Source organism: Variovorax sp. 10N432 (genome assembly GCF_056394465.1).
Map to the genome: position 1 here is coordinate 221310 of NZ_JBFTHX010000004.1, position 54518 is coordinate 275827.

Here is a 54518-nt window from a genome sequence, read left to right on the forward strand (position 1 = left end):
GCGGCGCACCACGCCGCGGGCCACCGAGGACCAGGCGAAGTGGTCGTATGCCGCAGGACGGACTACAGGCCCAGGCAACGCGTACAGCTCGTCGGCGCCCGCGTCGGGGCGGTCTCCCTGCAATTGCGCGACCAGCGCCCGGCGCGACAACGCGAGCCGTTGCTGGGGCGTGAGCGGCTGGCGGTCAGCGGCCATGGCGTTCTCCCGCCACCCGCAGCGCCCGCACGTCCGCGTCGAGCTGGCTTCGGAGGTCGTCGAATGCATGGAAAGGCCGGGGCCGCGCCGCGGCCAGTGCCGCGAGCAGGGCGATGATGATCGCCACCCCGGGGACCGCCGCCAACACCCAATGGAAGCTGCCGTGCAGCACGCCGAGCATCACGGCCACGCCGACCAGGCCCAGGGCCAGCATGCCACTGACCGCCGCGATCACGCCCGCCATGAGCTTCGAGATGAGGCCCTGGCTCGCCGTCTGGGATTCCTCCCGGATCAACGCGCCGTAGTTGGCGAGATGTTCGGCGACGAGTTCCGGGTGACCGAGCACCGTGGAGACAATGGGATGGAACATGGTGCTGCGGCGGCCGTGGCGGGGATCAGTAGTCGTCGCGACGGCGGCTGGCCAGTACGATCAGCGCCGTGATGGCAGCCCCGGCTGCGGCGGCCACCAGCACCGAGCGAACGGGCTGGTCGGCGATGTACTTGCCGGTCACATCGGCCGCGGCCTCGAGGCGGCGCTGGGCCCGGGCGCTGGTGGTCGACGCGGCATCGAGCCCGCGCTGCACCGCCTGCTGGACCCGCGCCGCCAGTTGCTCCACCGCCGGCTCGGCATCGCGACGCAGGTCGCGCACCTTCTCGCCGGCCGCATTGACTGCGTTCTGCGCATAGGCCCGCGTCGTGTCGATCGCGTCGTTGGCCGTCTGGCGCGCGTCCTCGGCGAGCTGTGCGGGCGTCTTGGTCGTTGTGTTCATGAAATGATTCCTTCCGAAAATTGATTGGGTGACCTGTCCATCGTAACGACGCTAGCGGCGTCGCATCAAGCCCGCGATGAAGCTGGCAAGGGCCAGGACAAGGAAGATGACGAAGAGAATCTTCGCGATGCCCACGGCACTGGCAGCGATGCCGCCGAAACCGAACAGCGCGGCGATCAAGGCAATGACCAGGAAGACGACGGCGTAGTGCAACATGCTGACTCCTTTTCGAGGGATGGCCCCGTGGATGCAAAAACAGCGCGTTCGGGTTCCGAACGGCCTGGCATCCACGTTAAGGGCATGGTCCCCCGGACCCTGTCAGCAGCAGCGGCCTGGGGGCGTAGGAGAGAACCGAAAGGGCGCGGCGGGGCATCGCGGGCCCGCCGCGTCAGGCCTGCCTGGCCGGCAGGATGGCGCTGAGGTGGGTGCCCTTGCCGGGCGTCGACGCCACGCTGAGCTTGCCCTTGGCGGCTTCGACCCGGTGCCGCATGCCGGCCAGGCCATGCGTCGATGGACGGGCATGCTGGGTGTCGAAGCCCTTGCCGTTGTCGATCACTTCGACCACCACGTGGTTGCCGTAGTTCTTCATGACGATGCTGGCTTCGGTGGCCTGCGCGTACTTGCCGATGTTGGTCAAGCTCTCCTGCACCATCCGGTAGGCCGTGAGCTGGTTGTCCTCGTCGAGATCGACCGGCTCCAGCACCATCTCGATCTCCATGCCCGACTGCTCGGCGAACTCGCGGCCCAGGATTTCCAGCGATGCGATCAGCCCGAGGTTGGACAGCGATGACGGGCGCAGGTCCTCGATGATCCGGCGCTTGAGCGCGATGCCGCTGTTGAGCAGTTCGTTCAGGTGCTGCAGCCGCTGGATGGCGTCCGGCGAATCGCCGAGCCTGGATTTCAGGCGCGCGACGTCGAGCTTGGCGGCCGTCAGGAGCGAGCCCAGTTCGTCGTGCAGCTCGCGCGCCAGGAAGCCGCGCTCGGATTCGCGCACCTGCTGCAGATGGGTGGCGAGTTCGCCAAGCGTCGCCGTGCGCTCGCGCACCTCGCCTTCGAGCGCGTTGCGTTCGCGCTGCAGCGCCTCCTGCTGGCGCTCGCCGACCAGTTGCAGTGCGTGGGTCTGGCGCAGGTAGAGGTAGAAGGCCAGCAGCCCCGCCAGCGTGACCAGGGTGATGCCGATGCGCCCCAGGCGCAGTGAGCTGGCGATCTGGCGCTGGCTGCGCGTCAGCTCGTCGTTGCTGATCGCGATCAGCTGGCCGACCTGCTGGCGGATGGCCTCCATCTCCTCGCGGCCGACATCGGTGGTGATCACGAACTTCCAGGCGTCCTCGTTGCCGCTCTGGCGCAGGCGCACGCTCATTTCCATTTCGGCGAGCTTGCGCGACACGTGCTTGGAGAGTTCGCCCACCTGCGTCAGTTCGCCCGGGCGCCGCGCATAAAGACCCTGCAGCGTGGCCAGGTTGCCCTCCACCTGTTTGACGGCGAGGTCATAAGGCTCACGATAGCGGGCTTCCCCTGTCAACAGGAAGCCCCGTTGCCCCGTTTCGGCATCGAGGACGTTCTGCAGCACGAGGTTGAGCAGGCCGCGCGCCTTCTGCGCGTCGCCGACATCCTGCAGGGCGCGGTGCGACTGCTGGTAGCCTGCTTCGTTGATGCCCACCAGCGCCAGCGCTGCCAAGGCGGCAAGCGCCAGCCCGAGGGTCATCTTGGGAAAAGCTAACCAGCGCATGAGGTCTCCGAGCAATGCCTGCAGATCAATTTCGGGAATAATCGGAGCCGACCAGGGACCGGCATGTTGCGACGCAAGAGGCCGCGATACAACGACGAAGGTAACAGATGATCAAGATCGGAATTGTGGACGACCACGCCATCGTGCGCTCCGGCTTGCGGCAGTTCTTTTCGGAGCATGTCGACCTGCGGGTGGTGGGTGAGGCGGCCAGCGGCCGCGAGGCGATCGAGCTCGTTCGGACCACCGAACTCGATGTGCTGGTGATGGATCTGTCGATGCCGGGCCAAAGCGGCATCGACGCCCTGGCGATGATCCGCGCCAAGGCGCCGGACGTCGGCATCCTGATCCTCAGCGGCTATCCGGAAGAGCACTATGCGATGAACCTGATTCGCCAGGGCGCCAGCGGCTACCTCAACAAGGAGTGCGATCCGATCGAGATCGTCAATGCGATTCGCACCATCTCGCTCGGTCGTCGCTACATCACCCCTGCGGTGGCCGAACTGCTGGCGCGCCAACTCGACCGCAAGGACGACGCGGCGCCGCATGAACAGCTGTCGGAGCGGGAGTTTCAGGTGTTCCTCAAGCTGGCCAAGGGCGAGACCGCCGGCGATATCGCCAAGACGCTGTCGCTGTCGGTGAAGACGGTGAGCACTTACCGGACGCGGCTGATGGAAAAAATGAATCTTTCATCGAACAGCGACCTGACCTACTACGCGCTGAAGAACAAGCTGATCGACTGAGCCCGAGGCGTCCAGCGCCGTCAGTTGCTGCTCTGCGAGACCCTCGACGCGGACGCCTGCTCGATGCAGAAGTCGATCAGTCCGTCGATTTCGTTGGATTTGTCGAACACCGCATCGACCCCGAACTGGGCGCAGCGTTTGCGGATGTCGGGGGTGGCGTAGTTGCTCAGCACCACCACCTTCTGGTTCGGCCGGCGCGAGCGGCAGGTCTGCAGCACGCCCAGACCGCTGCCCTGCTTCAGGAACAGATCGACGATGGCCAGTTCCCACTCGTCGCCATGGTCGGTCAGCCATTGGCTTGCCTCGGCCTCGGTCTCGGCAAAACCGATCGCCGAAATGCACGTAAGCTCCTCCAAAGTGCCGACGAGGTTCTCTCGGATCGTGACGTTGTCTTCGACGATGTAGGTTTTTAATCTTGGGTCCATGAGAACCGCTGTCCCCCGGGGGCGTTTTCTTGGTGGACTGGATTGTCTCCAAGGAAGGCCCGCGGTGGCAATGCTACGGATTTGTTCGTTCGCATGATGAAGGTTTGCGCGGCCTGCGGCTGTAGGCTGGTTCTTACGCGCCCATGAGAACGCACCCGTAGGCGACGCCGCACACCGTTTGCACCCGGCCGCCGACCCGCCGGACGTGCAAGGGGATCCATGCTTGCACCCACTGGCGGCGGCCCGCCGTCCATTTCACAATCCTGCAAGGTGCGGCCATGAACATCATCTGGAGTTCCATCGCGATCGTTGTGCTGGCGCTCGCCGGCGGCGTCGCAGTGGCCGGCGGCGAGCCGGCGATGGCCGAATTGCGGCTGGCCGAGGCGGCCACCATGGCGGCTGCCGCCGGGATCGCCGCCGTCTGCGTCCGCGAGGCGGCCCAGGGCGTCAGCGCGGTGCATACGGGCGCGCCGATCGATTGAAGAACATGCAGACCGCTCCCGCCGCCTCCCCGCCGCGTCGCCGGCGCTGGGTGGCGCTCGGCGCGTTGGTCCTCGGACTGTTCCTCGCACTGCTGCTGCTGGCGGCTTTTTTCCCGTGGGACACGCTGCGTGCGCCGGTCAATCGCTATGTCAGCGAGAAGACAGGACGCAAGTTCGAGATCACGCGGCACCTCGATGTCGCCCTTGGCTGGCGCCAGGCGACGGTCAAGTTCGACGGCATCGAGTTCGCCAACCCTGCGTGGGCCCGGGACCCCTATCTCGTTCAGGCCGAAAAGGCCGAGTTCGACATCCGCTTCTGGGAATTGCTGCGCCGCCGCATCGTCTTGCCGCGCCTGGTGCTGAGCCGGCCTTCGCTCGGCCTCCAGATGGAGGAGGACGGCCGCAAGACCTGGGCGCTCGGCAAGGACAGTGCCGACCCGGGAACAGTCCCGGTCATCGGCCTGATCCAGGTCGACGGCGGCAGCATCGACTTCCTCGCCAAGGCGCAGGCGCTCGACCTGCACGCGGATTTCAGCTTCGACAGCAGCCGCGGCGACTTGCCCCTCGACTACGAGATCAAGGGGCGCTACCGCGGGCAGCCGATGTCCGCGGTAGGGCGCACCGGCAACGTGCTGCAGCTGACGTCCGTCGGGCAGCCGCCGTTTCCGATCGAGATCGACTTGAAGGTCGCGCAGACCCGCCTGACGGGCAAGGGCACGGTGGCCGAACTGGCCGACCTGGATGGCCTCGACGCCCAGGTCGAGATGAGGGGCCCGAACCTGGGGCGCCTCTATCCGGCGTTGGGCATCGCGCTGCCGCAGACGCCGCCCTACGCGCTGAGCGGCAACCTGCGCAAGCATGGCGCGCTCTGGGAAGTGCGCGGCCTGAAGGGACGCCTGGGCCTGTCCGACCTCAGCGGCGACATGCAGTTCGACAAGTCGCAGCAGGTGCCGCACCTGGGCGGCAAGCTGCGTTCGCGCGTGATGGACATGGACGATCTCGGCCCGCTGATCGGGCTGCCGCCGACCGCGCGCTCGGCCAACGCGGTCGAGGGCGTGGCGGCACCGCCCAGCATCGCGCAGGTCGACAAGCAAAAGCGCAACGACCCCTCGCGCAAGGTGCTACCGGACGCGACCCTGGATTTCGAGCGGCTGCGTGCCATGAACGCCGATGTCAGCTACACCGCGGAGCGGATCCAGAACGTGCGCGAGCTTCCGTTGGACAAGGGCAGTGTGCAGGTGAAGCTGAAGGACGGCGTGCTGACCCTGGACCCGCTCGAGCTCGGCGTGGCGAGCGGCAGGATTGCCGGTGCGATCCGAATCGATGCAACGCAGAATCCGGCCGACATCCGTGCGGCGCTCGATATCCGCGGGATGCAGCTCAATCGATTGATTCCGAAGGTCGAGACCCTGAAGACCAGTTTTGGCCGACTGGACGGCCGGATCAACCTGTCGGGCCGCGGCAACTCGGTGGCGGCCTGGCTGGCCAATTCGTCCGGCGACGTCGCGGCGCTCACCGGGCGCGGGCAGTTCAGCAACCTGCTGCTCGAGTTCCTCGGCCTCGACGGCGGCGAGATCATCAAGTTCCTGCTCGAAGGCGACCACAACGTGGAACTGCGCTGCGCCGCCGTGGCCTTCGACGTGGAGAAGGGCGTGATGAATGGCCGAACCCTGCTGTTCGACACCAGCGACACGGTGTTCAATGGCGCGGGCAGCATCAACCTGGCCGACGAGCGCATGGACCTCATCGTCAAACAGGCGCCAAAGGACAAGAGCATCCTGGCGCTGCGCACGCCGCTGCGGGTGCGCGGCACCTTCGCGGCGCCGAAGGCCGGTGTGGAGGTCGCGCCGCTCGCGGCCCGCGGCGCTGCGGCGCTGGCCTTGGCGGCGATCAATCCGCTGCTGGCGCTGGCGGCGACGGTCGAAACCGGTCCGGGCAAGGATGCGGACTGCACCGAAGTGCTGACCGAGGCCAAGACCCCGTCGTCGCGCGCCGCCAAGGCGGGCGCCGCCAAGGCGAAGCAGCAGCCGACGCCGGCAAGCGGCGGCTGAGCCGGCCTCAGGGCGGCGGCGGGCGGTGGCCGCACACCCCGCAGCCCGGGTCGCGGGCCACGCCCAGCGAATCGAAAGCCGTGCGCCGGCCATCGAACATCAGCAGCCGGCCCGCCAGCGATGGCCCGATGCCGGCCAGCAGCTTCAGGGCTTCGCTGGCCTGCAGCGTGCCGATGGTGCCGACCACGGGCGCGAAGACGCCCAGCACGGCGCAGCGGGTCTCCTCGAACTCGGCCTCCGGCGGGAACAGGCAGGCGTAGCAGGGCGAAGCCGGATCGCGCGTGTCGTAGACGCTGAGCTGGCCGTCGAAGCGGATCGCCGCCCCCGCCACCAGCGGCTTGCCATGGGCGACGCAGGCGCGGTTCACCGCCTGGCGGGTCGCGAAGTTGTCGCAGCAGTCGAGCACCACGTCGGCGCCGGCCACCAGCCGGTCGAGCAGCTCGGCGTCGGCGCGCAGGCGGTGGGTCTCGATCTGGATATCGGGGTTGATGGCGCGCATCGCCGCGGCCGCGGACTCGACCTTCGGCATGCCGACGCGGGCCGTGGCGTGCGCAATCTGGCGCTGCAGATTGGTGAGGTCGAGGTCGTCGTCGTCGACCAGCGAGATGCGCCCGACGCCGGCCGCGGCCAGGTAGAGAAGGGCGGGCGAACCGAGCCCGCCGGCGCCGATCACCAGAGCATGGCCGGCGCTCACCCGCGCCTGGCCGTCGATGCCGAATTCCTCCAGCAGGATGTGGCGCGAATAGCGCAGCAGGTCCTGGTCTTCCATGCGCCGCGCGGAGCCGACCGCCGGGGCGGGCCCCCTCCGGAGCCGCCCGGGATCAGTTGTCCTTCTTCTCTTCCTTGTTGTCGACGATGATCTGGGTCTTGCTGACCAGCACCGGCTGGCCCTTCAGGCTCTTGAGGGCCTGCGCCAGCGCGAAGTCGTCGGTGGCGCCGAACTCGGGCACCTTGCGGTCCTGCGGCGGCTTCTTGGCTTCTTCCTCGAGGCGCTTGCGAGCCTCGTCGCGTGCCTTTTCGCGCTCCGGATCCTTGCTCTCGGGGCCCTGGCCGCTGGCCAGGTGCTTCTCGAGGTCGGCCTCGCGCATGCGCAGGGCTGCGAAGGGGCTGCCCTCGGCGCTCTCGTCGACCAGCACGTTGGGCACGATGCCCTTGGCCTGGATCGAGGTGCCGCTCGGCGTGTAGTAGCGCGCGGTCGTGATCTTGAGGCCGGTGTCGGGGCCCAGGGGGCGGACGGTCTGCACCGAGCCCTTGCCGAAGGTCTGGCTGCCCATGATCGTGGCGCGCTTGTGGTCCTGCAGGGCGCCGGCGACGATCTCGCTGGCCGAGGCCGAGCCTTCGTTCACGAGCACCACCAGCGGCACGGTCTTGAGCCCGGCCGGCAGGTTGCGCAACGGGTCGCTGCCGGCGCGGCGCTGGTAGAACTCGGGCGCCGCCTTGTAGATCGACTTGCTCTCGGCCAGCTGGCCGTCGGTCGACACCACCGTGACGTTCTCGGGCAGGAAGGCGGCCGAGATCGCGACCGCAGCGTCGAGCAGGCCGCCCGGGTCGTTGCGCAGGTCGAGCACCAGGCCCTTGAGATTCGGGTCCTGCTTGTAGATTTCTTCGACCTTCTTGACGAAGTCGTCGACCGTGCGTTCCTGGAACTGCGACAGGCGGATCCAGGCGTAGCCCGGTTCCATGACCTTGCCGCGGACCGACTGGGTGCGGATTTCCTCGCGCGTGATCGTGACCGGGAAAGTGCGGTTCTCGTCCTTGCGGAAGATCGTCAGCAGCACCTTGGTGTTGGCCTCGCCGCGCATCCGCTTGACCGCCTCGTTGAGCGACAGGCCGCGCACCGCGGTGTCGTCGATCTTGGTGATCAGGTCGTTCGGCTTGAGGCCGGCGCGGAACGCTGGCGAACCCTCGATCGGCGACACCACCTTGATCAAACCGTCTTCCTGGGAGATCTCGATGCCGACGCCGACGAAACGGCCGGTCGTGCCTTCGCGGAATTCCTTGAAGGACTTCTTGTCGAAATACTGCGAATGCGGGTCGAGCCCGGCGACCATGCCCGAGATCGCATCCGAAATCAGTTTCTTCTCGTCGACCGGCTCGACATAGTCGCTCTTGACCATGCCGAAAACCGCAGCCAGCTGCTGCAGTTCTTCGAGCGGCAAGGGAGCCAGCGAGCCTCGTGCAACGGTTTGTAACGAGACGGTTGTCAGCACGCCGGCGAAGGCGCCTGCGGCGACCCACCCGGTGATCTTCATTTTCTGGCCCATGTGAAAGTGTCCTTGTCGCCTGTCAAACCAATATACACAGCTTGGAAGCAAGTTGTCTGCCGGGGTTCCGCGACCCTTTGAACAAATTAAGAATATTTGTTACGCCTTGGCTTGCGACGCCACCGCGGCCACGGCCTTTTCGGCGGCGTCGGCGTCACCCAGATAGTAGTGCCGCAGCGGCTTGAGTTCGTCGTCGAGTTCGTAGACCAGCGGAATGCCGTTGGGGATGTTCAGGCCCACGATGGCGTCGTCGGAGATGCCGTCGAGGTACTTCACCAGCGCGCGGATCGAGTTGCCGTGCGCCGCCACCACCAGCCGGCGGCCGGCGCGGATCGCCGGCGCCATCGATTCGTTCCAGAACGGCAGCACCCGGGCCACCGTGTCCTTGAGGCATTCGGTCAAGGGCACCTGCTCGGGGGCCAGCTTGGCGTAGCGGACGTCGCCGCGCTCGCTGCGCGGATCGTTGGGCTCGAGCGGCGGCGGCGGCGTGCCGTAGCTGCGGCGCCAGACCAGCACCTGCTCGTCGCCGTACTTCTTGGCCGTTTCGGCCTTGTTCAGGCCCTGCAGGCCGCCGTAGTGGCGTTCGTTGAGGCGCCAGGAATGGATCACGGGCAGCCAGGTGCGGTCGAGCTCGTCGAGCGTGTGCCAGAGCGTGCGGGTGGCGCGCTTGAGCACGCTGGTGTAGGCGACGTCGAAGTCGTAGCCCTCGGCCTTGAGCAGCCGGCCGGCCTGCTTGGCCTGCTCGACGCCGGTCGGCGTGAGGTCGACATCGGTCCAGCCGGTGAAGCGGTTTTCGAGATTCCAGGTCGATTCGCCGTGGCGGATCAGTACCAGTTTGTGCATGGGAGAGGCCTTTGGGAACGCGTTCGGAAAGCCGACATTCTAAAATCCGGGGTTTGCCACTCAAGGAACACCGTGAAATTCATTGTCGACAACTGGATGCTGATCCTGATTGCGCTCAGCTCGGGCGGCATGCTGGCGTGGCCTTTGGTGCGCGGCGCCAACGCCGGCTCGCTCACGGCGCAGGGCGCGGTGCAGCTGATCAATCGCGAGCGAGCGGTGGTGGTCGACGTCCGCGAGCCCGAGGAATTCGCGGCCGGCCACGTGACCGGTGCCAAGAACGTGCCGCTGAACCAGCTCGAGCAGAAGCTGCCGGCCACGGTCAAGAACAAGTCGTTGCCTTTGTTGCTTGTCTGCGCAACGGGCGCACGGGCCCAGCGCGCCGTGGCGACCGCCAAGAAGCTCGGCTACGAACAGGCCCAAGCGGTCGCCGGCGGACTCAAATCCTGGAAAGACGCTAATCTGCCGCTTGAAAAGGCCTGAACCCTCCACGAAATAGCCCAGATGCAAGCCGTCAAGATGTACACCACCGCCGTTTGCCCGTACTGCATTCGCGCGAAGCAAATCCTCAAGTCCAAGGGTGTCGATCAGATCGAGGAGATCCGCATCGACAGCGACCCGCAGGCGCGTGCCACGATGATGGACCTCACGCGCCGGCGCACGGTGCCGCAGATCTTCATCGGCGACACCCACGTCGGCGGCTGCGACGACCTGATCGCGCTCGACGGGCGCGGCGGCCTGGCGCCGTTGCTGCAAGGCGCCTGAGCCGGTCGCCGGCCTGCCATCCGGCCGGGCGATAATCGCCGGCTGACCCCTCAGAAGCCCGCTCTCGGGAGCATTTCCCGGGCGGGCCTTGTTTTGATCCTCGAAAGTTAGAGCCATGGCCGACCAGCAATCACAAGACCCCGTTTTCCAGATCCAGCGCGTCTACCTGAAGGATCTGTCGCTCGAACAGCCCAATTCGCCGGCCATCCTGCTGGAGCAGGAGCAGCCGACCGTCGACATCCAGCTCGGCGTCGACGCCCAGCCGGTGACCGACGGCATCTTCGAGATCACCGTGTCGGCCACCGTGCAGACCAAGATCGGCGACCGGACCGTGTTCCTGGTCGAGGCCAAGCAGGCCGGCATCTTCGAGATCCGCAACCTGCCGGAAGACCAGATGGGCCCGATCCTCGGGATCGCCTGCCCGCAGATCGTCTACCCGTACCTGCGCGGCAACGTGGCCGACGTGATCCAGCGCGGCGGCTTCCCGCCGGTGCACCTGGCCGAGATCAATTTCCAGGCGATGTTCGAACAGCAGCAGGCCCAGGCCGCGGGCCAGGCTTCGCCGATCGTCACGCAGTAAATCCGGCTTGGCGCCAACGCCGATGAAGATCTGCGTGCTCGGCGCCGGTGCCTGGGGCACGGCGCTGGCCATCAATGCCGCCGGCCGCCACGCGGTCACGCTGTGGGCGCGCGATGCCGCCCAGGCCCAGGCCATGGCGGCGGCGCGCGACAACGCCCGCTATCTGCCGGGCATTGCCTTCCCCGCGGCATTGAAGGTCGTCGGCGGATCCGCCACGGCCGCCTTCGAAGGGGCCGAACTGGTCATCGTGGCGACGCCGATGGCGGCGTTGCGCGAACAACTCGGCATCCTGCGTGACGTGGCCTGTCCGGTGGCATGGCTCTCGAAGGGGGTCGAGCCGTCACGCCCGGGCTCCGCGGACCCGGGGCTGCTGGCCCATGAGATCCAGGCCCGCGTGGCACCGGGGCTGAAGGCCGGCGTGCTGAGCGGACCGAGTTTCGCCCAGGAAGTGGCGCAGGGCCGGCCGACGGCACTGGTCGCGGCCAGTCCGCTGGCGGCGGTGCGCGATGCGCTGGTCGAGGCCTTTCACGGTCCGACGCTGCGCGTCTACGCCAACGACGACATCGTCGGCGTCGAGGTCGGCGGGGCGGTCAAGAACGTGCTGGCGATCGCCACCGGCCTGGCCGACGGACTGCACCTGGGCCTCAATGCCCGGGCGGCCCTGATCACTCGCGGACTGGCCGAGATGACGCGTTTCGGCCTCGCGATCGGTGCCCGCAGCGACACCTTCATGGGCCTTTCGGGACTGGGCGACCTGGTGCTGACGGCGACCGGCGACCTGTCGCGCAACCGCCGGGTCGGGCTGCTGATGGCGCAAGGCCGCACGCTGGCGCAGGCGGTCGATTCGCTGGGCCACGTGGCCGAGGGGGTCTATTGCGCGCGCACGGTGGTCCAGCGGGCGCGCCACCTCGGGATCGAGATGCCCATCTCGGACAGTGTGGTGGCAGTGCTGGATGGCCGGATGGCCCCGGCGGAAGCGGTGGCCGGCCTGATGGGCCGCGAGCCGGGCGTCGAATCGGCCTGAGCCGCCGGCTTCGTCGAGCCAGTCTTGGCGCTCAAGCGCGCGGCGCCAGCTCCAGCACGCATTCGTCGCCCAATGCCTCGCGCCAGACCCGCACGCGCGAGGGCGCCGGCTGCATGTCGGCGAGGGCATCGGCGATGAATACGCAGAGGTTTTCCAGCGTCGGCGCGCCCAGTCCGGGCACTTCGTCGAGCAGGTGGTGGTCGAGCCGTTCGCGCAGTGCGTCCAGCCGGCGGCGCAGCAGGCCGAGGTCGACCACCATGCCGGTCCGGACATCGCGCGGGCCGCTCACCGCGACTTCCGCGCGATAGGTGTGGCCGTGGATACGGCGGCTGGCTTCGGTCTCGATGGCGCGCTCGAGCGTGTGGGCGGCGTCGAAGAAAAAGCGCTGGCTGACGGTGAATCGGCGAGGGTTCATCGTGAGGGTCGTCATGCTTGAGGGATCAGCGGATGCCGGTCAGCTTGTGAGTCTGCAGGCTCAGGCGCCAGCCGGGGCGGCGCATGCAGGTGTCGATACACAGCGCGATGTGGTCCGCCTGCGCCGGGCCATCCATCGGCTGCAGGAAGCGGTGTGCGAAGTGACCGTCGGCTTGCAGGGCGTCGAGGTCCAGGCCGGGCTGCGGCCATACCACCTTGAGTTCCTGGCCGGAGCGCTGCAGCCAGGGCGCGCCCGCCTTCGGGCTGATGCAAAGCCAGTCGATGCCCTCGGGTGCCGCCACGGTGCCGTTGCTTTCCACAGCGATGCGGAAGCTGCGCGCATGCAATGCGGCGATCAGTGCGGCATCGACCTGCAGCAGCGGCTCGCCGCCGGTCAGGACGACCAGTCGATGCGCGGCGTCATCGGCCGGCCATTGCGCGGCGATGGTGTCTGCCAGCGACTCGGCGTTCGCGAACCTGCCGCCCAGCGTGCCGTCGGTGCCGACGAAATCGGTGTCGCAAAAGCGGCAGACGGCGTCGGCACGATCGCTCTCGCGGCCGTTCCACAAATTGCAGCCGGCAAAGCGGCAGAACACGGCGGGCATGCCGGCCTGGCCGCCTTCGCCCTGCAGGGTGTAGAAGATTTCTTTGACGCTGTAGCTCATCGTGTTCAGGTGTCGATTTCGAGGTTGTCGATCAGCCGTGCTGCCGAGCCAGGAACCTCATTGGAGCCCGGTCGCTCCACGAGACGGAGGGACGTGCGGGGGTCAGGTCAGGCCGGCGAGTACGCAAGCCGCACGTAGATCGGCGCGAAGGCTTCGGCCTGCGTGATGTCGATCAGGGTTTCCTTGGCGAGTTCGAGCATCGCGATGAAGGTCACGATCAGGACCGGCGTGCCGCGCGTGACGTCGAACAGCTTCTCGAACTCGACGAACTGACGTCCCTGCAGATGCCGCAGCACGATGCTCATGTGCTCGCGCACGCTGAGCTCTTCGCGCGAGATCTTGTGGTGCTGGACCAGCTTGGCGCGCTTGAGGATGTCGGCCCAGGCGTCGCGCAGGTCGACCACGTTCATGTCCGGGAAGCGCGGCTTGAGCGACTGCTCGATGTAGACCTGGGCCTTCCAGAAGTCGCGCCCGGCCTGCGGCATGGCACTGAGCGATGCCGCCTGCAGCTTGGTCTGCTCGTACTCGAGCAGGCGGCGCACGAGTTCGGCGCGCGGGTCTTCGGCTTCCTCGCCCTCGGCCGACTTCTTGGGCGGCAGCAGCATGCGCGACTTGATCTCGATCAGCATCGCCGCCATCAGCAGGTATTCGGCGGCGAGTTCGAGGTTGGTCTGGCGGATTTCGTCGACGTAGCTCAGGTATTGCCGCGTCAGCCCCGCCATCGGGATGTCGAGGATGTTGAAGTTCTGCTTGCGGATCAGGTAGAGCAGCAGGTCGAGCGGGCCTTCGAAGGCCTCGAGGAAGACCTGCAGCGCTTCAGGGGGGATGTAGAGGTCGTTCGGCAGGGCGAACAGGGGTTCGCCGTAGAGGCGGGCGAGGGCGACCTGGTCGATGACCTCCGGCATGGCGGCGACCACCGCAGCGCCGTCGTCCGCGATCACCTCGATCGGCCCCGAGCCTGCGCTGTCGGCCGATGCGCCATCGCCCTGGCGGCGGGCACCGGAACCCGGAACGGCCCGGATGACCACTTACTTCACGCGGGTCTGGTAGACGTAGGGCTGCTGCGGCACCTTCGCCTCGCTGTACTCCTCGAGCAGGCTGCGGTCGAGGTGCTTGTCCCACAGCAGGGCGCGCCCGGCGCGCTGCTCGGCCTCCAGCGTCGGCTTCTGTTCCTTCATCTGCTCGATGAAGTTGGTGATTTCGGACTGGTAGTGGGGACGGGCGAAGATGGACATGGCAATTGGACCTTTGGCGGGATTTTACCGGGTGGAATCCGCCTTGAAGCCTTCTTGCGCATGCGCTAGCGTGGCGGCTCCCATCCATCCAAGGAGATTGCCGATGAAGCGCCGCTACTCGATCTTCCTCGCCGCGACCGGAGCCGCTGCCCTGGCGCTGGTCGCCTGCAGCACCAGCGGACCCGCCACGCCCCAGAGCAAGATGAGCTTCTTCATCACCAGCGCGAACCCGGGCAAGGGCGGGGACTTCGGCGGACTCGCGGGCGCCGACCGCTACTGCCAGAGCCTGGCCGACAGCGTCGGCGCAGGCGGGCGCAGCTGGCGCGCGTACCTGAGCACGACCGCGACGGCCGGCGGTGCGGCCGTGAACGCCCGCGATCGCATTGGCAAGGGGCCGTGGGTCAACGTGAAAGGCGTGACGATCGCCAACAACATCGACGAACTGCACGGCACCAACAACCTCGACAAGCAGACCGGCCTGACGGAAAAGGGCGAGATCGTCAGTGCCAGCGGCGACCCCGTCAACAACCACGACATCCTCACCGGCTCGATGCCGGATGGGCGCGCCTCCACCGACACCAGCAAGGACACCACCTGCGGCAACTGGACCAAGAGCGGCGAGGGCTCGGCCATCGTCGGCCATCACAACCGCATGGGCACGAACGCGCCTCCGGCCTCGATGTCCTGGAACTCTTCGCATGCAACCCAGGGCTGCAGCCTGGAAGCCTTCAGGAGGACGGGCGGCGCAGGGCTGATGTATTGCTTCGCGGCGAACTGAGGGCGGCGGCTAGACTGACCGCCCCGTGCAATTTCCTGGGACGGTATGGCGCCAACCACAATCCGCCGCGGCCTCGCGGCCCTTCTGCTGCTGACCAACATGTTCTGGCTTTTCGGCTGCGACCCGAAGCGCATCAGCGAACTGGAGGAGGGCGTCTCCACCGAGGCCGATGTTCGCGCGCGTTTCGGCGAGCCCGAGAACGTCTGGGACACGCCTGCGGGGCGCGTCTTCGAATACAACCGCCAGCCGCAGGGCCAGAAGAACTACATGATCACCATCGGGCCCGATGGCCGCATGAAGGCCTTGCGCCAGGTGCTCACTCCGGAGAATTTCGCCCGGGTGAAGCCGGGGATGGCGATGGAGGATCTGCGCCGGCTGCTGGGCAAGCCGGCGCAGCGCATCCCCTACCCGCTGAAAAAGGAGACCGCGTGGGAGTGGCGCTGGATGCAGCCGCCGAACTCGCCGATGGTGTTCACCGCGACGCTCGATGACGACCAGCGCGTGACGAGCGCCGGCTCTTCGCCGGACCGCAGCACCGAGGCGCCCTGATCGCTCATTCGGGTGCCGCGGCCGCCAGCTCTGCCGCGAACCCTGAGCGCTCGAACGCCTCGCTCGGCTGCCCGTGCAGCGATTCCACCCGCAGCACGCCGCCGCGCTCGCGCACCGCCTTGTGCAACTGGCGCAAGGCGTCCAGGCCGGTGGCGTCGATCAGGATCAGCTGCATGGCGTCGAGCACCACGGTCATGCCGCGCGGCGCACGCTCGACCGCCGCCACCATCGGGTCGAGCCTGGCGGCAGCGCCGAAGAACAGCGCCCCGTAGAGCCGGTAGGTCAGCACCGGCGGTTCCAGCGAAACCAGTTCGACGCTGAACAAGGTGCTCATGCGCCGCACGAACAGCGCGCAGGCCAGCACGATCCCCGCCTGCACCGCCACCGTGAGATCGAACACCACGGTGAGGAAGAAGGTGCCCAGCATCAGCAGCCGGTAGTGGCGGCTGAAGCGCCGCAGCATGGACGGTGCGAACTCGCGCCATTCGCCCATGTTCCAGCCCACGGAGACGAGGATGCCGGCCAGCACCGCGAGCGGCACATGCTGCGCGAGCGGCGCCGCGACCAGCACCACCACCATCAAGGTGATCGCATGCACGATGCCCGCGATCGGCGAAGTGGCGCCGGCGCGCACGTTGGTCACGGTGCGCGCGATGGTGCCCGTGGCCGGCATGCCGCCGAAGAACGGCGCGACCGCGTTGGCGATCCCCTGCGCCATCAGCTCCTGGTTGGGGTCGTGCCGCGGCAGGCCGCTGACCTGGTCGGCGACGCGCGCGCAGAGCAGCGATTCGATGGCGCCCAGTGCCGCGATGGTGAGGGTCGGCGTGACCAGCTGCTTGACCGTCTCCCAGGAGAAGTCGGGCAGCGCGAAGGCCGGCAGGCCCTGGGGGATGCCGCCGAAGCGGGTGCCGATGGTCTCGACATGCAGGTTGAACCCCCAGGACACCAGCGTCAGGGTCACCAGCGCCACGATCGGGCCCGGCACGCGGGAGCCGGCCTGCGCCGCGCCGGTGTTGGCGAAGCGGCCGAGCACGATGCGCACCGTCTCGCCGACGCGGGTCTTCTCGCGCAGCAGGTGCGGCCATGCGAACAGGCCGGCCAGGCAGGCCAGCCCGAGCCCGAACGCGGAGGGGTTGAAGGTGTGGAGGTGGGTCGCCAGCGTGTGCAGCTGCGAGAACATGTCGGCCGGCATCTTCTCTATCGACAAACCGAGCCAGTCCTTGATCTGCGAGATCAGGATCAGCGCCGCGATGCCGTTGGTGAAGCCGACCACGATCGACACCGGCACGTAGCGCACCAGCGTGCCGAGCCGGAACAGCCCCAGCAGGAACAGCAGCAGGCCGGCGCAGACCGTTGCGATCAGCAGGTTGGCCACGCCGTAGCGCTCGACGATGCCGTAGACGATCACGATGAAGGCGCCCGCCGGGCCGCCGATCTGCACCGCCGAGCCACCGAGCGAGGCGATCAGGAAGCCGGCGATGATCGCGGTCCAGATGCCGGCCTCGGGCTTCAGGCCGGACGCGATCGCGAAGGCCATCGCCAATGGCAGCGCGACGATGCCGACGGTGGCGCCGGCACCGACGTCTTTCAGGAAGCGGCCCCTGTCGTAGCCCGCCAGCGCGTCGATCAGTCGAGGGCGGAAGGCGGCGAGCTTCAGGGGCGAGGTCATGGCGCCATTGTGGACGCCGGGCGGATGTCTCAGTCGGAGCTGCCGGGCAGCACCGCATCGGCGGCGGCGCCGACCGCCTTGCCCGTGATGCGCACGGTGCCGATGGCGGCATCGGCCGCCAGGCCCACGGCGCCGGCACCGACGCTGACGGCGGTGCTGGCGACGCTGACCACCGCGCAGCCCGCGAGTGACGCGCAGGCGGCCAGGACCAGGATCAGGACGAGGCGATGCTTCATGGCTTGGGGCTCAGCGCACCCGCATGCCCGGCGTCGCGCCCGGCCACGGCTCCAGCACGTGGATGCCCGGATTGCACTTCTCGTCGGCATGGCTGGCGGCCAGCACCATGCCTTCGGAGATGCCGAACTTCATCTTGCGCGGCGCCAGGTTGGCGACCAGCACCGTGAGCTTGCCGACCAGCTGCTCGGGCTGGTAGACCGAGGCGATGCCCGAGAACACGTTGCGCGTCCGGCCCTCGCCGGCGTCCAGCGTCAGGTGCAGCAGCTTGGTCGAGCCCTCGACCTTCTGGCAGGCGACGATCTTCGCGATGCGCAGGTCGATCTTGGCGAACTCGTCGATGGTGATGGTCGGCGCGATGCCCTCGCCGCCGGGCAGTACGACGGCCTTCTCGGCGGGCGCGGGCGCCTCGCCGGCCGGTGGTTCGAACAGCTGGTCGAGCTGCTTCGCGTCGACTCGCTGCATCAGGTGTTTGTAGTCGTTGATCGCATGGCCGGCGCCCAGCAGCCGGCCGGCGTCGGCCGACAGCAGTGGGGCGCAGCCCAGGAAGGCCTCGACCTGCGCGGCCAGCGCGGGCAGCACCGGCTTGAGGTAGATCGTCAACAGGCGGAAGGCCTCGATGCAGGTCGTGCAGACGTCCTGCAGGCGGGCCTCCATGCCTTCTTTCTTGGCGAGTTCCCAGGGCTTGTTCTGGTCGACGTACTCGTTCACCTTGTCTGCCAGCAACATGATCTCGCGCAGTGCACGGGCGAAGTCGCGGCTGTCGTAGAGCGCCTGCATCGGCGCCGCGGCGGCCTGCAAGGTAGCCAGCAGCGCCGCGCCGTCGGCCGACGGCGTGCCGAGCTTGCCGCCGAAGCGCTTGGCGATGAAGCCCGCGGCGCGGCTCGCGATGTTGATGTACTTGCCGATCAGGTCGGCGTTGACGCGGGCGATGAAGTCGTCGGGGTTGAAGTCGACGTCTTCCACCTTGGCATTGAGCTTGGCCGCGATGTAGTAGCGCATCCATTCGGGGTTCATGCCGATGGACAGGTACTTGAGCGGGTCGATGCCGGTGCCGCGGCTCTTGCTCATCTTCTCGCCCGAGACCGTGATGAAGCCGTGCACGTTGACCTGGCTCGGCGTCTTGCGGCCGCTGAACTGCAGCATCGCAGGCCAGAACAGGGTGTGGAAGTAGACGATGTCCTTGCCGATGAAGTGCACCTGCTCCACCGCCGGATCGGCGACGAAGTCGTCGAAGCTCTGCGCGGTGCGCGAGGGCTCGTGCCAGTGGCTGGCCGCCTGCCCCTTGTCGAAGTGGTTCTTCAGGCTCGCGAGGTAGCCGACCGGCGCATCGAGCCAGACGTAGAAGTATTTGCCGGGGGCATCGGGGATCTCGATGCCGAAGTAGGGCGCCTCGCGCGAGATGTCCCAGTCGGCCATGCCGGCCTCGAACCACTCGCTGGCCTTGCGCGCCATCTCGGGCTGCAGCTTGCCGTCCTGGGTCCAGGTCTTCAGGAAGTCGACCACCTTCGGGTCGGACAGCTTGAAGAAGAAGTGCTCGGAACTGCGCAGCTCGGGCGTCGCGCCGGTCAGGGTCGAATAGGGGCTGATCAGCTCGGTTGGCGAATAGACGCTGCTGCAGACCTCGCAGGCGTCGCCGTACTGGTCCTTGGCGTGGCACACCGGGCATTCGCCCTTGATGTAGCGGTCGGGCAGGAACATGCCCTTGACCGGGTCGTAGAACTGCTCGATGGTGCGGGTGGCGATCATCCCGCTGTCGCGGAGCTTCTTGTAGATGCCTTGCGCGAGCTCGGTGTTCTCGGCGCTGTCGGTCGAGTGCCAGTTGTCGAAGCGGATGTGGAAGCCGTCGAGGTATTCCTTGCGGCCCGCGGCGATCTCGCCGACGAAGGCCTGCGGCGTCTTGCCGGCCTTCTCGGCCGCGATCATGATCGGCGCGCCGTGCGCGTCGTCGGCCCCCACGAAATGCACCATATGGCCCTGCATGCGCTGGAAGCGAACCCAGATGTCGGCCTGGATGTATTCCATGATGTGGCCGACATGGAACTTGCCGTTGGCGTAGGGCAGGGCGGTGGTGACGAAAAGTTTGCGCTGGGACATAGGGGGTGCATTTTAGGTCGCGGGGCTATAGTCGTTGCCGCAACCGGAGGAAGCCGTGATCACCGCCTACGAAATCACCCTTGCCCAGGCGGCCGATGCCCGGGAGATCGCGGAGCTTTCCCGGGACACGATCGAGCAGGGCCTGTCGTGGCGCTGGACCGAGCGGCGGGTGCTGCGCGCCAGCCGCGACGAGGCGACCAACGTGGTGGTGGCGCGGCGCGACGGCGTGCTGCTCGGCTTCGCCATCATGCAGTACGGAGACGACGAGGCCCACATCTCGCTGCTCGCGGTGCGGGCGTCGCAGCGCCGCTCGGGGCTGGGCAGCGCCCTGCTGGCCTGGCTCGAAACGACCGCCGGCGTCGCCGGCATCCGCGCGATCCGGCTCGAGGCGAGGGCCGGCAACGCGGCGGCCAAGTCGTTCTACGGCAGGCACGGCTTCACCGAGTGCGGATCGAGCCCGGGCTACTACGAAGACGTGGAGGATGCGGTCCGGATGGTCAAGCGACTGGGCCCGGCCGTCTGAGGCCGCCCCAGCCGAAGAATTCGCACACCGCGTCGCGCTGGTTCAGCGTATCGGCCCGGCCCAGCGCCATCAATTCCCGCGTGAAGCCCGCATCGAACAGCAGGTAGCTCGCGAGCGCCGAACCCTTGAGCTCGGCTGTCGCCGCGGACACCGCCGGTTCGCCCAGCAGGCTGCGCACCGCGGGCGGCAGGGCATGGACGTGGCGCGCGGCGATCGCGTCGATGCGCTGCGACGGTGCGATCAGCAGCAGCTCGACCGGCTCCAGCGTGGTGGCGGCGCGTGCCTCGGCCGGGATCAGGGCCAAGGTCGAGTTGATGCGGCGCAGGCGCTCCACGTCGGCGGTCAGCGCGTCGAGGAAGATGCTCGACAGCGCATGGCCGGCGATCTGCGCCAGCGACGGGTAGCCGCTCAGGGCATTGGGCGCCAGCGCTTCGGCCGGCTCCTGCATGCGGCCGGCCCCGACCGCCAGGATGCGGCGCGCGCCCAGGTGGATGGCGGCGGCCAGGGGTGCCGACTGGCGCATCGATCCGTCGCCGAAGTATTCGGCATGGCCGCCGATGTCCAGCGCGGTCGCCGGGAAGACGAACGGGATCGCCGACGAGGCCAGCAGATGCTCGTGCGCGATGCGCACCGGCGCCGCCAGTCGCCTGGAGCGGACCCAGGGCTGCTGCGTGTCGCTGGCCTGGTAGAAGGTCACGTGCTCACCCGAGCCATAGCTGGACGCGGTGACGGCCAGGGCGTCGAGGTGGCCCTGGGCCATCAGTTCGTCGAGCCGGCCGAGCGGCACCAGTTCTTCCAGCAGCCGGCGCAGGGGACTGTTGTCGAGCAGCGAGCGCGAGCCGCTGCGCCGCCAGCGCGCGATCAGCCAGCCGGCCGAGAGCAGGCGCGCCCAGGGTGCATCGCTGCTGAGCACGCGCAAGGCGTCGACACTGTAGATCTGGTCGGGCCCGAGCCCGGCCCAGACCTGGCCGATCCGGCGCACCGTGGCCTCGAAATCGTCGGCGCCGCACGCCAGCGCGGCCGCATTGATCGCGCCCGCCGAGGTGCCGGTGATGATCGGGAAGAGCGGGCCCCGGGAGGCCGCGCCGGCCCCGCGCCGCAGCTTGGCCAATGCCTGCAGCACGCCCACCTGGTAGGCGGCGCGGGCGCCGCCGCCGGTCAGGACCAGGCCGGTGGCGGCGGGAGGGGCATCCGGGGCAGGCAGCATGGCCCGAGCGTACCTGCCCTAGACTACCCGCCATTCAGGAGTGATCAATGGCAGTTACGCAAGAGGCGCTCGCGGAGGCCCTCAAGGCCGTCCTCGACCCCAACACAGGCAAGGATTTCATCGGCACCAAGGCGCTGAAGAACCTGCAGATCCACGAGGGCGAGGTCTCGTTCGACATCGAGCTGGGCTATCCGGCCAAGAGCCAGGCGCCGGCGCTGCGCAAGGCGCTGGTGGCGGCCGCCAGGACGGTGCCGGGGGTGGACAACGTCTCGGTGAACATCGTGACCAAGGTCACCAGCCACGCGGTGCAGCGCGGCGTCCAGCTGATGCCGAACGTCAAGAACATCATTGCCGTGGCTTCGGGCAAGGGCGGCGTCGGCAAGAGCACCACGGCCGCCAACCTGGCGCTGGCGCTGGCCGCCGAAGGCGCCAGCGTCGGCCTGCTCGATGCCGACATCTACGGCCCCAGCCAGCCCATGATGCTCGGTATCCAGGGCCGTCCCGAGAGCGAGGACGGCAAGACCATGGAGCCGATGTCCAACCACGGCGTGCAGGTCATGTCGATCGGCTTCCTGGTCGACTCCGACGAAGCCATGATCTGGCGCGGCCCGATGGCCACGCAGGCGCTCGAGCAGCTGCTGCGCCAGACCAACTGGAAAGACCTCGACTACCTGATCGTCGACATGCCGCCCGGCACCGGCGACATCCAGCTCACCCTGTCGCAGCGGGTGCCGATGACCGGCGCGGTGATCGTCACCACGCCGCAGGACATCGCGCTGCTGGATGCCCGCAAGGGGATCAAGATGTTCGAGAAGGTCGGCGTGCCGATCCTCGGCATCGTCGAGAACATGGCGGTGCACGTCTGCTCGAACTGCGGCCATGTCGAGCACATCTTCGGTGCCGACGGCGGCCGGAAGATGGCCGAGCAGTACCAGATGGACTACCTCGGCGCGCTGCCGCTCGACATCGACATCCGCCTGCAGGCCGACAGCGGCAAGCCGACGGTGGTGGCCGACCCCGACGGCGCGGTGGCCGGCATCTACAAGGCGATCGCCCGGCGGGTGGCCGTGGGCATCGCCGAAAAGGCCAAGGATTTCTCGGCCAAGTTCCCGACCATCACCGTCAGCAAGAACACTTGAGAATGCCGGCGGTAGTCAGGCCGGCGCCGGGCCGCCAGCGCGGCGAAGTCCGCGCTTCGCGCAGACGGGCGGCCTGCTGTCTCCCCCTCGGGGGGCAGCGAGGACACGCAGTGCCGAGCGTGGGGGCTCCATGAACCTGCTCGCCTCGATGCGCTATCTCGTCGCGCTCGACGAGCATCGTCATTTCGGCCGTGCGGCGCAGGCCTGCCACATCACGCAGCCGGCGTTGTCGAATGCCCTGCGGGCGCTGGAGGCCGAGTACGGCGTGGTCATCGCGCGCCGCGGGCGCACTTACGCCGGCCTGACGCACGAAGGCGAACTCGTTCTCGCGACCGCCCAGCGCATGCTGCGCGAAAGCGAAGTGCTGCAGCAGGCGCTGCGCAGCGAGGAGGGCAGGCCCTGCGGCCATCTGCGCATGGCCGCCGTCCCCACCGCCATTCCGATGCTCTCGCGCTTCGCGGCGCTGCTGCAGCAGCGCCACCCCGGCATCGTGCCGGCGGTGCTGACGATGAGCTCCCAGGAGCTCGAGACCGGCCTCGAGACCCTGTCGCTTGACCTGGCGCTGGGCTACATCGAGCGGATGCACCTGCGCGACGTCAAGCTGGAGGCCTGGCCGCAAAGCATCGAGCACTACTTCCTGTTGCGGCGCGCCGCGCGCCCGGCGGCCGATACGCTGCGGATCGGCCAGCCGATCGGCTGGGCCGAAGCGGCGTTGCAGCCGCTGTGCCTGCTGACGCCGGACATGCACAACCGCTCCATCGTCGACCAGGCCTTCCGGAGCGCGGGCGCGACCGTGACCCCGGCGATCGAGACCAACTCGGTGCTCACGCTGGTGCTCGGCGTCGTCGCCGGCGAGGTCTGCAGCGTGCTGCCGGGCGCCATGGTCGCCGCCGTGCGCAGCCAGCGCGAGCTCGAGGCGCTGCCGCTCGTGGCCCCGGAGGTGACGACGCCGATCGGCTTCATGACCCAGCAGGGCGTGCGGCCTTCGCGCGCCCTCGAGGCGGCGCTGGCGCTGCTGCGCACGCCGCAATGGCAGGCCCAGGTCGAGATGCACAGCGGTGCCCTGGCCGCCTGAGCTGGATACAAGCGTCATACCTACTTGACGTTTTGTAACAAGCGCACCGACACTCCACGGGCCCCAGAGAGGGCCGTTCGGGTTCACACCACAACTGGAGAAAAACAGATGGCAGCTTCATCCGCAGGCGTCCTCGACGGGGACGGCATCGGCGCAACCGGGCCGCAGCCCGGCTTTCTCGACAAGGAACGGATCATCGCCGGGCCGGGCTTCAACCGCTGGCTGGTGCCGCCGGCCGCCCTGGCCATCCACCTCTGCATCGGCATGGCCTATGGCTTCTCGGTGTTCTGGCTGCCGCTGTCGAAGGCGCTGGCCACCGCCGGCACCGGCGCCCAGGCCTGCGCCAAGGACATGAGCTTCTTCGCCGAACTGTTCGCCAGCGGCTGCGACTGGCGCATCGCGACGCTGGGCTGGATGTACACGCTGTTCTTCGTCTTCCTCGGCTGCTCGGCGGCGCTGTGGGGCGGCTGGCTCGAACGCGCCGGCCCGCGCAAGGCCGGCGTCGTGTCGGCCGTGTGCTGGTGCGGCGGCATGATGCTGTCGGCAGTCGGCATCCATCTGCATCAGTTCTGGCTGATGATCATCGGCTCGGGCGTGATCGGCGGCATCGGGCTGGGCCTGGGCTACATCTCGCCGGTGAGCACCCTCATCAAGTGGTTCCCCGACCGCCGCGGCATGGCGACCGGGATGGCCATCATGGGCTTCGGCGGCGGCGCGATGATCGGCTCGCCGCTCGCCGTCGACCTCATGAAGAGCTTCGCGACCCCGACCGACGTCGGGGTGATGCAGACCTTCGTCGTGATGGCGATGGTCTATTTCCTCTTCATGATGGGCGGTGCCCTCGGCTACCGGGTGCCCGCCACCGGCTGGAAGCCCAAGGGCTGGACACCGCCGCCCGCGCAGGCCGGCAACACCATGATCACGCAGCGCCACGTGCACGTGAAGAAGGTCTGGGGCATTCCGCAGTTCTGGCTGGTGTGGATGGTGCTGACGATGAACGTGAGCGCGGGCATCGGCGTGATCGGCATGGCCAGCCCGATGCTGCAGGAAGTGTTCGGCGGCAACCTGATCGGTGTCGCCAAGAAGTTCGGCGAACTCGACAAGACCCAGCTCGCGGCCATCGCCACGGTGGCGGGCGGCTTCGCGGCGCTGCTGTCGCTGTTCAACATCGGCGGGCGCTTCTTCTGGGCCAGCCTGTCGGACAAGCTGGGCCGGAAGTTGACCTACACCGTCTTCTTCGTGCTCGGCGGCCTGCTGTACTGGAGCATTCCGTCGTCGGCGGGTGCCGGCAGCAAGCTGCTGTTCGTCGGTGCCTTCTGCATCATCCTGTCGATGTACGGCGGCGGCTTCGCCACCGTGCCGGCCTACCTCGCCGACCTGTTCGGCACGCAGATGGTGGGCGCCATCCATGGCCGCCTGCTGACCGCCTGGGCGACGGCCGGCATCCTCGGGCCGGTGGTGGTGAACTACATGCGCGAATACCAGCTCGGGCTTGGCATTCCGCGCGAGCAGGTCTACAACCAGACCATGTACATCCTGGTCGGCATGCTCGTGATCGGGCTGGTCTGCAACCTGCTGGTGCGGCCCGTGGCGGACAAGCACTTCATGAGCGACGAAGAACTCGCGCATGAGAAGAAGCTCGCGCACGAAAAGGCCATTGCCGCCGAGATGGGTTCAGTCTCGGCGCGCAACAATGATGCAGTCAGCCCGCTCGTGGTCGCACTGGCCTGGCTGGCGGTCGGCATTCCGCTGGCCTGGGGCGTCTACCGCACACTGGTGGCCGCCGCGAAATTTTTCAACTGACCGTGAGACACGGGCGCCCGTCCCAGCGGCGGGCGCCCAAGGCCGAGGCAAATGCAATACCCAGGCACCGAAGAGACAATCAGGGAAGTCGTCGTCGCAACCCCCGACCAGTTGCGCGAGCGCATTCGCAAGAAGAGCCGGCTGAAGGGGCGGCAACCCGAAGAAGATTCGCTGCGGCAGGTCGGCGAACTGCTGGGCCCGCGGCCCGGCGACGGCTACCCGCGTGACCTGCTGATCGAATACCTGCACAAGGTCAACGACACGCACGGTTGCCTGCGCGACCACCACCTGGTCGCCCTCGCGAAGCTCATGAACATCCCGATGGCCGAGGTGTTCGAGGTCGCGACCTTCTATCACCACTTCGAAGTCGTTCGCGGCGGCGACGCGGCGCCTGGCCTCACGGTGCGCGTGTGCGACAGCCTGTCGTGCGAGATGGCGGGCGCCAAGGACCTGATCGCACGGCTGCCCGCGCTGCTCGGGCAGGCCGGGCGCAACGACGTGCGGGTGGTCGCGGCGCCATGCCTGGGCCGCTGCGAGCAGGCGCCCGCCGCGGCCGTGCACCAGCGCGCGGTGCCGCAGGCGACGGCCGACAAGGTGCTCGCCGCGCTGCGCTCCGGCGACACGCTGCGGGCGCAGCCGCCCGGGCCTGCGCAGCCGGTGGCACGCTTCGAGCCCTCGGCGTTGGCCGAGCGCAGCGTGTCGCCGGGGCTCGGCGCGATCGAGGTCCATCCGGCCTACACCGACTACGCGACCTACCGCGCGCACGGCGGCTACCAGCTGGTCGCCGCTCTGGTCGACAACGACAAGCAGGCCGAGACGGTGATCCGCGCCATGGAGAACTCGGGCCTGCGCGGCCTGGGCGGCGCGGGATTCCCGACCGGACGCAAGTGGCGCATCGTGCGCGACCAGCCGGCGCCCAAGCTGATGGCGGTCAACATCGACGAGGGCGAGCCCGGCACCTTCAAGGACCGCGTCTACCTCGAACGCGATCCGCATCGCTTTCTCGAAGGGGTGCTGATCGCCGCGCGCATCGTTGGCATCGATGCCTGCTACCTGTACCTGCGCGACGAATACCACGACTGCCGCGAACTGCTCGCCGCCGAGTTGGCCAAGCTGCAGGCCGACCCGCCATGTCCGCTGCCGCACATCGAACTGCGTCGCGGCGCGGGTGCGTACATCTGCGGCGAAGAGTCCGCGATGATCGAAAGCATCGAAGGCAAGCGCGGCGAGCCGCGCATGCGGCCGCCCTACATCGCCGAGGTAGGCCTCTTCGGTCGGCCGACGCTGGAGCACAACTTCGAGACGCTCTACTGGGTGCGCGACATCGTGCAGAAGGGGCCCCAATGGTTCGGCGGCTTCGGCCGCCACGGCCGCAAGGGGCTGCGCAGCTTCAGCGTGAGCGGGCGCGTGAAGTCGCCGGGCGTCAAGCTGGCGCCGGCCGGCATCACGGTGCAGGAACTGATCGACGAATACTGCGGCGGCATGCAGGACGGCCACGCGCTGTATGCCTACCTGCCGGGCGGCGCATCGGGCGGCATCCTGCCGGCGCGCATGAACGACATCCCGCTGGACTTCGACACGCTGCAGCCGCACGGCTGCTTCATCGGCTCGGCGGCGGTGATGGTGCTGAGCCAGCATGACCGCGCCCGCGATGCCGCGCTCAACGTGATGCGCTTCTTCGAGCACGAGAGCTGCGGCCAGTGCACGCCGTGCCGGGTCGGCACCGCGAAGGCGGCGGCGCTGATGGAAGCGCCGGTGTGGGACAACGCCACGCTCGAAGACCTCGCGCAGGTCATGGGCGATGCATCCATCTGCGGATTGGGGCAGGCTGCACCCAACCCGATACGCTGCATCCAGAAATATTTTCCGCAGGAGATTGCCGAATGAACGCGCCCGCCAAGCTGGCCGAACTGCTGCCGCAGACGGTCGAGTTCCAGCTCGACGGCAAGACCGTGGAAGCCTTCGAGGGCGAGACCATCCTGAAGGCGGCGCAACGCCACGGGGTCGACATTCCGCACCTTTGCTACAAGGACGGCCTGCGCCCCGACGGCAATTGCCGCGCCTGCGTGGTCGAGCTGAAGGGCGAGCGCACCCTGGCGCCGAGCTGCTGCCGCACCGTCGCCGCCGGCATGGAAGTACAGGCGACCAGCGAACGGGCCCTGAAGAGCCAGATGATGGTGGTCGAGATGCTGCTGTCGGACATGCCGGACGCAGGCTACAAGTGGATCGGCGACGACGCGACGCGCCAGCACGGCGAGCTCAGCGACTGGGCGGCGCGGCTCGATGTCGCAGTGCGGCCCGAACTGAAGGCGCTGCGCCGCGAGCAGCCTGCGGCCGACGTGTCGCACCCGGCGATGGCGGTGAACCTCGATGCCTGCATCCAGTGCAACCGCTGCGTGCGCGCCTGCCGCGAAGAGCAGGTCAACGACGTCATCGGCTACGCCCTGCGCGGCGAGCATTCGAAGATCGTCTTCGACCTCGACGACCCGATGGGCGACAGCACCTGCGTGGCCTGCGGCGAGTGCGTGCAGGCCTGCCCGACCGGTGCGCTCATGCCCAAGAGCTTCATCGGTTCGCAGGCAGTCGATCGCAAGGTCGATTCGGTGTGCCCGTTCTGCGGCGTGGGCTGCCTCATCACCTACAACGTCAAGGACGAGAAGATCGTCAGCGTCGACGGCCGCGACGGCCCGGCCAACCACAGCCGGCTGTGCGTCAAGGGCCGCTTCGGCTTCGACTACGCGCACCATCCGCAGCGTCTCACCAAGCCGCTGATCCGCAAGCCCGGCGTTCCCAAGGGCTTCGACGATGCGCCGCGTCCCGGCGACTGGAGCGAAGCCTTCCGCGAAGCAAGCTGGGAAGAAGCGCTGGCGTTCACCGCCGGCCAGCTCAAGGGCCTGCGCGACACGCACGGCCCGAAGGCGCTGGCCGGGTTCGGCTCCGCCAAGGGCAGCAACGAGGAGGCCTACCTGTTCCAGAAGCTGGTTCGCACCGGCTTCGGCAGCAACAACGTCGACCACTGCACCCGGCTGTGCCATGCGTCCAGCGTCGCGGCGCTGCTCGAAGGTGTGGGCTCGGGCGCGGTGAGCAACCAGGTCAACGACGTCGATCACGCCGAGCTGATCTTCATCATCGGCTCCAACCCGACCGCCAACCATCCGGTGGCCGCCACCTGGATGAAGAACGCGGCGAGGCGCGGGGCGAAGATCGTGCTGGCGGACCCGCGCCGCACCGACATCAGCAAGCATGCCTGGCGCACCCTGCAGTTCAAGGCCGACACCGATGTCGCGATGCTCAACGCGCTGATCCACGCGGTGATCGACGAGGGCCTGGTCGACGAGGCCTTCGTCCGCGACCGCGCCAGCAACTTCGAGGCGCTGCGCGACAACGTGAAGGGCTACAGCCCCGAGGCGATGGCGCCGATCTGCGGCGTGCCGGCCGAGACGCTGCGCGAAGTCGCCCGCGCCTTCGCCACCGCGAAGGGCGCGATGGTGCTGTGGGGCATGGGCATCAGCCAGCACGTGCATGGCACGGACAACGCGCGCTGCCTGATCGCGCTGGTCACGGTCACCGGCCAGATCGGCAAGCCCGGCTCCGGCCTGCACCCGCTGCGCGGCCAGAACAACGTGCAGGGCGCGAGCGATGCGGGGCTGATCCCGATGATGTTCCCCAACTACCAGCGGGTCGACAACGCTGCGGCCCATGCGTGGTTCGAGAAATTCTGGGGCATGCCGCTCGACGAGAAGCCCGGCTACACGGTGGTCGAGATCATGCACAAGGCGCTGGCGCCCGACGACGATCCGCACAAGGTGCGCGGCATGTACATCATGGGCGAGAACCCGGCCATGAGCGACCCCGACCTGAACCATGCGCGCCATGCGCTCGCCAGCCTGGAGCACCTTGTGGTGCAGGACATCTTCATGACCGAGACCGCCTGGCTGGCCGACGTGGTGCTGCCGGCCAGCGCCTGGCCCGAGAAGACCGGCACGGTGAGCAACACCGACCGCATGGTGCAGCTCGGCAAGCGGGCGCTCGATCCACCGGGCGATGCCAGGCCCGATCTCTGGATCATCCAGCAGATCGCCCGACGCATGGGACTGGCCTGGAACTACGAGGGCGACGAAAGCGGCGTGGCCGCGGTCTACGACGAAATGCGCCAGGCCATGCATGCCGCCATCAGCGGCATCACCTGGGAGCGCCTGCAGCGCGAGTCGAGCGTGACCTACCCGTGCCTGAGTGCGGACGATCCCGGCCAGCCGACCGTGTTCATCGACAGCTTCCCGACCGCCGACGGCCGCGTGAAGCTGGTGCCGGCCGACATCATCCCGGCCGACGAGCGGCCCGACGCCGACTACCCCTTCGTGCTCATCACCGGCCGCCAGCTCGAGCACTGGCACACCGGCAGCATGACGCGCCGTGCGAGCGTGCTCGACGCGCTGGAGCCGATGGCGACCGCCTCGATGCACCAGGCCGATCTCGACGCGATGGGGCTGGAGCCGGGCGACGTGATCACCATCCGGTCGCGCCGCGGCGAGGTGGCGATCCACGTGCGGCGCGACGACGGCACGCCGTACGGGGCGGTGTTCGTGCCCTTCGCCTACTACGAGGCGGCGGCCAACCTGATGACCAACGCCGCACTCGACCCCTTCGGCAAGATCCCGGAGTTCAAGTATTGCGCGGTGCGGATCGAGCGCGGCGGCCAGCCCATGGCGGCCGCAGGTTACGGAACCGGCGCGACGGGGGACAATCCACCCCACCCATGGACAGCCTCGACCTGATCAGGACCTTTCGCGAGGTCGCTTCGCACGGCAGCTTTTCCCGGGCCGCGACCAAGCTCGACGTTTCGAAGGCCACGGTGAGCAAGTACATCGCCGAACTCGAGACGCGCCTGGGCGTGCGGCTGCTCAACCGCTCCACCCGTGCCGTCAGCCTGACCGACGCCGGGTCGCTGCTGCTGGAGCGCAGCAAGCCGATGATGGAGATGTTCGAGCTGACCCAGGCCGAGGTCCAGGAGCACGCCAACCATCCCACCGGGCGGCTGCGCATCTCGGCGCCGCTGGGGGCGGGCCAGGGCGACCTGCCGAAGATGATCGGCGAGTTCATGGGCCACTATCCCGACGTCAGCATCAGCCTGCAGCTCCTGAACCGGGCCCCCGACATGGCGGAGGAGGGCATCGACCTGGCGCTGCACTTCGGCCCGATCGAGGACGAGAACCTGATCGTGCGCAAGCTGGCGCGGCGCGCCCTGGTGGTGTGCGCCTCGCCGCTCTACTGGCGCAAGCACGGCAAGCCCACGCACCCGCGGGAACTGGCGGGCCACGATGCCTTGACCCAGAGCCGGTTGGGCGCCCACCCCGAGTGGCGCTTCGAAGTCGACGGCAAGCCCTTCGACGTGGCGATGAAGAGCCGCATGGATGCGACCGAGGCGGCGCCCCTGATCCAGGTCGCGATGCAGGGCTTTGGGGTGATCTACATGCCGGAGATGCTGGTGCAGCCGCACATCGACCATGGCGAGCTGGTGCCGGTGCTGCAGGACTACGTGCGCAGCGACATGTGGCTGTCGGCCGCCTACCTGCAGCGGCGCCACAACAGCGCAGCGCTGCGGGCCTTGCTCGACTTCCTCGAATCGCGCTTCAGCGGGCGGACCAAGGCCAGGGGCTGAGGCCGGCCGGGCGGCTCGACTGCCCCTTGGTGCAGCGCCTCATGGCCCAAAGGGCACTGTACGCGCGGCCCGCCGGGGCCTACATTGCCGCCCAGGGGAGCGAGCCTGGAGGAGGAAGCCGCGGCTCGGGGCAAGCCTGATGAAGCGCCTTGCCCGAGCTGCCGACGAACCACCCCGTGGAGACAACCCCGTGCGAACCCACCTCTCTTTTCTCTTCATGTCCGCCGCCCTCGCGATCGCCCTGTCGGGCTGCGCCGGCACCGCCGCCGCGCCCTCGCAGCGCCAGCTGATGCTGGTCGCCAACGACGAGAAGCAGTCCTGGAACGATGCCGGCGTGGTGCAGCTCGCGCCGCAGGGCCGCGACAGCGTGCAGCTGATCGACATCGGCACCGATCCGCTGGCACCGCGATCGGTCGGAACCCTGGCGCTCGACAACACGATCGCGGGCCCGCCCACCAACCTGGCGATCACAGCCGACGAGCGGCTCGCGCTGGTCGCCAATTCGCTCCTCGTGGTCGAGGAGAACGGGGTGCGCAAGCAGGTGCCCGACAACCGCCTGTTCGTGATCGACCTGGCCGCCTCGCCGCCGAAGCTGATCGATACGATCGTCGTCGGCAAGCAGCCCTCGGGGCTCACGATCAACCGCGCCGGCACCCTGGCGCTGGTCGCCAACCGAGCCGACAACTCGGTCAGCGTGCTGCGCATCGCCGGCCAGAAGGTCAACCTGATCGACACCGTCGCGATGGGCGAATCGGTGTCGCACGTGCGCTTCACGCCCGACGGCCGGCGCGCGCTCGCGGCCAAGTTTCCGAACCACAAGATCGCGCTGCTCGATGTCGACGGCGAGAAGGTCAGCTACGGCAAGGTCGATCTCGCGGTCGGCCTCTGGCCTTACAACGTCGATGTCACGCCCGACGGCAGGCTCGCCCTGACGGCCGACAACGGCAACGCCGGCGCCTCCGACGGCCAGGTCGACACGGTCAGCGTCATCGACCTCGAGGCGGTGCCGCCGCGCGTCATCGACAAGGTGGTGGTCGGCGACGGACCCGAGGGCCTGGTGGTGAGCCCGACCGGCAAGATGGCGGTGGCGCTGATCCTGCGCGGCAGCAACGCGGCCAAGAACGCCTACTTCTACAACCGCAACGGGTCGGTGGTGGCTCTCAGGATCGACGGCAAGAAGGTCACGCGCGGCAACGAAGTGGTGGTGCGGGGGCTGCCCGAGGGTGCGGTGTTCAGCGCCGACGGCAAGTACCTCTATGTCGGCAACTTCATCGACCAGGACATCTCGATCCTGCGGGTCGATGGCGACACCCTGGTCGACACCGGCAAGTCGTTCGGACTGGCGGGCCATCCGGCGGCGATGCGCGGCCGCCTGACGCACTGAGCGAACACCGCGTCATTTCCATTTTGAATCGCGGCATGTCCCGATTCAATTTGACGCTGCGGCGGGGTCCGCCAACACTGCCCGCCATGCAGGAACAGAAGATCGAGTTTTATCAGGGGCCGGCCGGCGGCTGGGGTGCGCTGCGCAGCGTGACACGGGCGCTGCGGGCGCAGAGCATCGCGCTGAAGGGGGCCAGGACCCTGCTGTCGGCCAACCAGCCCGATGGCTTCGACTGCCCCGGCTGCGCCTGGCCCGACCGCAACCATGCCTCGACCTTCGAGTTCTGCGAGAACGGTGCCAAGGCCGTGGCGGCCGAGGCGACCGCCCGGCGGGCCGGGCCCGAGCTGTTCGCGCAGCACACCGTCAGGCAGTTGGCCGAGCAAAGCGATTTCTGGCTCGAGGACCAGGGCCGCCTGACGCATCCGATGGCCTACGACGCCGCCAGCGACAAATACGTTCCGATCGGCTGGGACGACGCCTTTGCGCTGATCGCCCGCCATCTCCAGGCGCTGCCCGATCCGAACCAGGCCATCTTCTATACCTCGGGCCGGGCCAGCAACGAGGCCGCCTTCCTCTACCAGCTGTTCGTGCGCGAGTACGGCACGAACAACTTTCCCGACTGCTCCAACATGTGCCACGAGCCCAGCGGCAGCGGCATGCGGCCGCAGATCGGCGTCGGCAAGGGCACGGTCACGCTGGAAGATTTCGAACACGCCGACGCGATCTTCATCTTCGGCCAGAACCCGGGCACCAACCATCCGCGGATGCTCGGCGAGTTGCGCGCGGCGCACCGGCGCGGCGCGAAGATCGTGAGCTTCAATCCGCTGCGCGAGCGCGGCCTGGAGCGCTTCGCCGACCCGCAGGACAAGCTCGAGATGGCGACGCTCGGTTCGACGCCGATCAGCACCCACTACTTCCAGCTGCGCGTCGGCGGCGATTTCGCGCTGGTCAAGGGGATGATGAAGCACCTGGTCGAGTGCGAGGACGCCGGCCAGGCCACGCTCGACCACGCCTTCATCGCCGAGCATTCGGTCGGCTTCGAGGCCCTGGCAGCCGACCTGCGGGCCGAGTCCTGGGCGCTGCTGGTGCGCGAGTCGGGGCTGTCCGAGGCGCAGATCCGGGCCGCCGCCGAGGTTTACCGCCAGGCCGAGCGGGCGATCGTCTGCTGGGGCATGGGCATCACGCAGCACGTCGATTCGGTCGCCACGGTCCAGATGCTGGTCAACCTGCTGATGCTGCGCGGCAACATCGGGCGGCCCGGCGCCGGCGCCTGCCCGGTGCGTGGCCACAGCAATGTCCAGGGCGACCGCACCATGGGCATCTGGGAAAAGCCGCCGGCCGAATTGCTGGACCGGCTGCGCGATGTATTCGGCTTCGAGCCGCCGCGCCAGCCCGGCTGGGACACGGTGGAGTCGATCCGCGCGATGCGCGATGGCCGCGGCAAGGTCTTCTTCGCGCTCGGCGGCAACTTCGCCGCCGCCACGCCCGACACCCACGAGACCTGGAAGGCGCTGCGCCGCTGCGATCTCACGGTGCACGTCACGACCAAGCTCAATCGCAGCCACGTGGTGCACGGGCGCGAGGCGCTGATCCTGCCTTGCCTGGGCCGCACCGAGGTCGACCGCCAGGCCGGCGGCCTGCAGGGGGTGACGGTGGAAGACTCGATGAGCATGGTCCACATGTCGGTGGGCATCAACGCGCCGGCCTCGGAGCACCTGCTGTCCGAGCCGGCGATCGTGGCGCGGCTGGCCGCCGCCACGCTGGGGGCGCGCAGCCGCACGCCCTGGCTGGCGCTGATCGAGGACTACGGGCGCATCCGCGACCGGATCGAGGCGGTGTTCGACGACTTCAAGGATTTCAACCGCCGGGTCGCTGTCCCGGGCGGCTTCCGCCTGCCCAATCCGGCGGCGCGGCGCGACTGGGCCACGCCTTCCGGCAAGGCCGTCTTCTTCACGCATGCGGTGCCGCAGGACACGCCCTCGCACCGGGCCCGCGCCCGGCGGGGTGACACGGTGGTGTTCACGCTGCTGAGCACCCGCTCGCACGACCAGTACAACACCACCATCTACGGCCACGACGACCGCTACCGAGGGGTCTTCGGCCAGCGCCGCGTGGTCTTCATCCATGCCGAGGACATCCGGGCGCTGGGCCTCCAGGACGGCGACTGGGTCGACATCCACACCGTCTGGCACGATGGCCAGGAACGCCGGGCCGACCGCTTCAAGCTGGTGGCCTACGACATTCCGCGCGGCAACCTCGCGGCCTACTACCCCGAGACCAATCCGCTGGTGCCGCTGGAATCGGTGGCGCGCGATGCCGGCACGCCGGCGTCCAAGTCGATCCCGGTGGTGTTGCTGCCGCACGCGGCGGGGCCGCTGTGACGAGTGCCTTGGTCGACGCCGGTGTCGGGTTCGACGTCGAGGCCCCGGCGCCGCTGTCGCACCGAAGCGTGCGCGTGTTCGGCGAGGCCGGTGCGCCGGCGGCGGGACTGGCGCGCGGCGACGTGCTGGCGACCGAGCTGCCGGTGGCCCTGGTCTTCAACGGCATTTCGCATGCGGTGATGATGGCCACCCCGCAGGACCTCGAGGCCTTCGCCCTCGGCTTCGCGCTCAGCGAAGGGATCCTCGACCACGTGCGCGACTGCCGCGGCATCGCGCAGCGGCGGATCGGCGCGCGCGAGGCCGGCCTGCCCGAGGGCATCGACGGCATCGAGGTGCAGCTCGAGATCTCGGCGCGCAGCTTCGAGCGGCTCAAGGGTCGCCGGCGCAGCATGGCCGGGCGCACCGGATGCGGCGTCTGCGGTGTCGAGAGCTTCGCGGCCCTCGACCTGCAAAGCAGCCCGGTCGCGCGCCGCGCCTGGATCGAACGGGTCGACCTGCCGACGGTGCTGCGCGCCTTCGCGGCGCTGCCGGCGCGCCAGACGCTCAATGCCGAAGCGGGCGCGCTTCACGCGGCCGGCTGGGCGACGCTGGGCGGGGAGTTGACCGACGTGCTGGAAGACGTGGGCCGCCACAATGCGCTCGACAAGCTGCTCGGCACGCTGGCGCGCGCCGGCCGGCTCAGCGAGCCCGGCTTCGTCGTCCTGTCCAGCCGCGGCAGCCACGAACTGGTCCGCAAGTGCGCGCGCCTCGGCATTGCCGCGATCGCCACCATCTCGGCGCCGACGGCCATGGGCGTGCAGGTCGCCCAACTGGCCGGGCTGCGGCTGTGGGGGCTGTGCCGGGCCCCGCGCGGCGTGCTGTATGCGGCGGGCCGCGGGCCGGATGCCAAAACTTGACGCCCCCAAAACGAACAGGAATGGATTAAGCCTTCTGTTTCGTTCTTTCGAAGGCGCACTTAAGTCCTAAGCTCGATCCCAGTTCAATGAACCACAGGAACGGGGTATGGCAAGACTGATCATCCTGGCTCGAAACAGCAGCGTGCGCCAGGTCAACATCGCAAGTCCGATCACCACCATCGGGCGGTCCGGCAGCAACAGCGTCTGCATCGACAGCCAGCGTGTGAGCCGGCATCACGCGGCGATCGAGTGGACCGGCGAGCATTTCCTGCTCACCGACATGGGCAGCCGCAACGGCACCTATGTCAACAACGAGAAGGTCAGGTCGCACACCCTGGTCAACGGCGATGCGATCGTGGTCGGCGATTGCCAGCTGCGCTTTCTCTACAGCCGGGCCTTGCCGCCGGTCGATGCGCTTCGGCTCATGACCCAGCCGGGCGAACTGGTGGGGATCGATGCGCACATGGCGCGCAGCGCGAACCGGCGCCTGCCCGAGCGCCGCGTGTTCGCGCGCTGACTTCAGGCGTACTGCGCTGCCAACGGGCGGCCTTGCGGCGCGATCGCCTGGGCCGGCATGGCCGTCGCCTGGCGTCGCTCGGCGATCAGACGGGCCACCAGCTGCGCGGCCAACTCGAGCTTCTTGAGGTCGCGCGCCTCCAGCGCCGGATCGGGATTGAAGCTGAACGAATAGAAGGTGCCGTAGATCGCACCGTCGGCGAGCACCACCGGTGCGCTCAGATAGCAGCCCGCGGGCACCTGGGCGCGCAGCACCTGCTTGCAGAAAGCCAGCTCGAGCGGCTCGGCCTGCTCGTCGATGAACTGGGCGCGCTGCGCGTCCTCCCGGCGATGCGAGACCTGGCGGCCTTCGACGAACTCGCAGGCGAATGCGGCCTCCATCGCGTGCTGGTCGCGCAGCAGCTTGAGCACCTGATGGACCGAGGGGTCGAGCAGCGGATCGCTCATGTCCGGGGTCGCCATCAGGAGCTCGGACACGGTCACCTCGAGCGATTCGAGTGCGTGAAGGTGTTCGTAGTAGCTCATGTAGGGGTCTCCGGTGGAATGTGTCCATTGGAGCGCAGAAATCCGCCAAGCTCAGAAAATGAGAACTAAGGTTTCGTTTTTGTGCGGACCTTTGTCACGAAATCCGCGCCGGGCTTGCTTCAGGATGTGACTCGGCCACCGGCGCCCGGCTTCGGCTATCGTCCACTGCATGGCGAATCCTGAAACCCCGTCGGCCGTGGCAGCGGCCCTTCCGCGGCTGACGCAGGCGCGGGCACCGCTCACGCGCGAAGTCGAGGTGGTCGACGAGCATGGCGCGTCGAGCCGGGTGTCGATTCCTGCCGAACGCGACCTGACGATCTACGTCGACCGCCGCGAACTGGTCACGCTCATGACCCTCGGCGCGCAGCCCGAACTGCTGGTGCTGGGCTACCTGCTGAACCAGCGCCTGATCGAATCCGCGGCCGACGTCGAGTCGATCACGGTCGACTGGGAGGTCGGCGCCGCGGCCGTCAAGACCCACGCCGGCATCGACCGGATCGAGGAGCGGACCGCGAAGAAGGTGGTCACCACCGGCTGCGGGCAGGGCAGCGTGTTCGGCGAACTCATGGCTGGCATCGACAGCCTGCAATTGCCCGACACCCGCATGACCCAGGCCCAGCTCTATGCCCTGGTCGACGCGATCCGGCTCCAGGAAAGCACCTACAAGTCGGCCGGCTCGGTGCACGGCTGCGCCCTTTTCACGCTCGAAGAGGGCAACCAGGCCCGCATGCAGTGCTTCGTCGAGGACGTGGGCCGCCACAATGCGATCGACACGATCGCCGGCTGGATCGCGATGCAGGCGCAGCTGGCCGGCGCGCGGGTCTTCTACACCACCGGCCGCCTGACCAGCGAGATGGTCATCAAGTCGGCGCAGATGGGCGTGGCGATCGTCGTCTCGCGCAGCGGCATCACGCAGATGGGCCACGAGGTGGCGCAGCGGGTCGGCCTGTGCGCGATCGGGCGGGCGACCAACCGGCGCTTCCTTTGCTTCGCGGGGGCGCAGAGGCTGGTGCTGCAGCCGGGGCTGGCCGGCGCCAGGCCCTAAATCCTTCGATTTCGCGGGCGCCGCCGGCTCGGCTATCGTCGGGCCCATGAATGCCTTTCTTCGCCTCGGCTGGCGCACGCTCTGGCGCGACCTGCGCGCCGGTGAACTCCGACTCCTGATCGTCGCCGTGCTGCTGGCGGTGGCGGCGCTGACCGCGGTCGGCTTCTTCGCCGACCGGCTCAAGGGCGGGCTGCAGCGCGATGCCCGCCAGCTGCTCGGCGGCGACGCGGTGCTGGCGAGCGACAACCCGACGCCGCCGGCCTTCGTCGAGCGGGCCCGCTCGCTCGGGCTGGCGGGTGCCGGCACCTACGGCTTCCCGACCATGGCGCGCGCCAGCGATGCGCAGGGCGGTGCAAGCAAGCTGGTGGCGCTGAAGGCGGTCTCGGCCGGCTATCCGCTGCGCGGCGCGGTGCAGGTCGCGGTCGACGCCGAAGGTCCCGGACAGGCCACGCGCGAGGTGCCCGCGCCCGGCGAGGCCTGGGTCGACGGACCGCTGCTCGACGCGCTGGCGCTGAAGGTCGGGGACACGCTGCTGCTCGGCGATGCCGGCCTGCGCATCGCTCGCGTGATCACGCTGGAGCCCGACCGCGGCGCCGGCTTCATGAGCTTCGCGCCGCGCGTGATGCTGAACCAGGCCGACATTGCCCGCACCGGGCTCGTGCAGCCGGCCAGCCGGGTGAGCTACCGCTTCGCGGTGGCGGGCGATACGGCGGCGGTGAAGCGCTTCAGCGACGAGGTCGATGCCTCGATCAAGAAGGGCGAACTGCGTGGGGCCCGCCTCGAATCCTTCGAGAGCGGCCGCCCCGAGATGCGGCAGACGCTCGACCGCGCCGAGAAATTCCTCAACCTGGTGGCGCTGCTGGCGGCGCTGCTGTCGGCCGTGGCGGTGGCGTTGGCGGCACGCGGCTTCGCGGCCAGCCACCTCGACGACTGCGCGATGCTGCGCGTGCTGGGCCAGAGCCAGCGCACCATCGCCGGCGCCTATGCCTTCGAGTTCGCCGTCATCGGACTGATCGCCAGCGCGCTGGGCGTGGCGATCGGCTACGGCGTGCACTACGTCTTCGTGCTGCTCCTCGCGGGGCTGGTCGAGAGCGCGCTGCCGGCGCCGACCCTGTGGCCGGTCGCCTTCGGTCTCGGCGTCGGACTCACGCTGCTGTTCGCCTTCGGCTTGCCGCCGGTCCTGCAACTCGCCCGGGTCCCGCCGCTGCGCGTGATCCGGCGCGATGTCGGCGGCCTGAAGCCGGCCTCCATCACCGTGCTGGCCATCGGGGTGGCCGGGTTCGCGGCGCTGCTGGTCGCGGCCAGCAGCGACCTCAAGCTGGGGCTGATCGCGGTCGGCGGGTTTGCGGTGGCGGTGGCGGTGTTCGCGCTCCTGAGCTGGCTCGCCGTCAAGGTGCTGCGGCGCAGCGTCAACGAGACCACGGCGCCGCGCTGGCTGGTGCTGGCGACGCGCCAGATCTCGGCCCGGCCCGCCTATGCGGTGGTGCAGGTGAGCGCGCTGGCGGTCGGCCTGCTGGCGCTGATCCTGCTCGTGCTGCTGCGCACCGACCTGGTGTCGAGCTGGCGCGCGGCCACGCCGCCGGATGCGCCGAACCGCTTCGTGATCAACGTCATGCCCGACCAGAGCGACGCCTTCCAGCAGAGCCTGCGCGACGGTGGCGTACGCAAGTTCGACTGGTACCCGATGATCCGCGGCCGATTGGTGGCGATCAACGACCGGCCGGTGTCGCCGGACGACTACACCGAAGACCGCGCCAAGCGCCTGGTCGACCGCGAATTCAACCTCAGCAACAGCGCCGAGGCGCCGCCGCACAACCAGATCACCGCGGGGGCCTGGACGCCCGATGCCGCGGGCGAACTGAGCGTCGAGGAAGGGCTGGCCCAGACGCTGGGCCTGAAGCTCGGCGACACCCTGCGCTTCGACATCGGCGGCCAGCAGAACGAGGCCCGGATCACCTCGCTGCGCAAGGTCGACTGGGGCTCGATGCACGCCAATTTCTTCGTCATGTACACGGTCGCGGCGCTGGCCGACGTGCCCGTGACCTACATGGGCGCCTTCCGCGCGCCCGAGGTCAAGGGCTTCGACAACGCGCTGGTGCGCAGCTACCCGAACGTCACCAACGTCGACATGAGCGCCACCATCGGCCAGGTGCAGCGGGTGCTCGACCAGGTGATCCGGGCGGTCGAGTTCCTGTTCGGCTTCACGCTCGCGGCCGGGCTGGTGGTGCTTTTCGCGGCGGTCACCGCGACCCGCGAGGAGCGTGCGCGCGAGTTCGCCGTGATGCGGGCAGTGGGTGCGCGGGCCAGCCTGCTGCGGCAGGTGCAGCGCGCGGAACTGGCGGGTGTCGGCCTGCTGGCCGGCTTCCTGGCCAGCATCGTGGCCTCGGTCATCGGCTGGGCGCTGGCGCGCTTCGTGTTCGATTTCACCTGGACCGCGTCGCCGCTGGTGCCGATCGCCGGCGCCCTGGCGGGCGCGGCGCTGGCCCTCGCGGCCGGCTGGTGGGGACTGCGCGAAGTGCTGCGGCGGCCGGTGGTGGCGACGCTGCGGCAGGCTGCGGAGTAGCTGCGGGGTGGATGCGGGGTCATGTTCGGGGCGCGTGCCGAGGGCACCGGGTGGCGCCGTGCGGTGTGGCCGAGGATGAGCCACCGACTTGACGGCTCGCGCCGATGGTGTGCTCTGCGCAGCGAACGTTCACCCCGGCTTCTGACCGTTTACAGCACCTCGTCGCGCAACTGCGGGAACACCTTCGACACCTTGGCCAGCAGGTAGTCGCCGTAGCGGCCGCTGAAGGCATGGACGTTGGCGCGGTCCCAGCGCTCGGCGCTGTCGTCCGTGGCGGCGCTGTCCAGCCCTTCGATGCGCCGGACCCGGGCCTCGAAATTCGGATCGAAGAACAGCGGGAAGGACAGCCGGTCGCGGCCCGAGGTGTTGCGCGTCACGCGGTGGGGGGTCGACTTGTAGAGCCCGCCGGTCATGCGGTCGAGCATGTCGCCGATGTTGCAGACGAAGGACTGCGCGACAGGCGGCGCCTCGATCCAGCCGCCGGGCGTGCGCACCTGCAGGCCGCCCACGTCGTCCTGGCGCAGGATCGTGAGCAGGCCGTAGTCGGTGTGCTCGCCGACGCCCCAGTGCACGTCCATGCCGTCGGGCACCGGCTGCGTCGGATAGTTGAAGATCCGGAACAGGATCAGCGGGTCGGCCGTGTAGCGCTCGGCGAAATAGTCGGCCGGCAGGCCCAGGCTCAGCGCGATGCCTTCCATCAGGCGGTGGCCGAGCCGCGTGACGGCGTCGATGTAGGCCAGCACAGTGGCGCGGAAGCCATCGATGTCGGGGAACAGGTTGGGCCCGTGCACCGGCGTGCCGGCGCGCACCAGCGGATTGTCGGCAGGCAGTTCGGTGCCGAGGTAGAGGCCTTCCTTCCAGTCGGGCCGGCCGGAGGTGAGTTCGCCGCCGAGCGGGAAGTAGCCGCGCCAGGCCCGGCCGCCGAGGGCCATTCGCCAGCGCATCTTGGTCGGCTCGTCGAGTGCGAAGAAGCGGCGGCTCAGGTCATCGAGGCGCTGCACCAGCGCCGGGTCGACGCCGTGGCAGGTGACGTAGAAGAAGCCGTGAGCCCGGCAGGCGGCGCCGATCTGCGCCGCCGCCTGTTCGCGCCCGGGGCCGCCGGCGACCAGGGCCGAGATGTTGATCACGGGCAAGCTTTCGCCGCGGGAGGAGGGGGTTGAATCGACCATGGCTGCGATGGTGCCTCAAGTCTTGGGACAATGGCGTCCATGCAAATCCAGGACAAACCGCCCTTCGACACCCCATTCGAATGGATCGGCGGCGAAGCCGCGGTCCACGCGCTGGTCGAGCGCTTCTACGACCTCATGGACCTCGAGCCGGCCTATGCGCAACTGCGCGCGGTGCACGGCAGCTCGCTCGACAACGCGCGCCAGCGCCTGTTCTGGTTCCTTTGCGGCTGGCTCGGCGGGCCGCAGCACTACACCGACCGCTTCGGCCATCCGATGCTGCGCGCGCGGCATCTGCCGCAAAGCATCGGCGGCCACAGCATCGGGATCCGCGAGCGCGACGAGTGGCTGGCCTGCATGGACCAGGCGATGGGCGAGACCGGCGTGCCGGAGGACTTGCGCGAGCGCCTGCGCGGGTCGTTCTTCCAGACGGCGGACTGGATGCGGAACAAGGGCGGTTAGCGCCCTCAGCGCCGCGACGGCGCCAGCAGCACCACCAGCGCGCCGCCGCCGCCCTCGGCCGGCTTGGCCTGCACGAAGGCCAGGGTCTCGTTCTTCTGGATCAGCCAGCGCTGCACCTTGGCCTTGAGCACCGGCTGCTTGCCCGGCGAGCCGTGGCCCTTGCCGTGCACCACGCGCACGCAGCGCACGCCCTGCTTCCAGGCCTCCCGGATGAAGGCGCCGAGCGCCTCGCGGGCCTCGTCGCTGCGCATCCCGTGGAGATCGAGCTGGCGCTGGATCGACCATTCGCCGGCCCGCAGCTTGCGCGTGACGTCGGTGTGGATGCCGGGCCGCCGGAAGCTCATCGCATCGTCGGCGTCGAGCAGGGTGCTGACGTCGAATTCGTCGGACAGGGATTCGCGCAGCACGCGCTGGTCGTCGAGCTGCTGCTGGACCGGGATCGGCGCCGGCGGCTCGGGCGCGAGGGGTACCGAGGCCTTCCTGCGCAGCGGCTGGGTGGCGCCGATCGCGCGCGAGAACAGGTCCTGGTCGGCCAGGCGCTTCTTCTTGGCCGCGGCCTCCGCGGCCGCCTCGGCGGCCTCTTGCGCGCGCCGCTCGGCGAGCGAGCGCTGCACCTGCTTGAGGTCGGAAAGGCTCTTGAGGTGGTTCGATTTGGCGGGCATGGCGAAAGTGGTTCAGGTGGCCGGGACGCTCGCCTCGATCGGGCAATGCAGCGCGAGCAGGGTGCCCGAGGCGCCCGAACAGATGTCGAGTGTGCCGCCGAGCCGCGCGGCCCGCAGCCGCATGTTCTGCAAACCCATGCCGCCCGACGGCTGCGATGCGGCGTCGCCGGCAAAGCCGTTGCCATTGTCGTGGATCGACAGCCGCAGCTGCGACCCGACGGCCTCGATGGCCACCTCCACCTGGGTGGCGCCGCTGTGCTTGAGCACGTTGGCCAGTGCCTCCTGCAGCACGCGCAGGAAGTCCAGGTCGCGCTTGCTCCCGAGGCGGCATCCCTGCAGGCCCAGCAGCTGCCAGCGGCATTCGATGCCGGCCGCCTCCAGCAGGCGGGTGCAGCGATGCCGCAGCGGCACCAGCCGGTCGGCCAGCGCGTCGGTGTCGTCGAAGGCCGAGCTTTCGATGATCAGGCGCAGGTCGTCGTTGACTTCCTTGAGCGCCCACAGCGCGACGCCGTCATCGTCGCCGGCGCCCCGGTTGCCCAGCGTGTGGATGTGGCTGCTCAATGTCATGCCGAGGCCGTCGTGCAGGTCGCGCACCAGGCTCAGGCGCTCGGTCAGCCGGGTCTGGACCAGCTCGGCCTCGTGCTGCCGGCCCAGGCCTTCCGCCAGGCGCTGGGTGGCGGCGTCGATCCGCTGCTGCAGCTCGGCGTTGAAATGCTCCACCAGCCGCATGCCCTTGACCATCCGCCAGGTCAGCGCGAACGAAATGCCGAGCAGCGTCGCGCTCGAAGACAGGCTGACGTAGTAGCGCGTGCCGGGCAGCCACTCGAGGAAGATCAGCGTGTCGTGGGCACCGGCCGCCACCGGAAGCATCAGACAGGCCGCCAGCACGCCGACTTCGAGCCGGCGCGAGACCCAGGCGTGCCTGACGATGATCGCGCAGCTGGCGAAGTAGCACAGCAGGGCGGCCAGCACGGTGATGTCGCGCACTGGCTCGAGCAGGCGCGACGGTAGCGCGATCAATGCCGCCAGTGCGGCGGCGCCGACCAGCAGCGTCGCCCGCAGGACCCGTGGCCGCGCCATCTCGCAGAAATGCAGCGCGAACATGAAGAAGCAGACGATGCTGGCGACCAGCGCCACGTGGTTGGCGCGCTGGAAGGCCTCGGTGCTCGAGAAGGGCCAGGTCCCGAGCGCGACGTAGTTCAGCGAGTAGAGCACCCACAGCAGCGAGAACAGGCTGAACCACCCATAGGAGCGCTCGCTGCCGCGCAGCAGCCACAGCATGCCGTACAGCACGCCCATTACCAGGGTCAGCCCGATGCCCAGCAGCGGCAGGGTGCGGCGCATCAGCAGCGATTCGCGGTAGGCCGGCCGCAGCACCTCGGGCGCGCCGAGGCTCACCGGGCCCAGGCCGGCCTGGTAGATCGCGAGTCCCGAGACGCGGATCAGCAGCTCGTTGGCGCCCGGACGCAGCAGCGGTGCGTCGAGCACCCAGTAGCGCGGCAGGTTCCAGCCGCGCGAGAGCGGCTCGACCAGGCCGTGGTCGCCGCCGATCAAGCTGCCGTTCAGGATGAAGGTCGCCGCCATGTTGGCGTACTCGACCAGCAGGCCGCGCGGCGGCGACGCGGCGGCGCCGGTCCAGCGGAACCGATACCAGACGACACCGTCGTACCCCGGCCAGCGCGTGGCCCAGGCGTCCGGCAGGCTGACGGGCGTCCAGCCATCGGCGGGCGGGCTGGAGGCCTGCCAGTCGGATCGGGCGGCCTCGATGCTGTCGAAGCCCTGGCCGACCGTTGGGGGGACGGCGCACTGGGCGGTCGTGGCGAAAAGCAGGCCGGCGAGCAGCCACCCGAACATCCATCCAGCCGCCCGGATCAGGGCAGCAAGCCCTGCACCCGCGCGCTGTACACCGCGCCCGCGCGCGAGTGCACCGCGAGCTTGCGGTAGATGTTCTTGGCGTGGCATTCGACGGTGTTGATGGACAGTGAGAGGCTCTGGGCGATCTCGCGGTTGCTGTGGCCTTGCGCCACCAGCTGCAGCACCTGCGTCTCTCGGGCGCTCAGCTCGGCGGGCGACGTGGTCGCCGGGGCCGCGCCGATGTTAGCAAGCGCGACCGGAGCGGGTTGCGGCGCGGCCATCAGCTGGAGGATGCGCCGTGCGATCACCGGATCGATCGGCGCGCCGCCGCGCCGCATGCTGCCCAGCGACAGCTCGAGTTCGGCGTCGCTGCCGTTCTTCAGCAGGTAGCCGACGGCGCCGCCGCGGATCGCCTGCAGCACCGTCGCATCGTCGCCGAGGCTGGAGACCACCACCGCGTCGACCGTGGGTGCATGGGCCTGCATCCAGGGCAGGAGTTCGAGACCGTTGCCGTCCGGCAGGCCGATGTCGAGCAGCGCCAAGTCGAAGCGACCGGCCGACAGCTGTTCGCGCGCTTCGGCCAGCGAACCGGCCATCGCGCACCGGGCCTCGGGTGCGGCTTGGGCGCTGACCCGTTCGAGGCGCTCGCGCACCGACGGGTCGTCATCGACGATCAATATGTCTTCCACGGCCACCTTTGCATCCTTGGGGTCCGGCATTGTCGGTCGAACCCAGATAAGTTACGTTTAGTTTCTATTGTTGGCTACAACGGAAGTGTTCTCAGAGCATGCCGCCCTCGGCCATGGACAGCGCGCCGCCGCGAGCCACGATCACGTGGTCGAGCACGCGCACGTCGATCAGCGCCAGCGCGGCCTTCAGCGTCTGGGTGAGCGATTGATCGGCGCGCGAGGCTTCCACCGAGCCGCTCGGGTGGTTGTGCGCCAGCACCACGGCGGCGGCGTGGTGGTGCAGCGCGCGCGTGACCACCTCGCGCGGATAGACGCTGGTCTGGGTCAGGGTGCCGCGGAACAGCTCTTCCATGGCGATCAGCCGGTGTTGGGCGTCGAGGAACAGGGCGGCGAAGACTTCATGCGGCCGGGCGGCCAGGTGCAGCTGCAGGTACTGCTTGACGGCGCCGGGAGAGTCGAAGACCGCGCGCTCCTTCAGCCGCTCGGCCATCGCGCGGCGCGCGAGCTCGAGCACCGCCGCCAGTTCGGCACGCTTGGCGGTGCCGCCCAGGCCCTTGACCTGCTTCAGGTCGTCGAGCCCGGCGTGGAGCAGGCCGGAGAGGCCGTCGAAGCGATCCAGCAGTTCCTGCGAGAGCTGGAGCACGTTCTTGCCGCGCAGGCCGGTGCGCAGCAGCAGCGCCAGCAGTTCGGCATCGGCCAGCGCACCGGCGCCGAGCGCGATGAGTCGCTCGCGCGGCCGCGCGCCATCCGGCAGGTCCTTGAAAGACATGGTGCCTACGGGGTTCTGACCCCACTCCCTAAAATAGGGGCCCAGTCTATAGGGACCCCTCACCTTGTCTTCGATTTCCACCGCCGCCGTCGTCACGCCCGGTTCCTTCCTCACGCTGCACTACCGGCTGTCCGGTCCTGCGGGCGACATCATCAACACCTTCGACGACAAGCCGGCCACGCTGTCGCTCGGCACCGGCGAGCTGTCGCCGGCGGTCGAGCAGCGCCTGATCGGCCTGGCGGAAGGGGCGCACGCCACCTTCGAGCTGCCGGCGGGCGAGGCCTTCGGCGAGCGCAATGTCGAGATGCAGCAGTGGGTCGCGCGCAAGCTGCTGACCCAGATCGGCGACCCCGACGAGCCATACGCCATCGGCGACGTGATCCAGTTCCCCACGCCCGACGGCACCGGCAGCTATGCCGGCGCGGTGATCGAGTCGAACGCGACCGCGGTGCGCTTCGATTTCAACCATCCACTCGCAGGGCAGCCCGTGACCTTCGAAGTGAAGCTGATCGGCGTGCTGTGAACGGAATCGAAGAAGTCATCCTGGCCGAGCCGCGCGGTTTCTGCGCCGGCGTCGACCGCGCGATCGAGATCGTCGAGCGCGCCATTGCCAAGTTCGGCGCGCCGATCTACGTGCGCCACGAGATCGTGCACAACACCTACGTGGTCAACGAGCTCAAGGCCAAGGGCGCGGTCTTCATCGAGGACCTGGCCGACGTGCCGCCCGGCGCCACGCTGGTGTTCAGCGCCCACGGCGTCAGCAAGGCGGTGCAGGCCGAGGCGCGCGCGCGCGGCTTCGAGATCTTCGACGCCACCTGCCCGCTGGTGACCAAGGTCCACGTCGAAGTGGCGAAGCTGGCCAAGGAAGGCTACGAGTTCATCATGATCGGCCACAAGGGACACCCCGAGGTCGAGGGCACGATGGGGCAGCTGTCTAGCGGCATCCACCTGGTCGAGGACGTGGCGGACGTGGCGCAGGTGGCGCCGGCCCAGACGGCGAAGCTCGCGGTCGTGACGCAGACCACGCTGTCGGTCGACGATGCGGCCGAGATTTCGGCCGCGGTGCGGGCGCGCTTTCCGAGCGTGCGCGAGCCCAAGCAGCAGGACATCTGCTATGCCACGCAGAACCGGCAGGACGCGGTCAAGATGCTGAGCCCGCAGGTCGACCTGGTGATCGTGGTCGGCAGTCCGACCAGTTCCAACAGCAACCGGCTGCGCGAACTCTCGCAGCGCCTCGGCACCGAAAGCTACATGGTCGACTCCGCCGCAGAATTGCAGCCCGAATGGTTCGAGGGCAAGTCCCGCATCGGCCTCACGGCGGGCGCCTCGGCGCCCGAGGTGCTGGTGCGCGAGGTGATCGACCGCATCAAGGCCCTGGGCGCGGTGTCCGTGCGCAAGATGGACGGCATCCAGGAGACCCTCAAGTTTCCGCTGCCCAAGGGACTCAAGCTCGAAGACATCCCGCCGCCGGGGCACATCTCGTGAGCGGCGACTTGCAGCAAGACTGGCGCGGCGACGTCGAGGCCGCCGCGCGCCGGATTCGCGAGCGCGCGCCGCACTTCCTGCGCGAGACGCCGCTGTGGAAGCTCCCGGGGCGCGCGCTGGGCGTGGACACGCCGGGTGTCGAAGTCTGGCTCAAGCTCGAGCACCTGCAGGTGAGCGGCAGCTTCAAGGCGCGCGGCATGATGAACCGGCTGCTGGCCAACGAGATTCCGCCGAGCGGCGCCATCGTGGCCTCGGGCGGCAATGCCGGCATCGCCACTGCGGCGGCCGCGCAGGCGCTCGGCGTGCCTTGCGAAGTCTTCCTGCCCGAGATGTCGCCGGAGGCCAAGCGTGCCCGGCTGCGTTCGCTCGGTGCCAGGGTGGTGGTCGGTGGTGCCGCATACGCCGATGCGCTCGCGGCCTGTCTGCAGCGGCAGCGCGAGACCGGCGCCTTGCTCACGCATGCCTACGACCAGCCGGAGGTGGTGGCCGGTGCGGGCACGCTGGGCCGCGAGATCGAGCAGCAGGGCGGCCTGCCCGACGCGGTGCTGGTGAGCGTCGGCGGCGGCGGCCTGATCGGCGGGCTGGCGGCCTGGTTCGAACGGCGCAGCCGCGTGGTGGCGCTCGAACCCGAGCGCGCACCGACGCTGGTGCGGGCCCGCGAGGCGGGCGAGCCGGTCGACGTCGAGGTCGGTGGCATCGCGGCCGACTCGCTCGGCGCGAAGCGCATCGGCGGGATCGCCTGGGCGCTCACGCAGCACCATGTCGGCGATGCGCTGCTGCTGCCCGACGATGCCATCCGCGTCGCCCAGTCGTGGCTGTGGAAAGAGCTCAAGCTGGGGGTCGAGGCCGCTGCGGCGCTGCCGCTGGCCGCGCTGCAGACCGGCGCCTATGCGCCGCGCGAAGGCGAGAAGGTCTGCCTGATCGTTTGCGGGGCCAACGTCGATCCGGCGACGCTGGCGTAAAGCTCGCCCCCAGGTTGGCTCACTTCGTGTAGCCGCCCACCCCCTACCGGGGGCAACACCAGCGGCCCGGCGGAGCCGGTTCCGCGGTGTTTCACGAAGGGGCGAGGCTTCGCCGGCCGGTGTTTCCGTGCACCGTGGATCGCACGCGACGCGGGGGACTCTCAGGCCTTCGCGGGCTCCTGCTCGGTGTTGACCATCCAGGGCACGCCGAACTTGTCTTCGAGCATGCCGAAGCCGGTCGACCAGAAGGTGGGCGCGTAGGGCATCGTCACCTTGCCGCCGGCGCCGAGGGCGTTGAAGAATTTTTCGCCTTCCTTCACATCCTTGGCCTGCACCGACAGCGAGAAGCCGTGGTAGCCCTTGAACGGATAGCCGGGCGGGGCGTCGGACGCCATCAGCTGGTGGCCTCGCGCCTCGAGCGTGGCGTGCATGATCTTGCCCTTGTAGTCGGCCGGCGTCTCGGCGCCCATCGGGCTTTCGCCGAAGGTCATGCTGAAGAGGATCTTTCCGCCCAGGGCCTGGGCGTAGAACGCGAGCGCCTCGGCCGCGTTGCCGTTGAAGGTCAGGTAGGCTTGCATCGCAACTCCTTGGGGAATGGGTGAGATGCTACGCGCACCTAAAATCACGCCATGCTCGATATCACACTGTTACGCAAGGACCTCCCCTCGGTCGTTGCCCGCCTCGAAACTCGCAAGAAGAACCAGACCTTCCTCGACGTCGCGAAGTTCAGCGCGCTCGAGGCCGAGCGCAAGACGCTCCAGACCCGCACCGAGGAGTTGCAGGCCCGGCGCAACAGCCTCAACAAGCAGATCGGGCCGCTGAAGGCCAAGGGCGAGTCGGTCGACGCGCTGATGGCCGAGGTCAACGGGCTGAAGGCCGAGCAGGAGTCCTCGCTGGTGCGCCTCGATGCGATCCAGCCTGAATTGCAGGCGCTGCTGCTGGCGGTGCCGAACCTGCCGCACGCCAGCGTGCCGGTGGGCGAGGACGAGCATGCCAATGTCGAGGTGCGGCGCTGGAGCCCGCAGGGCGGCGACGGCGGCTCGGCGACGCCGCTCGGATTCGCCGCCAGGGACCACGTCGATCTCGGCGCCCCGCTGGGCCTCGATTTCGAGATGGGCGCCAAGCTCTCGGGCTCGCGCTTCACGGTCATGAAGGGCCCGATCGCGCGGCTGCATCGGGCACTCGCGCAGTTCATGATCGACCTGCAGACCGAGCAGCACGGCTACACCGAGTGCTATGTGCCCTACGTCGTCAACGCCGATTCGATGCGCGGCACCGGCCAGCTGCCCAAGTTCGAAGGCGACCTGTTCGCCGCCAAGAAGGGCGGGCAGGACGGCGAGCCCGCACCCGACCATTCGGCGCTCTACCTGATCCCGACCAGCGAAGTGCCGCTGACCAACTTCGTGCGCGACGAAGTCGTGGCCGAGGCGCAGCTGCCGATCCGGCTCACCGCCCACACGCCCTGCTTTCGCTCGGAAGCGGGCAGCGCCGGGCGCGACACGCGCGGCATGATCCGCCAGCACCAGTTCGACAAGGTCGAGATGGTGCAGGTCACGCATCCCGAGAAGAGCTACGAGGCGCTCGAGGCCATGACCGGCCACGCCGAGGCGGTGCTGAAGGCGCTCGAGCTGCCGTACCGGGTGGTGCTGCTGTGCAGCGGCGACATGGGCTTCGGTTCGAGCAAGACCTACGACCTCGAGGTCTGGCTGCCGGCGCAGGACACCTACCGCGAGATCAGCTCGGTGTCGAACTGCGAGGCCTTCCAGGCGCGCCGGCTGCAGGCCCGCTTCAAGAATGCGCAGGGCAAGAATGAGTTGGTGCACACGCTCAACGGTTCGGGCCTTGCGGTGGGCCGGGCACTGGTGGCGGTGCTCGAGAACCACCAGAGCGAGGATGGCTCGATCAGGGTGCCCGCGGCGCTGCGGCCTTACCTGGGCGGCCTCGAAGTGCTGCGCGGCTGAAAAATCGGCCAGAAAGTGCTGCTATAATCGTTGGCTCGACAGACACCGGAGAGGTGGCAGAGTGGTCGAATGTACCTGACTCGAAATCAGGCGTACTAGCGATAGTACCGAGGGTTCGAATCCCTCCCTCTCCTCCAGGACTGGCTTCCTGACGCGCCTCGCGGTGCATCGAAAAAGCCCATGAAAGCCCCGCCAGCCGGGGCTTTTTTGCGTCATGACGGTTTGGATCGCGTTTGACAGCAGTGACCTACCTGCGCCGAATGAACTCGCGCCGCAACACGTCGTTGACGCGCGTCTGCCAGCCCGTGCCGGTCTCCCGCATCGCTTCGAGAACGTCTGGATCAACGCGCATGGTGACCGGCACCTTCGCGTTCTCTTTGATGCTGCCGGCCGGCCGTCCTCGCGGGCGCTTCATCGCTGCCAACTTGCCAGCGACTTCGGTGCCCAGCACCTCGACCGCGGACTTCGCCTTCGCGAAATCTTTCTGGGTCCATTCGGGGTTCTCGTCGTCCGCCGCGATGCCGGCATTGATCGCTGCATCATCTGCATCGGTCGGTACGCGGATCTTTCGATCCGCCTTAGCTTTGGTCTTCATACATCCGCACCTCTCGCTTGTTCGCCCTGCGCAGGCTGATGATCCGAACGCTGGTGTCGCGCAGGCTGAACACCATGGCATGTACGCGCTCGCCGATCGGGCCGAGCGCCCGAAGACGGGGCTCGCCGTAGCTCTTGCGCGAGTCCACCACCACCAGCGCCGATTCCCATTCGAACTCGTCAGCCGCCGAGAACCAGACGCCGTGCTTTGCCACGTTGGCAGCGAGCTTGGTGGGGTCGAAGGCGTAGCAAGTGAAAGGATTATTTTGCACGTACGAAAAAAAGAGTGCGCCCGGGCCTGTTCTCCACCGCCCCCGTGGACAGCCTTGTGGACAACGTCAGGGGTAACTCCGGGGAAGGGCTCCAGGCTTGGCTTCCGACACGATGCCTCCAAAACAGGCAGCCTCGGCCGGTTCAGTCTTTGGCGAAGCGATCGGTCGCCCGTATCAGCTGGTCCAGGATGCCCGGCTCCGACCAGGCATGGCCGGCGCCTTCGATCAGGTGGAACTCGGATTCCGGCCATGCCTTGTGCAGCGCATGCGCGTAGCGGGCCGGGCAGGGCATGTCGTAGCGCCCATGCACGATCACGCCGGGGATGCCGTGCAGCCGATCGGCGTCGCGCAGCAGCTGGCCGTCGTCGAGCCAGGCGCCGTGCGAGAAATAGTGGTTCTCGATGCGGGCGAAGGCGAGCGCGAAATGGCCGTCGCTGTGGGCCGCCGCGATCGAGGGATCGGGCAGCAGCGTGATGGTCTGGCCTTCCCAGAGGCTCCAGGCCCTGGCCGCCTCGAGCTGGCGCGTCGGGTCGTCGCCGGTAAGGAGCCGGCGGTAGGCACCGATCATGTCGCCGCGCTCGGCCTCGGCCACCGGCGCCTGGAAGCACTCCCACTGCGCCGGGAACATCTCCGACACGCCGAACTGGTAGTACCAGGCGAGTTCCGCCCGGGTCACGGTGTAGATGCCGCGCAGCACCAGCGCGTTGACGCGCTCGGGATGCTTCTGCGCATAGGCCAGGGCCAGGGTCGACCCCCACGAGCCGCCGAACACCAGCCACTGCGAAACGCCCACGCGTTCGCGCAGGCGCTCGATGTCGGCGACCAGGTGCCAGGTGGTGTTGGCCTCGAGCCCGGCATGGGGCGTCGAACGGCCGCAGCCGCGCTGGTCGAACAGCAGCAGGTCGTAGCGCGATGGGTCGAACAGCCGGCGATGGTCGGCCGAGATGCCTCCGCCCGGGCCGCCATGCAGGAAGACGGCCGGCTTGCCGCCCGGCGTGCCGACCCGTTCGTAGTGGATGCGGTGGCCATCGCCGACATCGAGCATGCCGGTCTCGTAGGGCTCGATCGGCGGGTAGAGCGAAAGCAGGTCGGTCATGGTTCAGGGGTGGGTCAAAGCCCCAGCCGCGTCAGGGCCCAGGCCACGGTGGCCAGCTCCGCCACGTTGAGCATCATGCCGACGATGTGAAGCCGGCGGAAACGGGAGATCGCGGTGTCGGAGGCCGGGATCGAGTCGCGCAGCAGGTCCATGCGCGGGATGACGAGCCAGCGGCGCAGCGCGAAGGCCAGGGTGGCGATGCAGGCCATGCCCAGGGCGAAGGCAGGCTTCGCGGTCCAGGCGTAGCCCAGGGCCGCCGCGCCGGCCGTCAGCATCACGGCGAGGTAGTAGACGTTGAAGAGGCCGCGGATGAAGCGCGAGTCGAGCGGCGTGTCGTGCTTGAGCACCAGCAGCGGCAGCGAGCCCATCATGAAAAAACCCATCCAGACCAGCAGCAGCACCGTCGGGATGAGCGCCATGACGATGGGCGGCATCGTCACCCCTTGATGAGGTTCTTGTGGATCTTGCCGTCCTTCATGATGACCACCAGGCTGGCATCGGGATCGGCGAGCAGCGACACGTCGTCCAGCGGATTGCCGTCGACCAGCAGCAGGTCGGCGTAGGCGCCCTGCTCGAGCACGCCCAGCTTGGCCGGATAGGGATTGCGCGGGCCCGACAGGGCGAGCAGCTGCGCGTTGTCGGCCGTCGCCATCGAGAGGATCTGAGGGTTCGAATACCAGCGCGTCAGGTGCGTGAGCATGGTGCCCTGCCGCTTCGCGAGCGCCGGCGCGAACAGCATGTCGGAGCCGAACGCGGTCTTGAGCTTGTACTTTTTCGCCAGCTTGTAGAGGTTGTCGGTGCCCGCGAACACCTGGAGCGCCGCGACCCTGTTGGGGCCCGTGAGCGCGCCCGTGTCTTCCTCGGAGAGAAAGGGCTGGGTGCTCAGCCAGACCCCCTTGTCGGCCATCATCCGCGCGGTGGTGTCGTCCATCAGGTGCGCATGCTCGATGCACTGCGCGCCGGCCATGACCGCTCGCTGCACGGTGGCGGGTGCATAGGCGTGCACCGCGACGTAGGTGTTCCAGTCTTTCGCGACCTCGACGGCGGCGCGCAACTCGGCCTCGGAGAGGGTGGTCAGGTCGAGCGGGCTGCGCGGCGACGAGACGCCGCCGCCGCCCACCAGCTTGATCTGCGAAGCGCCCTGGGTCAGCTGCTCGCGCACCCGCAGGCGGATCTCGTCGGGGCTGTCGACGATGGCCGCCGCGCCCGTGCGCTCGACGGCGCTCGGGACGCCGGGCGAGCGTGGGAGGTCGGACAAGCCGCGCAAGTCGCCGTGGCCGCCGCTGCCGGTGATCATGGCGCCGCAGGGATAGATGCGCGGCCCTGGCGTCAGCCCTTCGTCGATCGCCTGCTTGAAGGCGAAGGCCGGGCCGCCGAGATCGCGCACGGTCGTGAAGCCCCGCATCAGCGTGCGCTGGGCTTCGGCGGCGGCGGCCATGTGGATGTAGCCGATATTGCCCTGCAGGAGCACGGGCAGTGGCAGGGCGGCGAAGAGGGAATGCCAGTGGGCGTCGATCAGCCCCGGCATCAGGACGCGGCCGCGTGCATCGATGGTCTGGGCCCCGTCGGGCGCAGCGGGCGTGCCGGCGCCGATCGACTGGATCCGGTTGCCGTCGACCAGCAGGTGCAGGCCGTCGCGCAGCGTCGGCGACTTGCCGTCGAACAGGCGCACGTTGGTGAACAGGACCTTCGATGGCGCCGGCGTCTGGGCCTGGACGCGGAACGGAAGGCCGAGCGCGGCCACGGAAGCCGCCATGCCTGCCACGAAGCCGCGGCGCGACAGATCGGCGTCGATGCGGCGGGTCAAGGCCTGGAGTTCAGGGCGATGGCAGAGGCAGACGGCGCGTCGTACCTCGGAGTCTTGGGTCAGTGAGGTGCAGCTGTACAAGATCGGGCTTCCAGGAACACCGCGCCACTCAGTGTCGGAGGCCGCCGGTGGCGGCGATGATATCCGCCGCGGTCGGGAAGAGGGAGATGCTGTTCGGCCCGTCCATGGCCTCGATCTGCACCCAGCTGACGATGCCCTCCGCATCGATGAGGAAGTGGCCGGCGAGCTGGGTCGGGTGGCTGGCCAGGATCGCCTCGTCGGCTTCGGTCATGGCAAAGCCGTCCTTGGCATTGAGTACCGGGTTGGCCGCCATCGGGTTCATCGGTTCCGGCAGCTCGCCGGTCGGGTTGATGCGCGCCGCCTCGAACTCGGCCATGCTCGCGAGGTAGGGCCACCGGGGGCTGTCGGTGCTGCCCTCCGGGAGGAACTCGGCCCGCGGCACGCCGAAGGCCTGGTGGGTCAGGCAGTCCGGGTCGCTCAGGAGCATGACCGGCGT

General features: G+C 68.6%; 57 protein-coding genes and 1 tRNA gene (2 of these 58 cut by a window edge). 28 read left to right on the plus strand and 30 right to left on the minus strand.

Annotation, left to right across the window (positions count from 1 at the left end):
* From AC1DF3_RS07095 to AC1DF3_RS07115, 5 genes are all read right to left on the minus strand, one after another.
* Positions 1 to 195, minus strand: partial view of a hypothetical protein gene (locus AC1DF3_RS07095; RefSeq protein ID WP_478139220.1) — the 5' end (the start) only. It extends 252 nt beyond the left edge of the window; 195 of the gene's 447 nt are visible here — the first part of the coding sequence; the start codon lies at positions 193 to 195; its stop codon lies beyond the left edge, outside the window.
* Positions 185 to 565 carry a hypothetical protein gene (locus tag AC1DF3_RS07100; protein ID WP_286536205.1) on the minus strand — a complete coding sequence of 127 codons (381 nt, stop codon included), beginning with the start codon at positions 563 to 565 and terminating at the stop codon, positions 185 to 187. Before AC1DF3_RS07100 ends, AC1DF3_RS07095 begins: the two co-directional genes overlap by 11 nt.
* Before the next feature lie 25 nt (positions 566 to 590).
* A complete protein-coding gene (locus AC1DF3_RS07105; RefSeq protein ID WP_286523367.1) occupies positions 591 to 965 on the minus strand; it encodes a hypothetical protein in 375 nt (124 codons plus the stop codon).
* Positions 966 to 1016: 51 nt separating this feature from the next.
* Entirely contained in the window at positions 1017 to 1181 is a 165-nt protein-coding gene (locus tag AC1DF3_RS07110) for a DUF1328 domain-containing protein (protein ID WP_286369177.1), read from the minus strand.
* A 172-nt stretch (positions 1182 to 1353) separates the two neighbouring features.
* Positions 1354 to 2694: a sensor histidine kinase gene (locus AC1DF3_RS07115; RefSeq protein WP_286536204.1), complete on the minus strand. Its 1341-nt coding sequence runs from the start codon at positions 2692 to 2694 to the stop codon at positions 1354 to 1356.
* A gap of 107 nt (positions 2695 to 2801) precedes the next feature.
* Between AC1DF3_RS07115 and AC1DF3_RS07120 the strand changes: the two genes are divergently transcribed.
* Complete coding sequence (locus AC1DF3_RS07120; protein WP_028249172.1) at positions 2802 to 3434, plus strand: response regulator; 633 nt, start codon at positions 2802 to 2804, stop codon at positions 3432 to 3434.
* Positions 3435 to 3454: 20 nt separating this feature from the next.
* Here the strand turns inward: AC1DF3_RS07120 and AC1DF3_RS07125 are convergent, their stop codons facing one another.
* Entirely contained in the window at positions 3455 to 3859 is a 405-nt protein-coding gene (locus AC1DF3_RS07125) for a response regulator (RefSeq protein ID WP_286536203.1), read from the minus strand.
* A 278-nt stretch (positions 3860 to 4137) separates the two neighbouring features.
* On the opposite strand from AC1DF3_RS07125, the gene AC1DF3_RS07130 reads away from it, so the two are divergent.
* Together AC1DF3_RS07130 and AC1DF3_RS07135 are read left to right on the plus strand one after the other, a co-directional pair.
* Positions 4138 to 4341, plus strand: a complete 204-nt coding sequence (locus tag AC1DF3_RS07130) for a hypothetical protein (protein WP_286536202.1) — start codon at positions 4138 to 4140, stop codon at positions 4339 to 4341.
* A 5-nt stretch (positions 4342 to 4346) separates the two neighbouring features.
* The gene (locus tag AC1DF3_RS07135) at positions 4347 to 6392 is read left to right on the plus strand and encodes an AsmA family protein (RefSeq protein WP_478139221.1); all 2046 of its coding nucleotides are present in this window, start codon (positions 4347 to 4349) and stop codon (positions 6390 to 6392) included.
* A 7-nt stretch (positions 6393 to 6399) separates the two neighbouring features.
* Here the strand turns inward: AC1DF3_RS07135 and AC1DF3_RS07140 are convergent, their stop codons facing one another.
* From AC1DF3_RS07140 to gpmA, 3 genes are all read right to left on the minus strand, one after another.
* Entirely contained in the window at positions 6400 to 7161 is a 762-nt protein-coding gene (locus AC1DF3_RS07140; RefSeq protein ID WP_478139222.1) for a HesA/MoeB/ThiF family protein, read from the minus strand.
* A 52-nt stretch (positions 7162 to 7213) separates the two neighbouring features.
* Positions 7214 to 8656, minus strand: coding sequence for a S41 family peptidase (locus AC1DF3_RS07145; RefSeq protein ID WP_286536198.1), 1443 nt, complete (start codon positions 8654 to 8656; stop codon positions 7214 to 7216).
* Positions 8657 to 8755: 99 nt separating this feature from the next.
* Positions 8756 to 9499, minus strand: a complete 744-nt coding sequence (gene gpmA / locus AC1DF3_RS07150; RefSeq protein ID WP_286504917.1) for a 2,3-diphosphoglycerate-dependent phosphoglycerate mutase — start codon at positions 9497 to 9499, stop codon at positions 8756 to 8758.
* A 72-nt stretch (positions 9500 to 9571) separates the two neighbouring features.
* On the opposite strand from gpmA, the gene AC1DF3_RS07155 reads away from it, so the two are divergent.
* The 4 genes from AC1DF3_RS07155 to AC1DF3_RS07170 all read left to right on the plus strand — a co-directional run bounded on the left by AC1DF3_RS07155 (position 9572) and on the right by AC1DF3_RS07170 (position 11865).
* Positions 9572 to 9979: a rhodanese-like domain-containing protein gene (locus AC1DF3_RS07155; RefSeq protein WP_286536197.1), complete on the plus strand. Its 408-nt coding sequence runs from the start codon at positions 9572 to 9574 to the stop codon at positions 9977 to 9979.
* A gap of 21 nt (positions 9980 to 10000) precedes the next feature.
* Positions 10001 to 10261: a glutaredoxin 3 gene (grxC, locus tag AC1DF3_RS07160; protein ID WP_286536195.1), complete on the plus strand. Its 261-nt coding sequence runs from the start codon at positions 10001 to 10003 to the stop codon at positions 10259 to 10261.
* Positions 10262 to 10376: 115 nt separating this feature from the next.
* Complete coding sequence (secB, locus tag AC1DF3_RS07165; protein ID WP_286536194.1) at positions 10377 to 10841, plus strand: protein-export chaperone SecB; 465 nt, start codon at positions 10377 to 10379, stop codon at positions 10839 to 10841.
* Between the two features lie 22 nt (positions 10842 to 10863).
* Positions 10864 to 11865, plus strand: a complete 1002-nt coding sequence (locus tag AC1DF3_RS07170) for an NAD(P)H-dependent glycerol-3-phosphate dehydrogenase (protein ID WP_286536193.1) — start codon at positions 10864 to 10866, stop codon at positions 11863 to 11865.
* A gap of 31 nt (positions 11866 to 11896) precedes the next feature.
* Here AC1DF3_RS07170 and AC1DF3_RS07175 read toward each other — a convergent pair whose 3' ends face one another.
* The 4 genes from AC1DF3_RS07175 to AC1DF3_RS07190 all read right to left on the minus strand — a co-directional run bounded on the left by AC1DF3_RS07175 (position 11897) and on the right by AC1DF3_RS07190 (position 14179).
* On the minus strand, positions 11897 to 12295 hold the full coding sequence (locus AC1DF3_RS07175) for a 6-pyruvoyl trahydropterin synthase family protein (protein ID WP_286536192.1): 399 nt from the start codon (positions 12293 to 12295) through the stop codon (positions 11897 to 11899).
* A 10-nt stretch (positions 12296 to 12305) separates the two neighbouring features.
* The gene (gene queE / locus AC1DF3_RS07180) at positions 12306 to 12944 is read right to left on the minus strand and encodes a 7-carboxy-7-deazaguanine synthase (RefSeq protein WP_478139223.1); all 639 of its coding nucleotides are present in this window, start codon (positions 12942 to 12944) and stop codon (positions 12306 to 12308) included.
* 107 nt (positions 12945 to 13051) lie between these two features.
* Positions 13052 to 13849: a segregation and condensation protein A gene (locus AC1DF3_RS07185; RefSeq protein WP_286505140.1), complete on the minus strand. Its 798-nt coding sequence runs from the start codon at positions 13847 to 13849 to the stop codon at positions 13052 to 13054.
* A 123-nt stretch (positions 13850 to 13972) separates the two neighbouring features.
* Complete coding sequence (locus AC1DF3_RS07190) at positions 13973 to 14179, minus strand: DUF3460 family protein (protein ID WP_286504922.1); 207 nt, start codon at positions 14177 to 14179, stop codon at positions 13973 to 13975.
* A 103-nt stretch (positions 14180 to 14282) separates the two neighbouring features.
* Between AC1DF3_RS07190 and AC1DF3_RS07195 the strand changes: the two genes are divergently transcribed.
* Entirely contained in the window at positions 14283 to 14957 is a 675-nt protein-coding gene (locus tag AC1DF3_RS07195) for a hypothetical protein (RefSeq protein WP_301802555.1), read from the plus strand.
* Between the two features lie 99 nt (positions 14958 to 15056).
* Positions 15057 to 15506 (plus strand): outer membrane protein assembly factor BamE, encoded by a 450-nt coding sequence (locus AC1DF3_RS07200; RefSeq protein ID WP_301803322.1) that lies wholly within the window; start codon positions 15057 to 15059, stop codon positions 15504 to 15506.
* 4 nt (positions 15507 to 15510) lie between these two features.
* On the opposite strand, the gene AC1DF3_RS07205 is transcribed toward AC1DF3_RS07200, so the two are convergent.
* From AC1DF3_RS07205 to metG, 3 genes are read right to left on the minus strand one after another with little or no spacing between them, the layout of a single operon-like run.
* A complete protein-coding gene (locus tag AC1DF3_RS07205) occupies positions 15511 to 17175 on the minus strand; it encodes a SulP family inorganic anion transporter (RefSeq protein WP_478139224.1) in 1665 nt (554 codons plus the stop codon).
* Between the two features lie 29 nt (positions 17176 to 17204).
* Positions 17205 to 17411, minus strand: a complete 207-nt coding sequence (locus tag AC1DF3_RS07210) for a hypothetical protein (protein ID WP_478139225.1) — start codon at positions 17409 to 17411, stop codon at positions 17205 to 17207.
* A 10-nt stretch (positions 17412 to 17421) separates the two neighbouring features.
* Entirely contained in the window at positions 17422 to 19506 is a 2085-nt protein-coding gene (metG, locus tag AC1DF3_RS07215) for a methionine--tRNA ligase (protein ID WP_478139226.1), read from the minus strand.
* A gap of 55 nt (positions 19507 to 19561) precedes the next feature.
* Here metG and AC1DF3_RS07220 point away from each other — a divergent pair, with 55 nt between their 5' ends.
* Complete coding sequence (locus AC1DF3_RS07220; protein WP_286523342.1) at positions 19562 to 20029, plus strand: GNAT family N-acetyltransferase; 468 nt, start codon at positions 19562 to 19564, stop codon at positions 20027 to 20029.
* On the opposite strand, the gene AC1DF3_RS07225 is transcribed toward AC1DF3_RS07220, so the two are convergent.
* The gene (locus AC1DF3_RS07225) at positions 20004 to 21236 is read right to left on the minus strand and encodes a patatin-like phospholipase family protein (RefSeq protein WP_286536172.1); all 1233 of its coding nucleotides are present in this window, start codon (positions 21234 to 21236) and stop codon (positions 20004 to 20006) included. The genes AC1DF3_RS07220 and AC1DF3_RS07225 overlap by 26 nt on opposite strands.
* 47 nt (positions 21237 to 21283) lie before the next feature.
* On the opposite strand from AC1DF3_RS07225, the gene apbC reads away from it, so the two are divergent.
* The 10 genes from apbC (at position 21284) to AC1DF3_RS07275 (ending at position 36090) form a co-directional block, all read left to right on the plus strand.
* Positions 21284 to 22375: an iron-sulfur cluster carrier protein ApbC gene (gene apbC / locus AC1DF3_RS07230; protein ID WP_286536171.1), complete on the plus strand. Its 1092-nt coding sequence runs from the start codon at positions 21284 to 21286 to the stop codon at positions 22373 to 22375.
* 130 nt (positions 22376 to 22505) lie between these two features.
* A complete protein-coding gene (locus AC1DF3_RS07235) occupies positions 22506 to 23450 on the plus strand; it encodes a LysR substrate-binding domain-containing protein (RefSeq protein ID WP_478139227.1) in 945 nt (314 codons plus the stop codon).
* A gap of 108 nt (positions 23451 to 23558) precedes the next feature.
* Positions 23559 to 25253, plus strand: coding sequence for an OFA family MFS transporter (locus tag AC1DF3_RS07240; RefSeq protein WP_478139228.1), 1695 nt, complete (start codon positions 23559 to 23561; stop codon positions 25251 to 25253).
* A 51-nt stretch (positions 25254 to 25304) separates the two neighbouring features.
* On the plus strand, positions 25305 to 27140 hold the full coding sequence (locus AC1DF3_RS07245; RefSeq protein WP_286536165.1) for an NAD(P)H-dependent oxidoreductase subunit E: 1836 nt from the start codon (positions 25305 to 25307) through the stop codon (positions 27138 to 27140).
* Positions 27137 to 30028 (plus strand): formate dehydrogenase subunit alpha, encoded by a 2892-nt coding sequence (gene fdhF / locus AC1DF3_RS07250; RefSeq protein ID WP_478139229.1) that lies wholly within the window; start codon positions 27137 to 27139, stop codon positions 30026 to 30028. The genes AC1DF3_RS07245 and fdhF overlap by 4 nt, the downstream gene beginning before the upstream one ends.
* Positions 30010 to 30912: a LysR family transcriptional regulator gene (locus tag AC1DF3_RS07255; RefSeq protein ID WP_478139230.1), complete on the plus strand. Its 903-nt coding sequence runs from the start codon at positions 30010 to 30012 to the stop codon at positions 30910 to 30912. Before fdhF ends, AC1DF3_RS07255 begins: the two co-directional genes overlap by 19 nt.
* A gap of 217 nt (positions 30913 to 31129) precedes the next feature.
* Positions 31130 to 32296: a YncE family protein gene (locus tag AC1DF3_RS07260; RefSeq protein WP_478139231.1), complete on the plus strand. Its 1167-nt coding sequence runs from the start codon at positions 31130 to 31132 to the stop codon at positions 32294 to 32296.
* An 86-nt stretch (positions 32297 to 32382) separates the two neighbouring features.
* Entirely contained in the window at positions 32383 to 34677 is a 2295-nt protein-coding gene (locus AC1DF3_RS07265) for an FdhF/YdeP family oxidoreductase (RefSeq protein WP_478139271.1), read from the plus strand.
* On the plus strand, positions 34674 to 35573 hold the full coding sequence (gene fdhD, locus AC1DF3_RS07270) for a formate dehydrogenase accessory sulfurtransferase FdhD (protein ID WP_478139232.1): 900 nt from the start codon (positions 34674 to 34676) through the stop codon (positions 35571 to 35573). Before AC1DF3_RS07265 ends, fdhD begins: the two co-directional genes overlap by 4 nt.
* A 106-nt stretch (positions 35574 to 35679) precedes the next feature.
* Positions 35680 to 36090 carry an FHA domain-containing protein gene (locus AC1DF3_RS07275; RefSeq protein ID WP_286536156.1) on the plus strand — a complete coding sequence of 137 codons (411 nt, stop codon included), beginning with the start codon at positions 35680 to 35682 and terminating at the stop codon, positions 36088 to 36090.
* Between the two features lie 2 nt (positions 36091 to 36092).
* Here AC1DF3_RS07275 and AC1DF3_RS07280 read toward each other — a convergent pair whose 3' ends face one another.
* Positions 36093 to 36614, minus strand: coding sequence for a hypothetical protein (locus AC1DF3_RS07280; protein WP_286536154.1), 522 nt, complete (start codon positions 36612 to 36614; stop codon positions 36093 to 36095).
* A 169-nt stretch (positions 36615 to 36783) separates the two neighbouring features.
* On the opposite strand from AC1DF3_RS07280, the gene AC1DF3_RS07285 reads away from it, so the two are divergent.
* Together AC1DF3_RS07285 and AC1DF3_RS07290 are read left to right on the plus strand one after the other, a co-directional pair.
* Complete coding sequence (locus AC1DF3_RS07285) at positions 36784 to 37659, plus strand: formate dehydrogenase accessory sulfurtransferase FdhD (RefSeq protein ID WP_478139233.1); 876 nt, start codon at positions 36784 to 36786, stop codon at positions 37657 to 37659.
* A gap of 46 nt (positions 37660 to 37705) precedes the next feature.
* Positions 37706 to 40222, plus strand: a complete 2517-nt coding sequence (locus AC1DF3_RS07290; RefSeq protein ID WP_286536150.1) for an ABC transporter permease — start codon at positions 37706 to 37708, stop codon at positions 40220 to 40222.
* A gap of 149 nt (positions 40223 to 40371) precedes the next feature.
* Here the strand turns inward: AC1DF3_RS07290 and AC1DF3_RS07295 are convergent, their stop codons facing one another.
* Positions 40372 to 41391, minus strand: coding sequence for an isopenicillin N synthase family dioxygenase (locus AC1DF3_RS07295; protein ID WP_478139234.1), 1020 nt, complete (start codon positions 41389 to 41391; stop codon positions 40372 to 40374).
* 39 nt (positions 41392 to 41430) lie between these two features.
* Here AC1DF3_RS07295 and AC1DF3_RS07300 point away from each other — a divergent pair, with 39 nt between their 5' ends.
* On the plus strand, positions 41431 to 41850 hold the full coding sequence (locus tag AC1DF3_RS07300) for a group II truncated hemoglobin (RefSeq protein WP_286536147.1): 420 nt from the start codon (positions 41431 to 41433) through the stop codon (positions 41848 to 41850).
* Between the two features lie 5 nt (positions 41851 to 41855).
* Here the strand turns inward: AC1DF3_RS07300 and AC1DF3_RS07305 are convergent, their stop codons facing one another.
* The 4 genes from AC1DF3_RS07305 to radC all read right to left on the minus strand — a co-directional run bounded on the left by AC1DF3_RS07305 (position 41856) and on the right by radC (position 45824).
* Entirely contained in the window at positions 41856 to 42512 is a 657-nt protein-coding gene (locus AC1DF3_RS07305) for a Smr/MutS family protein (RefSeq protein ID WP_478139235.1), read from the minus strand.
* Between the two features lie 12 nt (positions 42513 to 42524).
* Complete coding sequence (locus AC1DF3_RS07310; RefSeq protein ID WP_478139236.1) at positions 42525 to 44366, minus strand: sensor histidine kinase; 1842 nt, start codon at positions 44364 to 44366, stop codon at positions 42525 to 42527.
* A gap of 17 nt (positions 44367 to 44383) precedes the next feature.
* Positions 44384 to 45061, minus strand: coding sequence for a response regulator (locus tag AC1DF3_RS07315; RefSeq protein ID WP_478139237.1), 678 nt, complete (start codon positions 45059 to 45061; stop codon positions 44384 to 44386).
* Between the two features lie 85 nt (positions 45062 to 45146).
* Complete coding sequence (gene radC / locus AC1DF3_RS07320) at positions 45147 to 45824, minus strand: RadC family protein (protein WP_286523310.1); 678 nt, start codon at positions 45822 to 45824, stop codon at positions 45147 to 45149.
* 64 nt (positions 45825 to 45888) lie between these two features.
* On the opposite strand from radC, the gene AC1DF3_RS07325 reads away from it, so the two are divergent.
* From AC1DF3_RS07325 to AC1DF3_RS07335, 3 genes are read left to right on the plus strand one after another with little or no spacing between them, the layout of a single operon-like run.
* A complete protein-coding gene (locus AC1DF3_RS07325) occupies positions 45889 to 46347 on the plus strand; it encodes an FKBP-type peptidyl-prolyl cis-trans isomerase (protein ID WP_286523309.1) in 459 nt (152 codons plus the stop codon).
* Positions 46344 to 47309, plus strand: coding sequence for a 4-hydroxy-3-methylbut-2-enyl diphosphate reductase (gene ispH, locus AC1DF3_RS07330; RefSeq protein ID WP_286536140.1), 966 nt, complete (start codon positions 46344 to 46346; stop codon positions 47307 to 47309). The genes AC1DF3_RS07325 and ispH overlap by 4 nt, the downstream gene beginning before the upstream one ends.
* A complete protein-coding gene (locus AC1DF3_RS07335) occupies positions 47306 to 48271 on the plus strand; it encodes a threonine/serine dehydratase (RefSeq protein ID WP_478139238.1) in 966 nt (321 codons plus the stop codon). Before ispH ends, AC1DF3_RS07335 begins: the two co-directional genes overlap by 4 nt.
* A gap of 161 nt (positions 48272 to 48432) precedes the next feature.
* Here the strand turns inward: AC1DF3_RS07335 and AC1DF3_RS07340 are convergent, their stop codons facing one another.
* Entirely contained in the window at positions 48433 to 48849 is a 417-nt protein-coding gene (locus AC1DF3_RS07340; protein WP_478139239.1) for a VOC family protein, read from the minus strand.
* Between the two features lie 51 nt (positions 48850 to 48900).
* On the opposite strand from AC1DF3_RS07340, the gene serS reads away from it, so the two are divergent.
* Both serS and AC1DF3_RS07350 read left to right on the plus strand, forming a co-directional pair.
* Positions 48901 to 50232, plus strand: coding sequence for a serine--tRNA ligase (gene serS, locus AC1DF3_RS07345; RefSeq protein WP_478139240.1), 1332 nt, complete (start codon positions 48901 to 48903; stop codon positions 50230 to 50232).
* A gap of 47 nt (positions 50233 to 50279) precedes the next feature.
* Positions 50280 to 50369: transfer RNA gene (locus AC1DF3_RS07350), tRNA-Ser, on the plus strand.
* A 110-nt stretch (positions 50370 to 50479) separates the two neighbouring features.
* On the opposite strand, the gene AC1DF3_RS07355 is transcribed toward AC1DF3_RS07350, so the two are convergent.
* The 6 genes from AC1DF3_RS07355 to AC1DF3_RS07380 form a co-directional block, all read right to left on the minus strand.
* The gene (locus tag AC1DF3_RS07355) at positions 50480 to 50827 is read right to left on the minus strand and encodes a BrnA antitoxin family protein (RefSeq protein ID WP_478139241.1); all 348 of its coding nucleotides are present in this window, start codon (positions 50825 to 50827) and stop codon (positions 50480 to 50482) included.
* Entirely contained in the window at positions 50811 to 51098 is a 288-nt protein-coding gene (locus tag AC1DF3_RS07360) for a BrnT family toxin (RefSeq protein WP_478139242.1), read from the minus strand. The genes AC1DF3_RS07355 and AC1DF3_RS07360 overlap by 17 nt, the downstream gene beginning before the upstream one ends.
* 142 nt (positions 51099 to 51240) lie before the next feature.
* Positions 51241 to 52194 (minus strand): prolyl aminopeptidase, encoded by a 954-nt coding sequence (pip, locus tag AC1DF3_RS07365; RefSeq protein ID WP_478139243.1) that lies wholly within the window; start codon positions 52192 to 52194, stop codon positions 51241 to 51243.
* A gap of 14 nt (positions 52195 to 52208) precedes the next feature.
* On the minus strand, positions 52209 to 52628 hold the full coding sequence (locus AC1DF3_RS07370) for a hypothetical protein (protein WP_478139244.1): 420 nt from the start codon (positions 52626 to 52628) through the stop codon (positions 52209 to 52211).
* A gap of 2 nt (positions 52629 to 52630) precedes the next feature.
* Positions 52631 to 54001 (minus strand): metal-dependent hydrolase family protein, encoded by a 1371-nt coding sequence (locus AC1DF3_RS07375; RefSeq protein ID WP_286536128.1) that lies wholly within the window; start codon positions 53999 to 54001, stop codon positions 52631 to 52633.
* Positions 54002 to 54110: 109 nt separating this feature from the next.
* Positions 54111 to 54518 carry the 3' portion of a redoxin domain-containing protein gene (locus AC1DF3_RS07380; protein WP_286536126.1) on the minus strand. Its footprint extends 270 nt past the window's final position, so only the last 408 of its 678 coding nucleotides appear in the window; the start codon falls outside the window, past its right edge — the gene reads right to left on this strand; the stop codon is at positions 54111 to 54113.

Bases quoted from the DNA above. Each gene is read 5' to 3' on its own strand.
- AC1DF3_RS07100 (WP_286536205.1), bottom strand. From the start codon at position 565: ATGTTCCATCCCATTGTCTCCACGGTGCTCGGTCACCCGGAACTCGTC.
- AC1DF3_RS07105 (WP_286523367.1), bottom strand. From the start codon at position 965: ATGAACACAACGACCAAGACGCCCGCACAGCTCGCCGAGGACGCGCGC.
- AC1DF3_RS07110 (WP_286369177.1), bottom strand. From the start codon at position 1,181: ATGTTGCACTACGCCGTCGTCTTCCTGGTCATTGCCTTGATCGCCGCG.
- AC1DF3_RS07115 (WP_286536204.1), bottom strand. From the start codon at position 2,694: ATGCGCTGGTTAGCTTTTCCCAAGATGACCCTCGGGCTGGCGCTTGCC.
- AC1DF3_RS07120 (WP_028249172.1), top strand. From the start codon at position 2,802: ATGATCAAGATCGGAATTGTGGACGACCACGCCATCGTGCGCTCCGGC.
- AC1DF3_RS07125 (WP_286536203.1), bottom strand. From the start codon at position 3,859: ATGGACCCAAGATTAAAAACCTACATCGTCGAAGACAACGTCACGATC.
- AC1DF3_RS07130 (WP_286536202.1), top strand. From the start codon at position 4,138: ATGAACATCATCTGGAGTTCCATCGCGATCGTTGTGCTGGCGCTCGCC.
- AC1DF3_RS07135 (WP_478139221.1), top strand. From the start codon at position 4,347: ATGCAGACCGCTCCCGCCGCCTCCCCGCCGCGTCGCCGGCGCTGGGTG.
- AC1DF3_RS07140 (WP_478139222.1), bottom strand. From the start codon at position 7,161: ATGGAAGACCAGGACCTGCTGCGCTATTCGCGCCACATCCTGCTGGAG.
- AC1DF3_RS07145 (WP_286536198.1), bottom strand. From the start codon at position 8,656: ATGGGCCAGAAAATGAAGATCACCGGGTGGGTCGCCGCAGGCGCCTTC.
- gpmA (WP_286504917.1), bottom strand. From the start codon at position 9,499: ATGCACAAACTGGTACTGATCCGCCACGGCGAATCGACCTGGAATCTC.
- grxC (WP_286536195.1), top strand. From the start codon at position 10,001: ATGCAAGCCGTCAAGATGTACACCACCGCCGTTTGCCCGTACTGCATT.
- secB (WP_286536194.1), top strand. From the start codon at position 10,377: ATGGCCGACCAGCAATCACAAGACCCCGTTTTCCAGATCCAGCGCGTC.
- AC1DF3_RS07170 (WP_286536193.1), top strand. From the start codon at position 10,864: ATGAAGATCTGCGTGCTCGGCGCCGGTGCCTGGGGCACGGCGCTGGCC.
- AC1DF3_RS07175 (WP_286536192.1), bottom strand. From the start codon at position 12,295: ATGACGACCCTCACGATGAACCCTCGCCGATTCACCGTCAGCCAGCGC.
- queE (WP_478139223.1), bottom strand. From the start codon at position 12,944: ATGAGCTACAGCGTCAAAGAAATCTTCTACACCCTGCAGGGCGAAGGC.
- AC1DF3_RS07185 (WP_286505140.1), bottom strand. From the start codon at position 13,849: ATGCCGGAGGTCATCGACCAGGTCGCCCTCGCCCGCCTCTACGGCGAA.
- AC1DF3_RS07190 (WP_286504922.1), bottom strand. From the start codon at position 14,179: ATGTCCATCTTCGCCCGTCCCCACTACCAGTCCGAAATCACCAACTTC.
- AC1DF3_RS07195 (WP_301802555.1), top strand. From the start codon at position 14,283: ATGAAGCGCCGCTACTCGATCTTCCTCGCCGCGACCGGAGCCGCTGCC.
- AC1DF3_RS07200 (WP_301803322.1), top strand. From the start codon at position 15,057: ATGTTCTGGCTTTTCGGCTGCGACCCGAAGCGCATCAGCGAACTGGAG.
- AC1DF3_RS07205 (WP_478139224.1), bottom strand. From the start codon at position 17,175: ATGACCTCGCCCCTGAAGCTCGCCGCCTTCCGCCCTCGACTGATCGAC.
- AC1DF3_RS07210 (WP_478139225.1), bottom strand. From the start codon at position 17,411: ATGAAGCATCGCCTCGTCCTGATCCTGGTCCTGGCCGCCTGCGCGTCA.
- metG (WP_478139226.1), bottom strand. From the start codon at position 19,506: ATGTCCCAGCGCAAACTTTTCGTCACCACCGCCCTGCCCTACGCCAAC.
- AC1DF3_RS07225 (WP_286536172.1), bottom strand. From the start codon at position 21,236: ATGCTGCCTGCCCCGGATGCCCCTCCCGCCGCCACCGGCCTGGTCCTG.
- apbC (WP_286536171.1), top strand. From the start codon at position 21,284: ATGGCAGTTACGCAAGAGGCGCTCGCGGAGGCCCTCAAGGCCGTCCTC.
- AC1DF3_RS07235 (WP_478139227.1), top strand. From the start codon at position 22,506: ATGAACCTGCTCGCCTCGATGCGCTATCTCGTCGCGCTCGACGAGCAT.
- AC1DF3_RS07240 (WP_478139228.1), top strand. From the start codon at position 23,559: ATGGCAGCTTCATCCGCAGGCGTCCTCGACGGGGACGGCATCGGCGCA.
- AC1DF3_RS07245 (WP_286536165.1), top strand. From the start codon at position 25,305: ATGCAATACCCAGGCACCGAAGAGACAATCAGGGAAGTCGTCGTCGCA.
- fdhF (WP_478139229.1), top strand. From the start codon at position 27,137: ATGAACGCGCCCGCCAAGCTGGCCGAACTGCTGCCGCAGACGGTCGAG.
- AC1DF3_RS07255 (WP_478139230.1), top strand. From the start codon at position 30,010: ATGGACAGCCTCGACCTGATCAGGACCTTTCGCGAGGTCGCTTCGCAC.
- AC1DF3_RS07260 (WP_478139231.1), top strand. From the start codon at position 31,130: ATGTCCGCCGCCCTCGCGATCGCCCTGTCGGGCTGCGCCGGCACCGCC.
- AC1DF3_RS07265 (WP_478139271.1), top strand. From the start codon at position 32,383: ATGCAGGAACAGAAGATCGAGTTTTATCAGGGGCCGGCCGGCGGCTGG.
- AC1DF3_RS07275 (WP_286536156.1), top strand. From the start codon at position 35,680: ATGGCAAGACTGATCATCCTGGCTCGAAACAGCAGCGTGCGCCAGGTC.
- AC1DF3_RS07280 (WP_286536154.1), bottom strand. From the start codon at position 36,614: ATGAGCTACTACGAACACCTTCACGCACTCGAATCGCTCGAGGTGACC.
- AC1DF3_RS07285 (WP_478139233.1), top strand. From the start codon at position 36,784: ATGGCGAATCCTGAAACCCCGTCGGCCGTGGCAGCGGCCCTTCCGCGG.
- AC1DF3_RS07290 (WP_286536150.1), top strand. From the start codon at position 37,706: ATGAATGCCTTTCTTCGCCTCGGCTGGCGCACGCTCTGGCGCGACCTG.
- AC1DF3_RS07295 (WP_478139234.1), bottom strand. From the start codon at position 41,391: ATGGTCGATTCAACCCCCTCCTCCCGCGGCGAAAGCTTGCCCGTGATC.
- AC1DF3_RS07300 (WP_286536147.1), top strand. From the start codon at position 41,431: ATGCAAATCCAGGACAAACCGCCCTTCGACACCCCATTCGAATGGATC.
- AC1DF3_RS07305 (WP_478139235.1), bottom strand. From the start codon at position 42,512: ATGCCCGCCAAATCGAACCACCTCAAGAGCCTTTCCGACCTCAAGCAG.
- AC1DF3_RS07310 (WP_478139236.1), bottom strand. From the start codon at position 44,366: ATGTTCGGGTGGCTGCTCGCCGGCCTGCTTTTCGCCACGACCGCCCAG.
- radC (WP_286523310.1), bottom strand. From the start codon at position 45,824: ATGTCTTTCAAGGACCTGCCGGATGGCGCGCGGCCGCGCGAGCGACTC.
- AC1DF3_RS07340 (WP_478139239.1), bottom strand. From the start codon at position 48,849: ATGCAAGCCTACCTGACCTTCAACGGCAACGCGGCCGAGGCGCTCGCG.
- serS (WP_478139240.1), top strand. From the start codon at position 48,901: ATGCTCGATATCACACTGTTACGCAAGGACCTCCCCTCGGTCGTTGCC.
- AC1DF3_RS07355 (WP_478139241.1), bottom strand. From the start codon at position 50,827: ATGAAGACCAAAGCTAAGGCGGATCGAAAGATCCGCGTACCGACCGAT.
- pip (WP_478139243.1), bottom strand. From the start codon at position 52,194: ATGACCGACCTGCTTTCGCTCTACCCGCCGATCGAGCCCTACGAGACC.
- AC1DF3_RS07370 (WP_478139244.1), bottom strand. From the start codon at position 52,628: ATGCCGCCCATCGTCATGGCGCTCATCCCGACGGTGCTGCTGCTGGTC.